The sequence below is a fragment of the Thermovirga sp. genome (assembly GCF_017656375.1).
In the GTDB taxonomy this organism is placed as follows: domain Bacteria; phylum Synergistota; class Synergistia; order Synergistales; family Thermovirgaceae; genus Thermovirga.
Window position 1 is genome coordinate 1 of record NZ_JACDOB010000005.1, and the last position, 57,671, is coordinate 57,671.

At 45.4% G+C, this 57,671-nt stretch carries 57 protein-coding genes and 1 riboswitch (1 of these 58 running past the window's edge); of the genes, 25 read left to right on the plus strand and 32 right to left on the minus strand.

Annotated features, from left to right (window positions below; genetic code table 11):
- Nucleotides 1–115 precede the first annotated feature (115 nt).
- Together H0Z23_RS03100 and H0Z23_RS03105 are read left to right on the plus strand one after the other, a co-directional pair.
- A complete protein-coding gene (locus tag H0Z23_RS03100; protein ID WP_296867501.1) occupies nucleotides 116–661 on the plus strand; it encodes an ECF transporter S component in 546 nt (181 codons plus the stop codon).
- On the plus strand, nucleotides 645–1,244 hold the full coding sequence (locus tag H0Z23_RS03105; protein WP_296867502.1) for a class I SAM-dependent methyltransferase: 600 nt from the start codon (nucleotides 645–647) through the stop codon (nucleotides 1,242–1,244). The genes H0Z23_RS03100 and H0Z23_RS03105 overlap by 17 nt, the downstream gene beginning before the upstream one ends.
- 69 nt (nucleotides 1,245–1,313) lie before the next feature.
- Here the strand turns inward: H0Z23_RS03105 and H0Z23_RS03110 are convergent, their stop codons facing one another.
- From H0Z23_RS03110 to H0Z23_RS03160, 11 genes are all read right to left on the minus strand, one after another.
- Nucleotides 1,314–2,438: a sodium ion-translocating decarboxylase subunit beta gene (locus tag H0Z23_RS03110; protein ID WP_296867503.1), complete on the minus strand. Its 1,125-nt coding sequence runs from the start codon at nucleotides 2,436–2,438 to the stop codon at nucleotides 1,314–1,316.
- A 24-nt stretch (nucleotides 2,439–2,462) separates the two neighbouring features.
- Nucleotides 2,463–2,867, minus strand: coding sequence for a biotin/lipoyl-containing protein (locus tag H0Z23_RS03115; protein WP_296867504.1), 405 nt, complete (start codon nucleotides 2,865–2,867; stop codon nucleotides 2,463–2,465).
- 66 nt (nucleotides 2,868–2,933) lie between these two features.
- Nucleotides 2,934–3,347 (minus strand): OadG family protein, encoded by a 414-nt coding sequence (locus H0Z23_RS03120; RefSeq protein WP_296867505.1) that lies wholly within the window; start codon nucleotides 3,345–3,347, stop codon nucleotides 2,934–2,936.
- A gap of 14 nt (nucleotides 3,348–3,361) precedes the next feature.
- Entirely contained in the window at nucleotides 3,362–4,921 is a 1,560-nt protein-coding gene (locus H0Z23_RS03125; protein WP_296867506.1) for an acyl-CoA carboxylase subunit beta, read from the minus strand.
- A gap of 40 nt (nucleotides 4,922–4,961) precedes the next feature.
- On the minus strand, nucleotides 4,962–5,366 hold the full coding sequence (mce, locus tag H0Z23_RS03130) for a methylmalonyl-CoA epimerase (protein WP_296867507.1): 405 nt from the start codon (nucleotides 5,364–5,366) through the stop codon (nucleotides 4,962–4,964).
- 142 nt (nucleotides 5,367–5,508) lie between these two features.
- Nucleotides 5,509–5,916 carry a cobalamin B12-binding domain-containing protein gene (locus H0Z23_RS03135; RefSeq protein ID WP_296867508.1) on the minus strand — a complete coding sequence of 136 codons (408 nt, stop codon included), beginning with the start codon at nucleotides 5,914–5,916 and terminating at the stop codon, nucleotides 5,509–5,511.
- A 35-nt stretch (nucleotides 5,917–5,951) separates the two neighbouring features.
- Nucleotides 5,952–7,634 (minus strand): methylmalonyl-CoA mutase family protein, encoded by a 1,683-nt coding sequence (locus tag H0Z23_RS03140; RefSeq protein ID WP_296867509.1) that lies wholly within the window; start codon nucleotides 7,632–7,634, stop codon nucleotides 5,952–5,954.
- A gap of 159 nt (nucleotides 7,635–7,793) precedes the next feature.
- Complete coding sequence (locus tag H0Z23_RS03145; protein ID WP_296867510.1) at nucleotides 7,794–8,942, minus strand: YidE/YbjL duplication; 1,149 nt, start codon at nucleotides 8,940–8,942, stop codon at nucleotides 7,794–7,796.
- A 22-nt stretch (nucleotides 8,943–8,964) separates the two neighbouring features.
- Nucleotides 8,965–9,522 carry a Fe-S-containing hydro-lyase gene (locus H0Z23_RS03150; protein WP_296867511.1) on the minus strand — a complete coding sequence of 186 codons (558 nt, stop codon included), beginning with the start codon at nucleotides 9,520–9,522 and terminating at the stop codon, nucleotides 8,965–8,967.
- Between the two features lie 12 nt (nucleotides 9,523–9,534).
- On the minus strand, nucleotides 9,535–10,389 hold the full coding sequence (locus H0Z23_RS03155) for a fumarate hydratase (RefSeq protein WP_296867512.1): 855 nt from the start codon (nucleotides 10,387–10,389) through the stop codon (nucleotides 9,535–9,537).
- A gap of 37 nt (nucleotides 10,390–10,426) precedes the next feature.
- Entirely contained in the window at nucleotides 10,427–11,524 is a 1,098-nt protein-coding gene (locus tag H0Z23_RS03160) for a threonine synthase (RefSeq protein WP_296867566.1), read from the minus strand.
- A 121-nt stretch (nucleotides 11,525–11,645) separates the two neighbouring features.
- Nucleotides 11,646–11,753: riboswitch (TPP riboswitch) on the plus strand.
- Between the two features lie 101 nt (nucleotides 11,754–11,854).
- Between H0Z23_RS03160 and thiT the strand changes: the two genes are divergently transcribed.
- Nucleotides 11,855–12,355 (plus strand): energy-coupled thiamine transporter ThiT, encoded by a 501-nt coding sequence (gene thiT / locus H0Z23_RS03165; RefSeq protein WP_296867513.1) that lies wholly within the window; start codon nucleotides 11,855–11,857, stop codon nucleotides 12,353–12,355.
- Between the two features lie 96 nt (nucleotides 12,356–12,451).
- Here the strand turns inward: thiT and pssA are convergent, their stop codons facing one another.
- The 4 genes from pssA to H0Z23_RS03185 form a co-directional block, all read right to left on the minus strand.
- Entirely contained in the window at nucleotides 12,452–13,189 is a 738-nt protein-coding gene (gene pssA / locus H0Z23_RS03170) for a CDP-diacylglycerol--serine O-phosphatidyltransferase (RefSeq protein ID WP_296867514.1), read from the minus strand.
- Complete coding sequence (locus H0Z23_RS03175; RefSeq protein WP_296867515.1) at nucleotides 13,158–13,805, minus strand: phosphatidylserine decarboxylase; 648 nt, start codon at nucleotides 13,803–13,805, stop codon at nucleotides 13,158–13,160. The genes pssA and H0Z23_RS03175 overlap by 32 nt, the downstream gene beginning before the upstream one ends.
- A 6-nt stretch (nucleotides 13,806–13,811) precedes the next feature.
- Nucleotides 13,812–16,259 carry a DNA gyrase subunit A gene (gene gyrA, locus H0Z23_RS03180; protein ID WP_296867516.1) on the minus strand — a complete coding sequence of 816 codons (2,448 nt, stop codon included), beginning with the start codon at nucleotides 16,257–16,259 and terminating at the stop codon, nucleotides 13,812–13,814.
- Between the two features lie 95 nt (nucleotides 16,260–16,354).
- On the minus strand, nucleotides 16,355–16,873 hold the full coding sequence (locus H0Z23_RS03185) for a nitroreductase family protein (RefSeq protein ID WP_296867517.1): 519 nt from the start codon (nucleotides 16,871–16,873) through the stop codon (nucleotides 16,355–16,357).
- A 162-nt stretch (nucleotides 16,874–17,035) separates the two neighbouring features.
- Between H0Z23_RS03185 and H0Z23_RS03190 the strand changes: the two genes are divergently transcribed.
- Nucleotides 17,036–17,548: a type 1 glutamine amidotransferase domain-containing protein gene (locus H0Z23_RS03190; protein ID WP_296867518.1), complete on the plus strand. Its 513-nt coding sequence runs from the start codon at nucleotides 17,036–17,038 to the stop codon at nucleotides 17,546–17,548.
- Here the strand turns inward: H0Z23_RS03190 and H0Z23_RS03195 are convergent.
- Nucleotides 17,509–18,324, minus strand: a complete 816-nt coding sequence (locus H0Z23_RS03195; protein ID WP_296867519.1) for a P-loop NTPase — start codon at nucleotides 18,322–18,324, stop codon at nucleotides 17,509–17,511. The genes H0Z23_RS03190 and H0Z23_RS03195 overlap by 40 nt on opposite strands.
- A gap of 185 nt (nucleotides 18,325–18,509) precedes the next feature.
- Here H0Z23_RS03195 and H0Z23_RS03200 point away from each other — a divergent pair, with 185 nt between their 5' ends.
- Nucleotides 18,510–20,303: a hypothetical protein gene (locus tag H0Z23_RS03200; RefSeq protein WP_296867520.1), complete on the plus strand. Its 1,794-nt coding sequence runs from the start codon at nucleotides 18,510–18,512 to the stop codon at nucleotides 20,301–20,303.
- Between the two features lie 31 nt (nucleotides 20,304–20,334).
- On the opposite strand, the gene H0Z23_RS03205 is transcribed toward H0Z23_RS03200, so the two are convergent.
- Both H0Z23_RS03205 and rpiA read right to left on the minus strand, forming a co-directional pair.
- On the minus strand, nucleotides 20,335–21,252 hold the full coding sequence (locus tag H0Z23_RS03205; protein ID WP_296867521.1) for a DMT family transporter: 918 nt from the start codon (nucleotides 21,250–21,252) through the stop codon (nucleotides 20,335–20,337).
- Nucleotides 21,242–21,922, minus strand: a complete 681-nt coding sequence (gene rpiA, locus H0Z23_RS03210; RefSeq protein WP_296867522.1) for a ribose 5-phosphate isomerase A — start codon at nucleotides 21,920–21,922, stop codon at nucleotides 21,242–21,244. The genes H0Z23_RS03205 and rpiA overlap by 11 nt, the downstream gene beginning before the upstream one ends.
- A 177-nt stretch (nucleotides 21,923–22,099) precedes the next feature.
- Here rpiA and H0Z23_RS03215 point away from each other — a divergent pair, with 177 nt between their 5' ends.
- Nucleotides 22,100–23,605 (plus strand): trehalose-6-phosphate synthase, encoded by a 1,506-nt coding sequence (locus tag H0Z23_RS03215; protein ID WP_296867523.1) that lies wholly within the window; start codon nucleotides 22,100–22,102, stop codon nucleotides 23,603–23,605.
- A 6-nt stretch (nucleotides 23,606–23,611) separates the two neighbouring features.
- On the opposite strand, the gene H0Z23_RS03220 is transcribed toward H0Z23_RS03215, so the two are convergent.
- The gene (locus tag H0Z23_RS03220) at nucleotides 23,612–24,013 is read right to left on the minus strand and encodes a secondary thiamine-phosphate synthase enzyme YjbQ (RefSeq protein ID WP_296867524.1); all 402 of its coding nucleotides are present in this window, start codon (nucleotides 24,011–24,013) and stop codon (nucleotides 23,612–23,614) included.
- A 79-nt stretch (nucleotides 24,014–24,092) separates the two neighbouring features.
- On the opposite strand from H0Z23_RS03220, the gene H0Z23_RS03225 reads away from it, so the two are divergent.
- A complete protein-coding gene (locus H0Z23_RS03225) occupies nucleotides 24,093–24,839 on the plus strand; it encodes a Mut7-C RNAse domain-containing protein (protein WP_296867525.1) in 747 nt (248 codons plus the stop codon).
- Nucleotides 24,840–24,846: 7 nt separating this feature from the next.
- On the opposite strand, the gene H0Z23_RS03230 is transcribed toward H0Z23_RS03225, so the two are convergent.
- Nucleotides 24,847–26,031 (minus strand): aminotransferase class I/II-fold pyridoxal phosphate-dependent enzyme, encoded by a 1,185-nt coding sequence (locus H0Z23_RS03230; protein ID WP_296867526.1) that lies wholly within the window; start codon nucleotides 26,029–26,031, stop codon nucleotides 24,847–24,849.
- A gap of 451 nt (nucleotides 26,032–26,482) precedes the next feature.
- On the opposite strand from H0Z23_RS03230, the gene H0Z23_RS03235 reads away from it, so the two are divergent.
- Complete coding sequence (locus tag H0Z23_RS03235; protein WP_296867527.1) at nucleotides 26,483–27,730, plus strand: phenylacetate--CoA ligase family protein; 1,248 nt, start codon at nucleotides 26,483–26,485, stop codon at nucleotides 27,728–27,730.
- A gap of 13 nt (nucleotides 27,731–27,743) precedes the next feature.
- On the opposite strand, the gene H0Z23_RS03240 is transcribed toward H0Z23_RS03235, so the two are convergent.
- The 3 genes from H0Z23_RS03240 to H0Z23_RS03250 all read right to left on the minus strand — a co-directional run bounded on the left by H0Z23_RS03240 (nucleotide 27,744) and on the right by H0Z23_RS03250 (nucleotide 30,937).
- Nucleotides 27,744–28,676: an EamA family transporter gene (locus H0Z23_RS03240; protein ID WP_296867528.1), complete on the minus strand. Its 933-nt coding sequence runs from the start codon at nucleotides 28,674–28,676 to the stop codon at nucleotides 27,744–27,746.
- 61 nt (nucleotides 28,677–28,737) lie between these two features.
- Nucleotides 28,738–30,519, minus strand: a complete 1,782-nt coding sequence (locus H0Z23_RS03245) for a choline/carnitine O-acyltransferase (RefSeq protein ID WP_296867529.1) — start codon at nucleotides 30,517–30,519, stop codon at nucleotides 28,738–28,740.
- A gap of 25 nt (nucleotides 30,520–30,544) precedes the next feature.
- Entirely contained in the window at nucleotides 30,545–30,937 is a 393-nt protein-coding gene (locus H0Z23_RS03250; RefSeq protein WP_296867530.1) for a hypothetical protein, read from the minus strand.
- A gap of 329 nt (nucleotides 30,938–31,266) precedes the next feature.
- On the opposite strand from H0Z23_RS03250, the gene H0Z23_RS03255 reads away from it, so the two are divergent.
- The gene (locus tag H0Z23_RS03255; RefSeq protein ID WP_296867531.1) at nucleotides 31,267–32,556 is read left to right on the plus strand and encodes a GGDEF domain-containing protein; all 1,290 of its coding nucleotides are present in this window, start codon (nucleotides 31,267–31,269) and stop codon (nucleotides 32,554–32,556) included.
- Nucleotides 32,557–32,584: 28 nt separating this feature from the next.
- Here H0Z23_RS03255 and H0Z23_RS03260 read toward each other — a convergent pair whose 3' ends face one another.
- Nucleotides 32,585–33,367, minus strand: coding sequence for an enoyl-CoA hydratase-related protein (locus tag H0Z23_RS03260; RefSeq protein ID WP_296867532.1), 783 nt, complete (start codon nucleotides 33,365–33,367; stop codon nucleotides 32,585–32,587).
- A 142-nt stretch (nucleotides 33,368–33,509) separates the two neighbouring features.
- Here H0Z23_RS03260 and H0Z23_RS03265 point away from each other — a divergent pair, with 142 nt between their 5' ends.
- From H0Z23_RS03265 to cysK, 8 genes are all read left to right on the plus strand, one after another.
- The gene (locus tag H0Z23_RS03265) at nucleotides 33,510–34,247 is read left to right on the plus strand and encodes an IclR family transcriptional regulator (protein ID WP_296867533.1); all 738 of its coding nucleotides are present in this window, start codon (nucleotides 33,510–33,512) and stop codon (nucleotides 34,245–34,247) included.
- 35 nt (nucleotides 34,248–34,282) lie between these two features.
- The gene (gene ftcD / locus H0Z23_RS03270) at nucleotides 34,283–35,200 is read left to right on the plus strand and encodes a glutamate formimidoyltransferase (RefSeq protein WP_296867534.1); all 918 of its coding nucleotides are present in this window, start codon (nucleotides 34,283–34,285) and stop codon (nucleotides 35,198–35,200) included.
- Nucleotides 35,201–35,202: 2 nt separating this feature from the next.
- Complete coding sequence (gene hutI / locus H0Z23_RS03275; protein ID WP_296867535.1) at nucleotides 35,203–36,447, plus strand: imidazolonepropionase; 1,245 nt, start codon at nucleotides 35,203–35,205, stop codon at nucleotides 36,445–36,447.
- Nucleotides 36,448–36,469: 22 nt separating this feature from the next.
- Nucleotides 36,470–37,099 (plus strand): cyclodeaminase/cyclohydrolase family protein, encoded by a 630-nt coding sequence (locus H0Z23_RS03280; protein WP_296867536.1) that lies wholly within the window; start codon nucleotides 36,470–36,472, stop codon nucleotides 37,097–37,099.
- Nucleotides 37,100–37,138: 39 nt separating this feature from the next.
- Nucleotides 37,139–39,175, plus strand: a complete 2,037-nt coding sequence (locus H0Z23_RS03285) for a urocanate hydratase (RefSeq protein ID WP_296867537.1) — start codon at nucleotides 37,139–37,141, stop codon at nucleotides 39,173–39,175.
- A 71-nt stretch (nucleotides 39,176–39,246) separates the two neighbouring features.
- On the plus strand, nucleotides 39,247–40,236 hold the full coding sequence (locus H0Z23_RS03290) for a formimidoylglutamase (RefSeq protein ID WP_296867538.1): 990 nt from the start codon (nucleotides 39,247–39,249) through the stop codon (nucleotides 40,234–40,236).
- Between the two features lie 343 nt (nucleotides 40,237–40,579).
- Entirely contained in the window at nucleotides 40,580–41,263 is a 684-nt protein-coding gene (cysE, locus tag H0Z23_RS03295; protein ID WP_296867539.1) for a serine O-acetyltransferase, read from the plus strand.
- Nucleotides 41,264–42,184, plus strand: coding sequence for a cysteine synthase A (cysK, locus tag H0Z23_RS03300; RefSeq protein ID WP_296867540.1), 921 nt, complete (start codon nucleotides 41,264–41,266; stop codon nucleotides 42,182–42,184).
- Nucleotides 42,185–42,232: 48 nt separating this feature from the next.
- On the opposite strand, the gene H0Z23_RS03305 is transcribed toward cysK, so the two are convergent.
- The 5 genes from H0Z23_RS03305 to H0Z23_RS03325 form a co-directional block, all read right to left on the minus strand.
- Nucleotides 42,233–43,513 carry an ArsB/NhaD family transporter gene (locus H0Z23_RS03305; RefSeq protein ID WP_296867541.1) on the minus strand — a complete coding sequence of 427 codons (1,281 nt, stop codon included), beginning with the start codon at nucleotides 43,511–43,513 and terminating at the stop codon, nucleotides 42,233–42,235.
- Between the two features lie 122 nt (nucleotides 43,514–43,635).
- Entirely contained in the window at nucleotides 43,636–44,769 is a 1,134-nt protein-coding gene (locus tag H0Z23_RS03310) for a tetratricopeptide repeat protein (protein WP_296867542.1), read from the minus strand.
- 12 nt (nucleotides 44,770–44,781) lie between these two features.
- On the minus strand, nucleotides 44,782–45,171 hold the full coding sequence (locus H0Z23_RS03315; RefSeq protein WP_296867543.1) for an ImmA/IrrE family metallo-endopeptidase: 390 nt from the start codon (nucleotides 45,169–45,171) through the stop codon (nucleotides 44,782–44,784).
- Between the two features lie 4 nt (nucleotides 45,172–45,175).
- On the minus strand, nucleotides 45,176–45,517 hold the full coding sequence (locus H0Z23_RS03320; RefSeq protein ID WP_296867544.1) for a cupin domain-containing protein: 342 nt from the start codon (nucleotides 45,515–45,517) through the stop codon (nucleotides 45,176–45,178).
- Complete coding sequence (locus tag H0Z23_RS03325) at nucleotides 45,517–47,310, minus strand: sensor domain-containing diguanylate cyclase (protein WP_296867545.1); 1,794 nt, start codon at nucleotides 47,308–47,310, stop codon at nucleotides 45,517–45,519. Before H0Z23_RS03325 ends, H0Z23_RS03320 begins: the two co-directional genes overlap by 1 nt.
- 143 nt (nucleotides 47,311–47,453) lie before the next feature.
- On the opposite strand from H0Z23_RS03325, the gene H0Z23_RS03330 reads away from it, so the two are divergent.
- Nucleotides 47,454–48,473, plus strand: coding sequence for an NAD(P)H-dependent glycerol-3-phosphate dehydrogenase (locus H0Z23_RS03330; RefSeq protein WP_296867546.1), 1,020 nt, complete (start codon nucleotides 47,454–47,456; stop codon nucleotides 48,471–48,473).
- Nucleotides 48,474–48,479: 6 nt separating this feature from the next.
- Here the strand turns inward: H0Z23_RS03330 and H0Z23_RS03335 are convergent, their stop codons facing one another.
- The gene (locus tag H0Z23_RS03335; protein ID WP_296867547.1) at nucleotides 48,480–48,941 is read right to left on the minus strand and encodes a hypothetical protein; all 462 of its coding nucleotides are present in this window, start codon (nucleotides 48,939–48,941) and stop codon (nucleotides 48,480–48,482) included.
- Nucleotides 48,942–49,063: 122 nt separating this feature from the next.
- On the opposite strand from H0Z23_RS03335, the gene H0Z23_RS03340 reads away from it, so the two are divergent.
- From H0Z23_RS03340 to H0Z23_RS03360, 5 genes are all read left to right on the plus strand, one after another.
- Nucleotides 49,064–49,237: a 4Fe-4S binding protein gene (locus H0Z23_RS03340; RefSeq protein ID WP_296867548.1), complete on the plus strand. Its 174-nt coding sequence runs from the start codon at nucleotides 49,064–49,066 to the stop codon at nucleotides 49,235–49,237.
- Between the two features lie 112 nt (nucleotides 49,238–49,349).
- Nucleotides 49,350–50,597: an HD domain-containing protein gene (locus H0Z23_RS03345; protein WP_296867549.1), complete on the plus strand. Its 1,248-nt coding sequence runs from the start codon at nucleotides 49,350–49,352 to the stop codon at nucleotides 50,595–50,597.
- Nucleotides 50,598–50,697: 100 nt separating this feature from the next.
- Nucleotides 50,698–51,822 (plus strand): GGDEF domain-containing protein, encoded by a 1,125-nt coding sequence (locus tag H0Z23_RS03350; protein WP_296867550.1) that lies wholly within the window; start codon nucleotides 50,698–50,700, stop codon nucleotides 51,820–51,822.
- Nucleotides 51,819–52,340, plus strand: a complete 522-nt coding sequence (locus tag H0Z23_RS03355; RefSeq protein ID WP_296867551.1) for a nitroreductase family protein — start codon at nucleotides 51,819–51,821, stop codon at nucleotides 52,338–52,340. Before H0Z23_RS03350 ends, H0Z23_RS03355 begins: the two co-directional genes overlap by 4 nt.
- A gap of 35 nt (nucleotides 52,341–52,375) precedes the next feature.
- Nucleotides 52,376–53,566, plus strand: coding sequence for an MFS transporter (locus tag H0Z23_RS03360; RefSeq protein WP_296867552.1), 1,191 nt, complete (start codon nucleotides 52,376–52,378; stop codon nucleotides 53,564–53,566).
- Nucleotides 53,567–53,573: 7 nt separating this feature from the next.
- Here the strand turns inward: H0Z23_RS03360 and H0Z23_RS03365 are convergent, their stop codons facing one another.
- Both H0Z23_RS03365 and polX read right to left on the minus strand, forming a co-directional pair.
- A complete protein-coding gene (locus H0Z23_RS03365) occupies nucleotides 53,574–53,924 on the minus strand; it encodes a cupin domain-containing protein (protein ID WP_296867553.1) in 351 nt (116 codons plus the stop codon).
- A gap of 28 nt (nucleotides 53,925–53,952) precedes the next feature.
- Entirely contained in the window at nucleotides 53,953–55,698 is a 1,746-nt protein-coding gene (gene polX / locus H0Z23_RS03370) for a DNA polymerase/3'-5' exonuclease PolX (protein WP_296867554.1), read from the minus strand.
- 147 nt (nucleotides 55,699–55,845) lie between these two features.
- On the opposite strand from polX, the gene H0Z23_RS03375 reads away from it, so the two are divergent.
- Nucleotides 55,846–57,534, plus strand: a complete 1,689-nt coding sequence (locus H0Z23_RS03375) for an ABC transporter substrate-binding protein (protein ID WP_296867555.1) — start codon at nucleotides 55,846–55,848, stop codon at nucleotides 57,532–57,534.
- A protein-coding gene (locus tag H0Z23_RS03380; protein ID WP_296867556.1) for an ABC transporter permease crosses the window boundary here: on the plus strand, nucleotides 57,534–57,671 show its start. It continues 846 nt past the right edge of the window; 138 of the gene's 984 nt are visible here — the first part of the coding sequence; it begins with the start codon at nucleotides 57,534–57,536; its stop codon lies off the right edge, out of view. The genes H0Z23_RS03375 and H0Z23_RS03380 overlap by 1 nt, the downstream gene beginning before the upstream one ends.

Below are 57,671 nucleotides of genomic sequence, written 5' to 3' on the forward strand. Positions count from 1 at the left end.
ATATATATATTAACCTTTAGAGCTTATTTACGATAGCAAATTTAGTCTCCCTCCTTGACTACTTCGCCACTAAGTGTTACTAATAAACAAAAAAGTGTGAAAGAGGTAAATAATAATGAAAGCCTATAAAATGGTAGGTTGCTCTCTTTTTGTGGCTTTAGGGATTTTGTTGCCCATTTTCTTCCACATGTTTGGAGTAGGAAAAGTTTTCCTGCCCATGCACATTCCGGTTTTCCTGGCTGGACTGCTTTTGGGCTCCAGGGAGGGCCTGCTGGTGGGTATATTGGCTCCTTTGTTATCTTCCCTGCTTACGGGAATGCCTCCCATTGTACCCCCTATGGCTCAGCTCATGGTTTTTGAGCTTGGAACGTACGGATATGTCTCCGGCAAGATGCGAACAAAGGGCATTAACATATATGTTTCTCTGGCAATAGCCATGATCGCAGGTCGCACTGTTGCTGGGATCGTAGGATGGGGGCTGCTCCCTCTATTTGGACTGCCTAGGTTCCCTTTGCTTTTCCCTTTCACCACTTCCCTTGTGGCTGGCCTGCCTGGGCTAATGCTGCAGTTCTTGCTTCTGCCGCCTTTGGCCATCGCCATGGAACGGGCAAATATGCACATTGAAAGAAGGGAGCATAAGAAACTTGAACAGCGTAGTTAGCTATTTTGACGGCATAGCTCCAACCTGGGATACGAAGATAAAAGTAAACTACAATTTAATAGGGAAGATCTTAAGAGAAGTCCTCAAGCCTAAACATAAATTCACATCGATCCTGGACATTGGCTGCGGTACGGGAAGCTTGTTCCCCCTGCTTTTGGAGCTTTTAAAAGAAGATGGCACGCTCTGGGGCCTCGACCCTTCGACCAAAATGCTGGAAAGGGCTTCCGAGAAGTTTAACGACCCCAGGATAAGGCTAATCAATGCCTTCAGCGAAAACATACCTCTACAGGATGAAACAATTGAGCTAATTACTGTCTTTTCCTGCTTCCCCCACCTAGAAGACAAAAAGGCATGCTTAAAAGAGTGGCTAAGGGTTCTCGTTCCCGGAGGGATAGTACTCGTGCTGCACTCTCAAGGAAGAGAAAAAATAAATAGCATCCACAGCAGTCTCCCTGCCCCTATAAAATACCACCTATTAGAGAGTGCAAAGAATGTTGCAAAAGAGGCTTATGAAGAGGGGTTTTTGGCACTTGAAACACAAGATGACGAAAATATGTATCTGGTACTCCTCCAAAAGCCGTGACAAAAAACAAAGCAGGTGGCAGAGGTTCCGCCACCTGCTTTAATTTAGATGTGCACAAACAAACCCTTACTAATTGCTCAAAAGTGTTAGCATCGCTCCTGCCGCAACTGCCGTTCCTATAACCCCTGCAACGTTAGGTCCCATAGCATGCATCAAAAGGAAGTTGGAAGGATTTTCCTGGGAGCTTACACGCTGCACAACTCGCGCCGCCATAGGAACAGCAGAAACCCCGGCAGCCCCTATCATTGGGTTGATCTTGCCGCCAGAAAGAACCTTCATAAGCTGGCCAAACATAACACCACCAGCAGTCGAGAACATGAAAGCTATAAGCCCAAGGAAGATAATCTTTATCGTACCTATCGTAAGGAAGCTATCAGCCTGCATCGTAGCGCCTACTGTGAGTCCCAAGAAGATCGTGGTAGCGTTAAGTATCTCATTCTGGGCTGCGTGGCTGAGCCTTTCCGTAACCCCGCATTCCCTGAGCAGGTTACCGAACATCAAAACCCCTATCAGCGGTACCGAGGCAGGGAGAATGAGTCCTGCCGCTATGGTACAGATAATCGGGAACAACACTCTCTCCCTCTTGCTCACAGGACGCAAGCTGTCCATCCGTATAGCCCTATCTTTCTTGGTAGTAAGAAGTTTAATTACAGGAGGTTGAATAAGAGGCACCAGCGACATATAACTATAGGCCGCAACTGCCACAGCCCCAAGAATTTGAGGAGCCAACTTCATCGTGAGATATATCGACGTTGGACCATCAGCACCACCTATTATGGCTATAGATGCTGCCTCCTGCACGGTAAAACCGAGCATCATGGCCCCGAAAAGGGCAATAAACACGCCCAGCTGAGCCGCAGCTCCAAGTAAAAACGTTATGGGGTTTGCCAAAAGAGGTGAAAAATCGGTCAACGCACCAATACCCATAAATATGATGACCGGATATATCTCATGCTCAGTCCCAAAGAAAACATACCTTAAAAATCCACCTTCATCCATTATCCCCGATAGTGGCAAATTAACAAGTATACAACCTGTAGCTATAGGAACCAGAAGAAGCGGTTCAAACCCCTTTGCTATAGCAAGGTAAAGTAACACAAAAGCCACTATAAGCATTACTATATTACCTAAACTCAACCCTGCAAATCCTGACTCAGTCAGGATAGTCGACAAGGCCTTAAAATACAGTCCCATGGCCTCTCACCCTTTCAAGCCAGACTAGCCCAGCACGACGAGCACGTCACCGGTATTGACAGAATCGCCGTCTTTTACTCGCACCTCTTTAACCGTGCCAGATACTGGAGCCTGAATTTCGTTTTCCATTTTCATGGCTTCCAAAATAAGGAGAACATCGCCAGCATTCACTTGTGCTCCTACGCTCACCGAAACCTTCAGAACCTTACCAGGCATAGGAGCTTCTACTACTTCACCACCCGCCGGAGCTGGTGCAGCTGCGGGAGTAGGCGCTGGAGCTGGCGCAGCAGCAGGAGCTGGTGCAGCTGCAGGCGCCGGTGCAGGAGCTGCTGCTGGTTTACTGGCAGCAGAAGCTGTTGATGCTCCGAGCTCCTCCACTTCCACTTCGTAACTTGTGCCATTAACCGTGATCCTGTATTTACGTGCCATTGTTTCTCCTCCTTATCGACTTTTAGAAATTTCTTACATTACAATATATTCTTTCCCTAATTTAAATTATTCAAGCCCCTCAGAAAGATCCATACGTCCAGCTAGCTTCCACGCCTTCGCCGTCGGCCTTAATCTGGCAGTTCCAACTGGGGCTGTCCTTCGTATGGAGGTAACAACACCACCACACGAAGCCGCTAATGCAGCAGCTATAACAGCTACGACTTCTTCATCGCCTCCAGCCATCTTGACTGCCTTTTGTGCCACAGGAGCTGAAGGAGCTTTAGGGACCGCCTTGCTGCTTGCGCCTCCTCTGTTATCGGTATGTTCCTTGGTTCCTAAAGCAGCAATAAATCTCACCGCATATATGATCAAGGTCAATCCGATAAGCACCAGAAAGACTACCGAAAAAGCTATCATGGACAAAGCTAGAGCGCCACTTGTCCCTTGAGCAAACCTTTCAGCAAAAGTTGTCATCTCCATCACCAGGTCCCTCCTTAATGAGGCATTACGCCATGTTTTCTACGGGGCCTCAGGACACGTTTGCCTTCTGTCTGAACTAGGGCGTTGTAAATTTCCAACCTGGTCTCTTCGGGCAAGATTACGCGATCTACGAAACCTCTCTTAGCGGCCTGGTATGGCGTAGCGAAAGCTTCCCTATATTCCTCTATTTTCTTGGCCCTTTCGGCCTGGGGATCTTCAGCTGCCTCAATCTCCTTGCGGAAGATGATATTAGCAGCACCCTCGGCACCCATTACGGCTATTTCTGCCTGCGGCCAAGCCAAGACCACATCTGCTCCCAGGTCTTTGCTGCACATGCCTAGATAAGATCCACCGTATGCCTTCCTGAGCACAACGGTGATCAAGGGCACTGTGGCTTCGCTATAAGCATAAAGCAATTTCGCGCCGTGTCGTATAATTCCTCCAAGCTCCTGGGCTTTGCCTGGAAGGTATCCAGGAACATCAACAAAAGTCACGATAGGAATATTAAAGGCATCACAGTAGCGAATAAACCTGCTAGCTTTGTCGGAAGCATCTATATCCAAACATCCAGCCATAACTGACGCTTGGTTTGCAATAATACCTATCACAAGGCCTCCTACGCGAGCAAAACCTGTAACTATATTTCTTGCCCACATGGGCTGAACCTCGAAAAATTCTCCATTGTCAACTACTTTCTGAATAACATCCTGCACCTTATACCCTTTGTTCGGGTTAGTGGGAACCATCTCGCGCAAGGCCATCTCTGTTCTATCTACAGGATCGTCGGTCTCCACAAAGGGTGGCTCTTCCATGTTATTGCTGGGGAGATACGAGAGGAGTTTGCGTATCTGGGCAAAACATTCTTCCTCGTTCGCAGCGAAGAAATGAGCATTACCCGAAATCTGGTTATGAGTTCTAGCTCCGCCGATCTGCTCACTTGTCACATCTTCCCCAGTAACAGCCTTTATGACGGCTGGACCAGTTATATGCATTATACCTATCTTGTCGACCATGAAGATGAAATCAGTTAAAGCGGGGCTATACACTGCACCACCTGCTGTGGGACCAACTATGGCTGAAAGCTGTGGAACAACACCACTGGCAAGGGTATTACGATAGAAAATGTTGCCATATCCAGAAAGGCTGTCTACTGCTTCTTGTATACGAGCTCCACCAGAATCGTTCAGGCCTATAACAGGGGCACCGTTTGTTACGGCAAGATCCATAACTTTACATATCTTTTTGGCGTGCATCTCACCTAGAGAACCACCCATGACAGTAAAATCCTGGCTGAACACGTAAACTAGACGGCCATCAATAGTGCCATATCCGGTGACTACTCCGTCACCAGGATAAACCTTCTTGTCCATCCCGAAATTAACACACCTGTGCTCCACGAACTCGTCAATCTCAACAAAGCTTCCTGGATCAAGAAGCTTGTCGATCCTCTCACGAGCCGTGAGTTTGCCCTTCGCGTGCTGCTTTTCGATGGCCTTGCTACCGCCACCGCTTTGGGCTTTTTCTCTGCGCTTAAGAAGTTCTTCACACAACTCTCCGATGTTACGCTCACTCATTTTGCTTCCCCCTTAACTTTATGCCAATACTTCCCTGCCCTCAGTTCCTTTCGCTGAGTTCAAGGAGAACGCCGCCTGTTGACTTAGGGTGAACAAAGGCTATTCGAGCCCCACCAGCCCCATACCTGGGCTTTTCGTCTATGAGGCGCACACCTTTTTGTTTTAATTCCTCCAGCGCTTCTTCCAAATTTTCCACTCTTATGGCTATATGATGGATGCCCTCACCTTTTTTCTCTATAAATTTAGCTACCGGGCTATCCTCGCCAGTGGCCTCCAGAAGCTCAACCTCCGTGTCCTTTATAGGCAAGAAAGCTGTTTTTACTTTCTGCTCCTTTACTTCTTCTATCCCCTCACACTTAATACCCAAGGTAGCTTCCCAAAATTTCAAGGCATCCTCAATACTTTTTACTGCTATACCGATGTGATCTACTACAATAGGTTTCATAAAGTTTACCCCCCGCTCGCAAATTATGCCCATAAGCCAAATTAAAAATCTGCAACTAGAATTCTGACCGAAATAAAAAAATGTTCTATGGCATCACTTGACAAACTCAACCCATGCTAGCAGTTAAGTGTTTTTGCGCATTTTATTTCCTTTTTTCAGCAACTGCTTTCTCAAGCCATTCTATGCAAGTTTGGGTTGGTGTTCCGGGACCAAAAACTGCCCCTACACCCATTTCGAGCAGCCCAGGAACATCGTCTTCTGGGATAACTCCACCGCCAAAAACAATAATATCCTCAGCATTTTTTTCCTTGAGAAGCTTTATTATTTCCCTGAAGTAGTGCTCGTGGGCACCACTTAAAATACTTACTCCTATAGCATCGGCATCTTCCTGTATGGCCGTTTCCACTATGCTCTCCGGAGTCTGCCTGAGTCCTGTGTATATTACTTCCATGCCCGCATCTCGAAGCGCCCTGGCCACAACCTTGGCCCCTCTATCGTGACCATCAAGACCAGGCTTTGCGACTACCACCCTGATTTTACGTTCCGACATCACCGTCGCACCTCCCGAATCACTTCTTATAATTCTTACAGAACTATATTCTCTTGATACTCGCCAAACTCCTCACGGAGCACGCCACAGATTTCACCTTCGGTAGCGTAAACCTTTACTGCCTCTATTATTGCAGGCATGAGGTTCCGGCTCTCATCACGGGCAGCCTCTCTTACTACCTCAAGAGCACGCCGTACTGCTTCGCCGTCTCTTCTGCTCTTCATTTCCTGCAGGGCCTTCACCTGGTTTTCTCCTACCTTAGGATCGACCTTCAAGAGTTCTCTCTTTTCTCCCTGCTCGTCCACAGTGAAGCGGTTGACTCCGACTACTACGGCCTCTCCGCTCTCTACGGCTTTCTGATAGTTATAAGCTGCATCCTGGATCTGTTGCTGCACATAACCATTCTCTATCGCTCTCAGCATGCCGCCCATCTCGTCAATCTTGTTTATGTATTCCAAAGCCTGCTTTTCTATCTCGTTTGTCAAGCTTTCAATAGCGTAACTGCCTGCCAATGGATCTACAGTGTTGGCCACACCGGACTCATAAGCTATGATCTGCTGAGTCCTCAAGGCTATACCGACACTCTTTTCCGTTGGCAACGCCAAAGCTTCGTCAAAGCTATTGGTGTGCAAGGATTGGGTTCCTCCCAGTACTGCAGCCAAAGCCTGAATAGCCACACGGACAATGTTGTTTTCCGGCTGTTGGGCTGTCAATGTGCTTCCAGCAGTCTGAGTATGGAAGCGGAGCATCAGCGCCTTCGGATCGGTTACCCCAAACCTCTCCTTCATGAGTTTAGCCCAAAGCCTCCTGGCCGCCCTGAATTTGGCTATCTCTTCAATGAAATCGTTGTGAGCATTGAAGAAGAACGAAAGCCTCCTGCCAAAGACATTGGGATCAAGACCTTTGGACACCGCAGCCTCAACATATGCCAACCCATCAGCCAATGTAAAGGCAACCTCCTGCACAGCAGTTGCGCCTGCCTCTCTTATGTGGTAACCCGATATGGAGATAGTGTTCCATTTGGGAACGTGAGTACTGCAGAATTCAAATATGTCAGTGATCAATCTCATGGATGGTTTTGGAGGAAAAATGTAGGTACCTCTTGCAATGTATTCTTTTAATATGTCGTTCTGAATGGTTCCAGAGAGCTTATCCATCGACACTCCCTGCTTCTCTCCGACAGCTATGTACATGGACAAAAGCACCGACGCTGGAGCATTGATGGTCATGGACGTGGAAACCTTGTCCAAAGGAATGCCGTCAAAAAGCACTTCCATGTCGGCCAAACTGTCAATGGCAACTCCTACCTTACCTACTTCACCCTGTGCCATCGGGTGATCTGAGTCATAACCTATCTGCGTAGGCAAGTCAAAGGCTACTGAAAGACCCGTTTGCCCTTGCTCAAGGAGATATCTGTAACGAGCGTTAGATTCTGCGGCCGTGGCGAAACCAGCATACTGACGCATCGTCCAAAATCTGCCCCGATACATGGTAGGCTGAACGCCCCTGGTGAAAGGATACTGTCCAGGGAATCCAAGATCTTCCACATAACTGTGACCCTCAAGGTGCTCTGGAGTGTACAACCTCTCCAGAGGAAGGCCTCCTCCTGTCTTAAACTCTGGTTTCCTCTCCGCAAACTTCTGAAGAGCCTTTTGAACCTTCTCTTCGTACTTCTTGGTTCCTTCTTTGATCTTCTCAAGTTCTTCCTTATTAAACACTTCAGGACGCCCCTTTCCTTCTTAAGCGTTCTGTCTCCTTCATACATAAAGTGAAGGGATATTCAATCTTGCAACATTATTTATCAGAAGACAAAATAATGCAAGCATTTTCTTAGAATTGCAAGACAAAAGACTACAAATTGCACATATCTTCATGCTTCACCTTAAAAATTTCACAATAAGAGTGGTAAACATAACCATAAAAAACAGTGCCAATGGATAAGTAGCTCCATATCCTGCAGCGGGATCTTCACTCCCCGTAGCATCAATAGCCGCTCCCAAGCCTGGAGTGCTAGTCATGGCGCCACATATGGCCCCCGACAAAATAATCCAATTCATCTTCCATAGTTTTCGACCCAAAAGATAGCCTACCAAAATTGAAAAACAAGCAGTAATTGTGCCAATCGCTGCCAGGACCAAACCACTTTCAAAGAATACTTCCAACATTGCTGGGCCAGCCATCAAACCGGCCGAAGCAAGGAAAAACGAAAGGGAAAAATCCCTAAAAGCTCCCAAGATCTTCCTGTCCATACGCATATCCAACGGGCCTATTTTATTAAACGATCCAAGCAACAGTGCTGATAGCAGAGCGCCTCCAGTAGTACCCAAACTTATATTCCCTACCCCTGGTATTGGAAATGACAATTTCCCCATAAGCATCCCAAGCAAAATGCATGTTGAAAAAGAAATAATACTAAAAGCCCTAGATGGATTAGAGGCACCTTCGCCTTCTTTTCGCCATAAGATTTTAGTCATTTCTTTTAAAGCAACTTTCTCTTCTTCCACATCTATCTTCAAAAGTACTGGAGCCAACTGAACAAATAGCACAACGGCCAATACACCGAAGGGGTACGCTATGGTGTAACCTGCCACTACTCCTGGGTTCCCTGCTGAAGACTCTAAAGCAGCGCCAAGGCCTGGAGAACTAGTCAAAGCACCTACGTAAGTGCCAGCCACAACGTAAGGGTCAATTGCTTTACCTCCTAAATGGACAAAAAGCCAGGTACTTGTAGCACCAACAGCCGTAACAGCCGTAGAGAGCGCAGCGAACTTCCAGCCAAATTTTTTTATAAATAGGACCACATCCCTTGCGGCCAAAAGTCCCACACTTGTAACAAAAACTATCAAATTCCAATAAAAGAAAACTTTGCCAACCTGTAATCCCAAAGCACCTAATATCAAACCCGTAAAAAGGCACCCCGAAGTACCCAAAGAAACTCTACCAATGGAAATTTTCCCCAAAATCAGTCCGCTTGCTACAGCCAAAACTAAAATAAATATCTCATTGGACAAAAGTTTTACAAACATTGTTTATGCTCTCCTAAAATTTTTATGCTTTACGATATTTGGGCGGTTCTGTCTCATAAAGGTCATTGCCATAGGCATCAATCACCACAATGGCAGGGAAATTCCTTACAGTAAACTTCATGATTGCCTCTGGCCCCAAATCTTCATAAGCCACCTTTTCAACTCGAACAATGCTTTTCGCCAACAGCGCAGCTGCTCCTCCAACTGCCCCGAAATAAACAGCCTTATACTTTTTCATGGCTTTTTTTACCTCTTGAGACCTTTTCCCTTTACCTATCATTCCCTTGAGCCCCAATTTCAACAAAGTAGGAGTATATGGATCCATCCTGCCGCTAGTTGTAGGGCCTGCTGCGCCCACAACCCAGCCGGGAGGAGCGGGAGCAGGGCCTACATAGTAAATGACCTGCCCCTTTAGATCGAAAGGAAGGGGCTCTTTGCTCTCCGCAGCCTGAATTATCCTTTTATGGGCAGCATCTCTTGCTGTATAGACATCCCCATTTATGAATACTCGATCACCAGCCTTTAGGCGCATTACCAGGTCATCGTCCATAGGCACTTTTATCTCCATAGCTTCTATCATCTGCATTTCCTCCTAAATGGTTACTTCTGCATGCCTGCAGGCATGACAGCAAACATTGACGGCCACAGGAATTCCAGCTAAATGCCCTGGAACATATTCTATATGTAGCGCCAAACAAGAGGTCGTCCCCCCTAATCCCCCAGGCCCAATGCCAAGGCTGTTTATTCTTTCCAGGATTTCCCTTTCTAGTTGGGCGTAGCGGGGATCTTCATTGGAGGAACCAACAGGCCTTGCTGTAGCCCTCTTGGCGATCAAAGCTGCCTGTTCCATAGTTCCACCAATTCCCACCCCAATGACCGTGGGAGGGCAAGGGTTTGGTCCTGCATCCATCACGGTTTTTACGACGAAATCCTTGACTCCTTCAACTCCTGCGGCAGGAGTTAACATCTTAAGGGCACTCATGTTCTCGCTACCAAACCCCTTTGGCATGGCAAGAATCCTTACCCTGTCTCCTTTAACTATTTTTGTGTGTATCACCGCTGGAGTGTTTGTTTGAGTGTTCTTCCTCTCAAAGAGGGGATCATCAACAACTGATTTTCTAAAATACCCTTCATCATACGCAGCCTTTACCCCCCTGTTTACGGCATCCTCAACGAGGCCTCCCACTAGATGAACATCTTGGCCAATATCCAAGAAAACCACGGCCATTCCCGTATCCTGGCACATGGCTATGCCCTTATCTCTGGCTATATCGTGATTTTTTAGGATTTGATCCAATACATCCTTGCCGAGAGGAGACTTTTCGTATTTATCCCTCATGTCCAAGAGAGCATTATATATATCTTGCCCAATCGAAGTATTAGCCTTCAAAAAAAGGGCCTTAACTGCATCTTCTATCATTCCCACATGTATTTCTCTCACTCTCATTGGCACACCTCCCTTTCAAAACCCGTTTGAACTCCGTTTACTCTGGTGGTTTTTTCATGCCTGAGCCTGTAAGAGGAACCACTACCAGGTCTTTGGAGTCAAGAAGTCCCATTTCTCTCAAAAGCGCCTCAGCGGCGGGGGCCACAGCTGCTGTAGGCTCTACTAACAGCCCCTCCTCCTTAGCAAGCCTGCTTTGTTCAGACGCTATTTCCTCTTCGGAGACCGTTAATACCCCTCCTCCAGTGGAACGTACAGCGCTCAACATCTCATTCAATCTAGGAGGCTCCGCCACGGCTATCCCTTCCGCCAGAGTCTTGCCAATCCTCTTTCCCTGTTTGTAAAAAGCACTATAAAGTGGATTGCAGCGCTCCGACTGGACTGCAAATATTTTAGGCATCCTCCTCGCCAGGCCCCTCTGCATAAGCTCCTTAAAGCCTTTGTAAAGCCCCAAAAGCATTGTACCGTTACCAGCTGGAGACAGCACAGCATCTGGTGCCATCTCTCCAAGCTGTTCCCAAATTTCAAAAGCTACCGTCTTGGTCCCTTCTATAAAAAGGGGGTTCCACACATGACTAGCATAAAAAAATTTTTCGGCCATTCCCATTGCCTTCTTTGCCGCTTCAGACCTTCCTCCAGGCACTTCTATAACTTCTGCTCCAAAAGCCGCAATCTGCTTCTTTTTCCCTTCAGAAGTACCTTTTGGTACCACTACGTATGCTTTGATCCTTGCCCTTGCAGAATACGCCGCAACAGACGCTCCGGCATTTCCTGACGAATCTATGACCACACTGTCACAGCAGGCATTGACAGCGTCTGCAACGACCATCACTGCCCCCCTGTCTTTGAAAGAGCCAGTAGGACATAAAAACTCCAATTTAAAAAAAAGGTTGTCCCTACCCAACGCCGGTATCAAAGGTGTCCAACCTTCCCCCATGGACAAGTCTTCATCTACAAGAGGCAGCGCTTGAAAATAGCGGAACATACCTCTTTTGGAAGGGTCAATATCCAAGGCTTGCCAATCAGTCGTCGAAGAAAGAGGTTTTCCACAAACACACCGTGGAGGTCTTAACTGTGGTTCATAATTTTTTCCGCACTCAGGACAGTAAACTCTGAATTTCATCTTTAAAATCACCATCTTCACAGGATAATTCTCTTCTAAATGAGCATTTCGGAATTAAATATACCACAGCAAATTCCTAAGTGCCTTACTTAAAAATTTCACCATTTGACACTATTTATTTTTAGGATTATAAAAAGCTATGCAATGGGGGAGTCTGCTTAGTGCGGGCTGAGAGGAGATATATTCTCGACCCCTTGAACCTGATCCGGGTCATGCCGGCGTAGGAAATTGCAAGGCGCCTTTTCACAAAGCTAACCTTTCCAAGACTTCCCAGCATGATTTGGATGGTTCCCCCTTTGTAAGCATCAAAGCATACATTGCATTGGCGAAAGGAGGGAAACTCTTATGAAAGATGAAAGAATCAAAATACTAATAGAAGGGGCTCTTGCAGCTTCTTTTGCTTTGGCTCTTTCATATGTGAGATTATGGCATATGCCTCAAGGTGGTTCTGTAACATTGGAAAACATCCCCATACTTCTTTTTGCACTGCGTAGGGGGATTAAGGCCGGATGCGGGGCTGGAGCAATAGCGGGCATTCTACAGCTTGTCCTAAGTGGCTATGTGGTGCACCCCGCCCAGGCTATTCTAGATTATCCTTTGGCCTTCGGAGTTCTAGGAGCTGCTGCTTTAATTAAAAAGCCCCTATGGGGCGGCCTAGCTTTAGGGTCAGCTTTACGTTTTCTGTGCCATCTGCTCTCAGGAGTGATTTTCTTCGGAAGCTACGCTCCCGAAGGTACTAATGTTTGGGCCTACTCAGCTATATACAACGGAAGCTACATGATCCCTAATCTCATTCTGGCTGTTATCCTTACCTATCTAATTTGGCCAAGGCTAAAAAATCTGTAATGTGAAAACCCAAAGGGGAAGGGGCAGCTGTCAACCGCAAGCTGCCCCTTCTGACCTATCATCTTAATCTTATTTCATTATCTGTTTGTTTTTATTTCAATCCAAGTTGTTCTCTCTAGGTACAGTCTTGCCCTCATTGCAACTCAACCATTTGCTCCAATCTATACCCACGAAACCGCTTAACATGTAGATGCCGATACCAGCAAGAGGAGCTTTTTCTTTCAAGACGACAATTAACGACAACGCCAATATCCAGAGGAAAGCAACTTTTTGCTTATTCACTAAACCTTTCTTGAGCCCTTTCAAGTTACCAAAAGGTATGGAAGATATCATTAGAAGCCCAGTCCCAACAGTCATGAACAACATAACAGCTGGATGAACATCAAGGCCTGCGAATACAAAGGAAGCCAGAAAATGCCCTCCTGCAGGTATGGGCAGGCCCTTGAAGAACGATCCGGGAGTATGCTCCACATTGAACCTTGCGAGCCTTAGCGCTCCACAAAGGGCAAAAAAGGCAACTGCCAATGCCCCCATCGCTCCACCAAAGCCCTGCAAATAACGAGCATATATCAACATAGCAGGGGCAACTCCGAAGCTCACCACATCAGCCAAGCTATCAAGCTCAACGCCAAATGCAGTGCTGCCACCTATGCGCCTAGCAACTTTTCCGTCCATGAAGTCAAATATCACTGCCATGTATATAAGAATCACTGAGGGAACATAATGACCGTGCAGGGTCAAAACTAGGGATAGCATCCCACAAAGAATGTTTCCGCTAGTTATCATGTTCGGAATCAACTTTTTAAACGGTATCTTTTCGCGCCTCTTTCTCAAAGCTATCCTCTCCTATTATAGATATCCCTGCTTTAACCTTATCTCCAATGCTCACCACTGGTTTAACGCCCTCAGGCAAATACAGGTCCACTTTAGATCCTAATTTTATCATACCTATCCTTTCGCCACGTCTCAGCTTTTCGCCCATCTTCACTGTTGAGCTTATGCGCCTGGCTAAAAAACCGGCTATCTGCACAACCAAGGCCTTACCACGCCCAGTTTTTAGGCCAACGTAAAACCTCTCGTTTAACTCCGAGGCTTTTGGCTCAAAGGCCATCCATTTTTTCCCAGGCACGTACTCTAGAAAAGCAACTTCCCCTTCATAGGGGCACCGATTGACGTGAACATCAATCGGCGACATGAAAATACCTACCTTACAGGCCTCACCGGTGAAGGGGTGATATGCCCTTTCAATCTCCACGACTTTACCATCTGCCGGGCTAACCCACGCTCCTGGGATATCAGGCGATTCCCGTTTTGGATCCCTGTAAAACCAAAGCAAGAAAAGCCCTCCCACGCCAAGTAATATTGATAATAAAACGCTAAAAAACAATGAGCCACAACTTAACACCAGAACAATAAGAATACCAACTCTGCCTTCCGGAGCAATCCTCATTTTGGATTATTCCCCTTCATCCTCATTGCTGTGTATTACGCTTACATCGGCCACTTCGTCTCCCTCTTCCAGTTTAACAACCCTGTAACCTGTGGCCGTCCGACCGAGAAGAGAAATATCTTTTGCATCTAACCTTATAACCCTGCCCATGTTAGTCATTAATATAACTTCATCTTCAGGGGAAAGGCTCCAAGAGCCTACCAAAGTTCCAGTCTTATCAGATATAGACATGGCCTTAACACCGCCACTGCCTCTGTGATGACAGGTAAACTCGCTATAGTCCGTCTTCTTGCCTACTCCCTTCGTGCTGACCAAGAAGGTGTGTTTGTCTTCCTTTATCACGTCACAACCGACGACGAAATCCCCCTGAGCAAGACGAATACCCCTTACACCCCTAGCTTGCCTGCCCATGGGCCTGAACTCTTCTTCCTTGACCCTCAAGGCCTTACCTTTGGCTGTCACAAAAAGCAGCTCATCGTTACCAGAGGTAAACCTTACTCTAGCTATCTTGTCGCCTTCACTGAGGGAAAGGACTATTCTTCCAGCTCTTGTAAGGTTAACAAGTTCCTCTGCAGGCAAACGTTTAGCCGTCCCTTTTTCCGTTATGAAAAAGACGAATTTGGCACCCTTCAGCTTGCTATCCGCAACGGCAACAATCTTTTCGTTTGCGTCTAGGCTTAGATAATTGCTTATCAACCTTCCTTTACCCACTTTAGGCTCAGGAAGAACGTATCCTTTTATAGCGTACACTCTGCCCCTAGACGTGAACAAAAATATATCTCTATGGGTTGAGGAAACAGTGATGATAGCAGCTTCATCACCGCTCTTAGGAGTAGCACCTTTTACTCCTTTGCCTCCTCTCCCCTGGCAACGATAAGACTGGAGAGGCATCCTCTTTATGTATCCATCCCTTGAGAGCGCCACCACTATTTCCTCTTCCGGAATAAGATCTTCAAATTCCACGTCTTCTTCGGTGTTCATTATTTCCGTTCTTCTTTTATCAGCAAATTTGGCCTTGACGTCCAAGAGTTCTTCTTTTACCACTCCATCCAACACTGCAACATTGGAAAGAATGCTCTCATATCTTGATATATCGGCTAAAAGTCCCGCCAATTCTTCTTCCAGACGATGCTTCTCCAATCCTGTCAACCTCTGAAGTCGCATATCAAGGATCGCCTGAGCCTGAGCCTCACTGAAGCCAAACTGGCCTATAAGGCCTTCTCTCGCTTCCGAAGTATCCTTTGATCCCCTGATGAGGGCTATCACCTCATCTATCATATCGATCGCTTTGAGAAGCCCTTCCACTATGTGAGCTCTTTCCTTGGCCTTACGCAACCTGTAACTGGTTCTTCTTCGAACCACGTTGCGCCTGTAATCTAGGAAGTGGCTAAGCATCTGGATTATAGACAGAACTTTGGGTTCACCGTCCACCAACGCTAAATTGATAATCCCGAAAGTTGTCTGAAGCTGCGTTCTCCTGTAAAGCTGCCTTAGCGTCAGGTTAGGATCTGCATCTCTGGAGAGCTCCAGGACAATCCGTATGCCTCTCTTATCCGATTCATCCCTGAGGTCAGTTATGCCATTAATGGTTTTATTCTGTACTCCTTTGGCAATATTCTCCAACAGGCTGGTCTTGTTGACCATATATGGAATCTCGGTTATCACTATAGAGTTTTTCCCTCTTTTCCCTTCTTCCACATGGGTCTTGCCTCTGACCGTTACCTTGCCTCGCCCCGTCTGATAAGCCTCTACTATCCCATCTCTGCCTAAAATAATGCCACCTGTGGGGAAATCAGGCCCGGGCATTCTCCTCAATATTTCGTCCAGTTCCGGTTGAGGCTCCTCCAAGAGGTAGCACAAAGCATCGATAACCTCTCCGAGGTTATGGGGAGGAATGTTGGTAGCCATTCCTACAGCTATACCAGTACTTCCGTTTATCAATAAATTGGGCAGTCTAGTAGGGAGCGTCAATGGCTCCTGTAGAGAGTCATCGAAATTAGGTCCCCAATCCACCGTCTCCTCATCTATGTCAGAGAGCATCATCTCGCCCACGAAGGATAGGCGAGCTTCCGTATATCGCATGGCCGCGGGAGGATCTCCATCTATGGAACCAAAATTACCCTGCCCATCAACCAATGCGTACCTCATAGTAAAGTCTTGGGCCATGCGGGTCATGGTATCGTAGATCGCCGAGTCTCCATGGGGATGATATTTACCCATGGTCTCACCGACCACTCTAGCTGACTTTTTGAAAGACTGGTTATGCCTAAGCCCTAATTCCAACATTGAATAAAGGACTCGCCTCTGAACCGGCTTAAGGCCATCCCGCACATCAGGAAGGGCTCTGCCTACAATAACGCTCATGGCATAGTCAAGATAGCTGTGCTTTATCTCCTCCTCTAAAGGCAAAGGGATTACCTTCCCGAAAGGAAGAGTACCAGAATTTCTTTCCATTAGTTATCTCTCCTTCTTCAACCACAAATCATAAATAGTAACTCTCAATGCACAATGTTTTATTGTACCCTAGAATAGGGATTTTGTTTCATAATTTACCATTGATTTAAGTGAACTTTACCGTCCAGTATGCCCTCATGGGGGTCTTTATTTTCCGCAGGATAACCTAGAGCCGCTATCCCTAAAACCTTTATGTGAGGTGGTATCTTAAGAAATTCCCTTACTGCCAGCTCTACTGCCGGAGCGTGCTGCACCCCCAACCAAACACTACCTAAATCTAGCGCCTGAGCCGCCAAAAGGATATTTTCCATGGCGGCAGAACAATCCTCCTCCCAATAATATGAAGCCTGTTCGCTTTGGGTTGGATCACCACAGACTACTATCGCCAAAGGGCAGCGTTCCAACATTTTGCCGAAAGGATGGGCTTTTGCAAGGGAAGAAAGCAATTTCTTGTCATCCACTACAATAAAATGAGCGGGCCTACTGTTACCTGCACTTGGCGCAGCAAAGGCACACTCTATTATGAGTTTAACTTTATCCTCTTCCACGGGCTTATCATGGAAACGCCTTATGCTTCTTCTGGCAAGTATGTTTCTGATAGTTTCATTTACCATTTTTTCCCCTCCAAGAAAATTGACTCCGTTTATTATAAGCCATATTGATATTTTTCTAATCCATGGCCAGAAATGCTGTAAAAATTGAATTTGCCATCGACTCTACCACGTTATAATATTAGGATAAATAATTAAATCATTTCAACGTGAGGAGGAAACAAAATGCAAAACAAAATAGCAATTTTGGTAGAGAACGATTTTCACGACATAGAGTTCTGGTACCCATACTATCGACTGCAGGAAGCCGGATTCGAACCTCTAATCGTAGCTCCTGTGGCTCCCATGCTCTACAAGGGGAAATACGGCACCACCATAGAAGCCACATACGACCCAGAAAGATTAAAAGGGAAAATGCTTCGTGGCATTATAATTCCAGGCGGATGGGCTCCCGATCGGCTCAGGCTGTCCAAAGAAGTTTTGGAACTTGTAAACCAAGTTTACGACAGCGGAGGCATCATAGCTGGAATATGTCATGCTGGAAGCGTGTTGGTATCAGCAAAAATAGTCAAAGGGAAAAATGTAACCAGTTATCCCAGCATCAAAGATGACCTGCAAAATGCAGGAGCCCAATGGGTAGACGAGCCAGTGATAAGCTGTCAAAGAATAATAACAAGCCGGAAGCCTTCAGATTTGCCCTATTTTATGGTCGAAGTCATAAAGGCGCTTTCAAGCTGAAATCTATCAAACAGAACATCTACCAAGTTCATTAAAGGATGGATCACCGTTTTCTGGAGGGGCAATGGTTCCCCCTTCATGCTTGCTTCCTCCAGGGCTGGAAAGTAGGGAATAACAGCGGCAGGTTCAAGATCGTTTGCTTTTAAGCGGTCTGTCATGTGGGTTTTTGTCCTTTCGCTCACCTTGTTCAAGATCAAGTAAATTCTTTTGTTTAATTTTACAGACAACTCCCGCATCTTAACAGCCAGTTCCAAAGATTCCATTGTTGGATCTAAAACCACCAAAAATTCATCACATGCTTCATAAAGGGACCTTGCAACGTGCTCCATAGGTGAACTTGTATCTATCAGATAAGTCCAATTACCCATATACAGCATGGATATAAATTGTCTAGCCAAATCGGTCATAACACATGAACAACCTTCTTTTGGCTCCCTGATTTTTCCTATAGATACAAGATATAGGTTATCCCTACAACTGACACAAGTGCAAGGCAAATCTCTAACGTGTAAGCCCCGTGAAAACCTTGGGTCTTTTATTTTCTCTAAAGACATCCCCGAAGAAAAGCCTTTAGCTATAGCCTCTCGCCCGCCAAGTTCCTCAACCAGTGTCCTCTCTGGAGAAGGTAAATTTATCATCCTATGTAAACTAAAGCTGCCTTCATCTGCATCAATGGCACAGACGGACCTCCCATTTACGGCTAAATAACGAGCTAAAAGAGCTGTAACGGTACTTTTACCGCTGCCCCCTTTGCCGCACACTATAATCTTCGCCAACAAAAGCACCTCACACGAAATAAAAAGAAATTTAATGTGGCCAACCTGCCCTGAGGGATAATAACACATGGAGGGTAAAAATAGAAGTCCTTTAACATCGCTATGCACTTAGATAAAGTGTTATAATGTTAATTACTAAAGCTTTGCAGCCTCAGCATCATAAAAGCAAGAAAGGAGGGTAAATCGTGAAAACAAGGGTCATAAACTCAAAAATTGCCACCGCTATCGTTTTTTTGCTGATAATATGCCTGGCTCCTGAGCATGCTGCTTTTGGCGCAATGGGGGAAATAGAAACCTTTCGGTTTTCGGATATGAGCCAGGACCTGATCTCCCTTGATGGCGATGCATCTTCCGATGGGATTCCAGAAGCCCACTTCACAGCAACCATAAAAGGAATAGGAGCTCTCTCAAACGTCGAGATAAAAGCTCTAACCACTGGTCAAGTATGGAACAGCTCTAGCAGGAATATGCTTATCCAAGATTCAAAGGGAGAAGCCATAATGAAACCAGGAGGAGGGATTTCTTTACTGCCTTTTTTGGGATTTATAACGTTGCACATATACATAGCAGATGATGGGGAAAATTTCTCTAAAACTCAACAATACGAGATAACCGCTACATTTCTGGATGGCAGTTCTGCTAAAGCAAAAGCAACGGTTGATGGACGCTCCGAACTGTTTGTCCCCCCTCAAATTCCTTCTCCATCTGGAGAAACCATTACGCTGAAAGCTATAAACCTCGGTATAGGTGACCGGGACCTGGCGCGCCGCAGTGAAGTAATTCAACCTGACGGATATCGCGATGCTCATCTTCAGGTAAGGCTCAATACCATATCAGTTATAAAAGAAATTGTCATCCGAAATTTGAATGGGGCATCTTCAGCGTGGGATACTGTCCCTGGAAACGGTATTTGGGGCATATGTGTAATCAAAGATGGAGTCATGAAAAATAGGTCCGATGGTAGTGTGCTCTTCACAGTTGAAGGGGATACCACCCTGGATCTGTGGTTTGCAGATAACGGTTCGGTCGCAGAAGGTAATACTATTTATGAAGTAATGGTAAAACTAAACGACGGTACAATCCTTCGAGGCATAACCCAGGCTTCTTCGCAACCCTCTCTAGGCCAAACCCAAGAAGGAATAGTCTCTGCCCGGCTATATGCTCCATCCGAAGTAGATATAACTAATAAGGGAGAAACTCTGGGTGGGGATGGTCAGCCTGATTGGCTCATTAAAGCAGAACTGAAGGGTAAAAACCGACTTATAAGCATGATAATACGTGGTGATGACGGAAGCTCTGAATGGGATACGTTACCACGTAACGGCAAATGGCTGATAGGTGTAACAAACACTCAAGGAGAAGTGCTCAACGACGAAAGGGGTGCTGTATCCATTCCCTTCGATGGGACCTTGAAAATTAATTTATGGATCTCTGACAACGGATCGTTAAGCGAAGGTAACACCAACTACAAGTTAATCGCAGTAGCAGAGAACGGGAAAATCTACGAACAAAAAATTACCAGACCAGCTATATTAGAGCTATCTTTACCCCAAAAAACTCAAGTTTCAAAAGGAACAAAAGCCCGTTACCTCGGGAAAGGACCTAAAAACTACCTGAGAAAGGGAGAGATGCCATCATTACTTGAACCTCCTGATGCTAACGTGGACGCCCATGTAAAACTAAGACTGTCTAACGTCAATGGAACCATCAATAGCATCACCATCCAAAAAATAGGAGGGGGAGGGCTTAAATGGGACACTATACCTGGAAATGGCAACTGGAACATAGTTGTAACTAAAACACCTTCAGGGGGGATTTTATCAAACGCTGACGGTTCCATAAACATGACTGTCTCAGGCAACACCACTTTGCACCTTTGGCTTGCAGATGACGGCATCTTTGGCTCAAAACCCGACCGCTTTGAAATTGTAATCAGTATGTCTAACGGCAAGAAAATAAAAGTTCCTATCCATAAATAGGCAAATGAGTGGCAAGAGAATCTCTTGCCACTCATTTTTTACGTAAAAAAGATTTTATGTTGTTCTCTAATATTATGGCTATTACTGCAATAACTATGAGACTGCCCCCTATAACAACTCCTATGGAGGGCTTTTCTCCCAGCAAAAAAAAGGCAAAACATCCCGCAAAAACTATCTCGGTCATAGAGGTTAAAGAGGCTACGACACTCGGAATGTGCCTAAGAGCCATACTAATCAGAGCATAAGATAAAACTGTAGGAAACAGAGCCAGGTGCAAGACAGCAGCCCACCCTTTCAGGGACAAATTTCCCAGATCCGGGATTTCGCCTCGCACAAACATGATCAAACCCATTATCAAGGTACCCCAAATGAACATTTGCACAAAGGTCTTCAATGGTTCCTTGTTTCCTGTTCCATAACGGGTATTTATCATATAAAGGGAGTAGCCTACTCCAGAAGCCACTGCAAAAAACGCCCCAGACAGTTTAAATTGGCCGCTCAAGGGGCTGCCTACAGCAAACCACACCCCCAGAAAGCCCACTAGGACCACCATAATCCTAAAAATGGTTATTCGCTCTTTTCCTAGAAGGGCAGCTATTATTATCGTCCAAAAGGGGTTCGTATAAAACAAAAGAACCGTTAGGCTGACAGGAATAGTTACGAAAGCTATATTAGAAAAGTAAAGCACAAAAACGACGCCAAACAAACCGACTAACGCAAATTTTAGAAACTCTCTACCTCTGATTAAAAGAGCTTGGGGGTTCTTTACACTTGCATAAATAACTGCCACAAAGGCAGTGACAGCAGCCCTTATGAAAGAGACACCTGCTGGCGTAACGCCGTTTTCGAGCGCAACGCGCTCCATAGGCCCTAGAGTCCCAAAAAAGACTGTAGCAGCCAACATCATCAAAATGCCTTTCAAAAAATTTCCGCTCTCTTTATGACTCACTAGATAGCACCCTCACTTTATCTTCGCAAACAAGATAGGCTTTTTGAGGCAGGCTTTGCCAAAAACCAGTCTCCACAACTCCAGGAATTCTTATCAGCTTTTCTTGGATCTCCAACAAGTCCGAGGGAGGATCCTCAAAATAGATATCCACCACAAAAGTACCTCTTTCGGTCACCAATGGACCATTCAAAGTATGGTCTCTGCGCAGGATAGGCTCTCCTGCTGTTTCGTATATCTTTTTCAAGGTTGCCATGAAACCAAAGGGCTCAATTTCTGCTGCGATGGGGCCCTTAAACCTCTTAAAACTCTCGACAAAGCCGTTCACATTTACTACCAATACACTTCTTGCAGAATTTGCAACTATTTTTCCTCCAAGGAGGTCGCCATTTACTTTTACAGCTTGTAAACTTGAATCAAGAACATCAACTTCTTCCACACAGAGATCGACCCCTCGATCGTCAAGATCCATAACAGGCACCCCACAGCTTTTGGCCAAACTCTTCGTCCTCTTAGAACATGGAACGCTCCATACATCAACAAGGTCTCCCCCAGAAATGCGCTGTCCAAGCTTTTGGATGAGAAAATCCACCACAGGTCCTGTACCCAAACCTATAAACATACCGCTTTGGATTTCTTCGATTATTTTTTCTACGGCAAGCAATTGGAACATTACAACATATTCCCCCACTCAAGCTTCATTATACAAATCTTTACAGATTTATTAAAACAAGAGTATAATATAATGAAGATTGGTTTCCTTAATTTTTATAATAAAACAAATCTCATAAGCCCTTCTAGAAGTTTACAACATACTTGAGAAATTCTACTACCCGGGAGGAGGATTTGTTTGTCAAACCTAAAAGATAAAAATCGCTTCATAATAGTTTCAAATCGCCTTCCCATAAAGATGGAGAAAGAGGCTAACTCCTGGAGGGTAAGCCCTTCTGCTGGAGGGTTAGTTTCAGCATTGAGCCCTATCCTCAAAAACAGAGGGGGCATCTGGATAGGCTGGACTGGAACAACAGAGCGTATAGGGTTAAGGCCTTGTCGGGAAATACTTGATAATATGTCGAAGGAAATAGGATATCGTATATTTCCGGTGATGTTAACAGAAAACGAAGTTTCTTTGTACTATTACGGCCTCTCTAATGAAATCATATGGCCTCTCTTTCACGATTTGCCAGGTCTTGCCAACTTTGACCCTACTTACTGGAGAGCATACCGCAAGGTCAATGAAAAGTTTGCGAGGGCCGTAGCAAGGCACAGCAGAAATGAAGATCTAGTATGGGTCCACGACTATCAGTTGATCCCGCTGGCTCAAAAACTAAAAGAACTAGGTATCGAAAGAAGATGCTTTTTTTTCCTGCACATTCCTTTCCCCTCTCCCGACATTTTCATGAAAATGCCTTGGCGATACGAACTTCTATCTGACCTATTGGAATATGAATTCATCGCATTTCAAACCGCTCAGGACCGAAGAAATTTCATAAGCTGCCTAAACAACATGCCTCAAAAACTCAAGACTTCCGGCAGAGGACCGGTAATTGAAGTTACAGAAGGGGAAAAGAAAATAAAAGTTGCTTACTTACCCATAAGTATTGATTTTAAGAGCTTTACGAGAATGGCCACCTCTGAAAAGGTCTGTGCCATGCTTAAAGATTACAAAAAGAAATTGCACAGAAAAACAGTGATCCTCGGAGTAGATAGGCTAGATTACACAAAGGGGATCCCTTTGCGGTTGAAAGCCTTTCAAATGGCATTAGAGAAATACCCGCAACTGCATGAAAACGTCACACTTGTGCAAATAGTTGTGCCAAGCAGGGAAGAAGTGCTTGCTTATAGTGAACTGAAAAACAACATAGAAACGCTTGTAAGCAGCATAAACGGAACGTTTACTACTCCAGGATGGGTACCTGTACACTACATGTACCACCCGGTACCTAGAGAGGAACTTGTCGCCTTGTACAGGCTCGCTGACGTGGCGTTGGTGACTCCCTTGAGAGATGGCATGAATCTGGTAGCAAAAGAATACTGTGCGTGCAAAATAGACAACGATGGCGTCTTAATCTTAAGCGAATTTGCAGGAGCTGCCGCACAAATGTACCACCATGCCCTGATAGTGAACCCATATGATACAGAAAGAATGGCAGACCTTATCCTAAAGGCAGTAGAAATGCCAACAAAAGAGAAAAAGAGTCGCATGAGAAATTTAAGGAAAAAACTCAAGGAACAAGATGTTTTCTGGTGGGTGGACAATTTCCTGCGCGCTGCAACAGGCAAAGCCCTAGTTGACTTTCCCGAAAAAGAACTGCCTCCCATACTTTATGCCATTTCGCCTAGAGGAAGATCATAAAGCATATTACTGGTCTTTTTCAATCTTTAATATCACCTCCCGTGTTCGGGGCCCATCAAACTCACAGAAAAATATTCCCTGCCATCTACCTAGCAAAAGCTTGCCACCTTCTATTATCACTCTTTCACTTACACCTACAATGGAAGACTTGATATGAGCTGCAGAATTGCCCTCTATATGTCTATATCCATCTTCAAAGGGAATTACCTTATTTATTTCATTTATGAAGTCCACACACACATCTGGATCAGCAGCCTCGTTTATGGTTACAGCCGCCGTCGTGTGAGGAACAAATATTGTACAATACCCACTTTTTACACCACTTTTTTCGACGGCCATCCTTACTCTTTCTGTAATATCTATCATTTGTGTTCTTTGAGTGGACCTGACATTCAATTTCATCAACATTGCGTCTACCTCCTAATCTAACTCGAGAGTACAATAAATGTATCTCAAATCTACACATAATAACAACCGGGGGGAAATCATGAGCGTAACTTTGGTTTTTCACAGGGATTTATCGTATTTGCTAAAAAACCACAATGAAAGCAACAAACAAAGCACGGTAAGGACTCTTGACAGAATCGCATCGGTGAAGGATTTAATAGAATCTCAAGGCGTGCCTCATACAGAGGTTGGAAGTATAATTTCAAATGGAACAGATAAGTCCTTTGATTACATACCTGTGGATGGGGAAGTTATACACGTTTACCCTTTGACTCCTCCAGTAGATGTGGAAAAATCTACTCTTCTGAGAGAAAATCCAGTTAAGGAAATATCCTTTATAGTCGACGTAAATGTAGGAAGGCTTGCCAAGCTCCTCAGGCTTTTGGGGTTTGATACTCTATACAACCCTGATTGGTCAGACAAGGAGCTGGCAGGCATAGCCGTCAGGCATAATAAAATACTTCTGACCAAAGATCGGGAACTTTTAATGAGAAAGACCGTAACATGGGGGAAATTGATACGCTCAATTTCCCCCTGGGAACAGCTATTCGAAGTAATACTGTTCTACGGCCTGAAAGACCAAATTAAGCTTTTTTCGCGGTGCACATCTTGTAACAGCCTTCTTGTTCCTGTGACAAAAGAAAAAATTGTAGATCAGCTCGAGCCCCTTACCAGAATTATGTATAACGAGTTCACCCAGTGCCCCAAATGCGGTAAGGTGTTTTGGAGGGGCTCTCATCATCAGCATATTCTCAAAAAGCTGCAAAATATAATGACCACAAAATGATACAGCCTTATACCCTCGCGCAAGCCCACTTCCCTAGAGCTTCTGCTATCCTGCTAGCAGCTTCAGCTAAGACTTCCGGTTCTCGCACTAAAGCTATTCGAACATACCCTCGTCCCTTTTCTCCAAAAGCTCTACCTGGCGTCACAACTACCCCGGTTTCCCTTATGCAAAATTCGACAAAAGAAACATCATCATCACAATTAGGGACTTTTGTCCATATGAACATGCTGCCCATGGGAGGGATAACTTCCCAGCCCTTCTCCGCTGCCGATTGTATGAAGGCGTCCCGCCTATCCTGATACATTTGCCTTGTTCTTGCAATTATTGCATCCCTGTCAGGGTGAGTTAAAGCTTTTATGGCTGCTTTCTGAACAGGCATAAACAGGCCGTAATCTATGTTGCCCTTCAATCGACCAAGGGCTTTTACAAATCTTTCATTTCCAACGACGAAACCTATGCGCATGCCTGCCATATTAAAGGTCTTTGAAAAGGAATTAACTTCCACTGCTACGTCTAAAGCACCTTCAACCTCTAGCACGCTGGGTGGCCTGAAACCATCGAAGGCAAGCTCGCAATAAGCATTGTCATATATAAGCCAGATGTCATGCTTTTTGCAAAACTTAACTGCATCCTCCAAAACATCCAACGTAGCTCCAACACCAAGGGGATTGTTGGGGTAATTCAATACCAAAAACCGCGCCTTTTGCGCCACATCCTCTGGAACCCCAGAAAAATCCGGCATGAAGCCATTTTTTTCTTCCAGCGGCAAATTCCACGAGTGTCCGTCAACCATGTTAGGCATGTAGTGATAGATGGGGTAACCTGGATCAGGGAGGATACAAAGGTCTTCTTGCTCCATGGTCACTAACGGGAAGTGGGCAAATCCCTCCTGAGAACCCCAAAGGGGCAAAACCTGGTTTTCAGGCTCGAGAGAAACTCCAAACCTGTCCTTGTACCAATCAGCAATGGCCTCCGGCAGTTTGGGGTCAATAAAGGGATATTCGTAAGATTTATCCTCCTTGGCAGACTCCAAAAGTTCCTGGAGTATTGGGTTTTCTGGCCGCCTATTGGGACTTCCTACCCCCAAGTTTATAATCTCTTTGCCATCCTTTCTCGCCTGGGCTATCCAATTCTGTAAAAGGCAAAAAACCCCCTCCTCACCTGCACCAACGCGATTCGCAATATACGGCATATATATTCCTCCCCTACTTCGGATTCACATATTGTACTGCAACTCTTTATCAAAACATACCACTATTTTGAAAGGCCTTCAATGGCCACAAGTTTATCCTCTTCAACACGACAATAGGCCAAGGCTCTTTTCTAATGACAATGTGGAGGTGACAATATCACTGTCCGGTAACAAAACACAATTAGAAAGATTGACACGGAGTATAAAACGTGATATAAACCCCCCAACAACATAAAGCATACAATTTGTTTTCGGAGGCAGAAATACAGTGAATAATCAAACTATCAGTATAAATAATAACAGCGCTTACAGCTTCTTCTTTTTTACCGGCACGGGTCCCGTTCGCAGGACTGGTGCCAGTTAGGCGCTGGAACCAAGCGAACTGAGGGCCCCCACAGGGAAGTGGGGGCCTTTTTTTATACCTAATAATAAAATTTAGAGGAGGAGATATATGATGAAAGGAAAGGCCAAATCAAACAGGGAGAGAAAGCTTCGCGAGCTTGTGAAGAGAGTTTGGGAAAATGTCCCACACTACAGGGCAAAGATGGAGGATGTTGGAGTAACGCCTCATGATATATCCACCGCCAGAGATTTATGGAAACTCCCCTTCACGACGAAAGAAGACCTTAGAAATACTTACCCCTCGGGGCTTTTAGCATGTAGCAAGGAGAAAATTGTCAGATTTCATGCATCCTCCGGGACTACTGGTAAACCAACGGTCGTAGCTTATACTAGAAATGACCTTCAAACATGGACTGATGCCATGGCTTCTTGTCTGAAAAGGGCAGGTGTAACTAGTAGTGATGTAGTACAAATAGCTTACGGATACGGCCTTTTCACTGGAGGGCTAGGGCTCCATTACGGTGCAGAGAAGTTGGGATGCGCTGTTATTCCCGCATCTGGTGGCTTTTCTGAAAGGCAATTGATGCTTATGGAAGACTTGGGCACTTCGGTTTTGGCGTGCACTCCTTCATACGCCCTTAAACTATCCGAAATGCTCCAGCAAAAAAACAAGGCACTGAAGCTACGGCTAGGGATCTTTGGCGCTGAGCCCTGGTCCGAGACATTACGAAAGACCCTGGAAGAAAACTTGAAAATTACAGCCCTGGACGTGTATGGGTTGTCGGAAATAATGGGACCTGGTGTAGCCATGGAGTGCCCTGCTAAAATGGGCCTTCACCTTGCCCAGGACTTCTTTCTTGTGGAGATCATAAACCCTGAGACTGGGCAACCTGTAAAAGAAGGAGAAGAAGGGGAGCTCGTAATAACGACTTTAACAAAGGAAGCCCTACCCCTAATTCGATACAGGACAAGAGACATAACCAAAATTCTGCCTGGCAAATGTGATTGCGGCGACAGCAGTACGCGTATTGCCCGTATAAGGGGAAGATCTGACGAGATGCTCATCATAAGAGGAGTAAACGTCTTTCCTACTCAAGTTGAAACAGCTTTAGGCAAAACTTTTGGTCTTTCCTGCCATTACTATCTTGAGGTCACAGGCTCTGAGGGGCACAAGGATCTCCACGTATACTCAGAAATGCTGGAAAACCTTTCTCCTGAAGCAGAGGAACGCCTAAAGGCGAAAGCTATATCTAATCTGCACAATATTTTGGGCATAAGAGTTGAACTTCACCTTTTACCTCCTGGAAGCATAGAAAGAAGCGACGGCAAATCAAAACGGATAAGAAGTACACTATGAAAAGGCAAGAGGCTTATTTCGCGGGGGAAGAGGCGCCCTTCTCCCGCTTTGCCCTACGTAAGGGCGTTTTCAACTTCCCCGGATCTGAGCGGTCAAGGGACATTAGAGCTATACCGGAAAGCACCATAGCACCTCCTAAGATCGCAGAGGTTTCAGGCTTTTCTGACAAAATAACGAAAGCCCACATCATGGAAAAAGGAACCTCGCTCATAGTAGCAATCGATGCGGCATTGCCTGATATGAACCTCAACGACAAGATAAAAATGCCGTAAGGGATGAGGGTGCAAAATATAGCAAGGTAAAGAAGCACAAACCAAGCTTTCAGAGGAAGATACAGCAAAACTCCCAATCGTCCAGAACAAACGGCCAAGACGGTCATCATGGCCGTCGCCACGAAAAAGGTCCTAGCATACATGCCCAATCTATCATCTCTTCCTGGACCGAAGTGCCCATTTAGAACATACATGGCGTAACCCACCGCAGCCGCAAGGGCAGCAATAAGGCCCACAAGGTCTAAGGTTCCTTCAGCTTTTGCTCCACCTACAGCTTTCCATATCCCCAATAAAGCCATCAAAAACGCCATAAGCTGCAGGAGGGTCACCTTGTGGCGCCCTAAAAGCCAGCTTCCAACCATTACCCAACAGGGAGCACTATAATATATGACCATGGAGAGCCCTATGGAGATTCTAAGAAAGGCCACATTGAGTCCCAAACTGCTCAAAAGCATGCCCGCAGAACCGAGGATGAAAAGTGGGCGCTTCCAGTTCCATGTCCCTACGCTCCGCTTTTTGATCACGAAAAACAAGACCAAAGAACATACGGCATATCTCACAAAATTGACAGTCACAACATCCAGGTTCCACTGGCTGGCTATTCTGAACGCTGGACCCGTTGTACCCCACAATGAAGACGCCACAACGGCAAGCAAAAGCCCCAGCAAATACAATTTCTCACCCCCCGACACCCTTTATTGTACACTATTTAAGATTCCGTGTCAGGGCAATACGTTAAACAGAAATAAAGCTTTCCGCCATGTTATATATTGTTTCCATTGTTTCCACCAAATTTAATGCCAGGTCCTCCAGCACATGGGCCTGAGGCTCTCTGCAGCTTAAACAGAAAAACACTTTATCGTCAAATACGAGATATCTGCCCCCAAACCCATCCTCCACAACAGGGCCATAACAAACCAATTCAAGCCCATCAGTACTGCTGGTGCTGGTAGCAATTACAGAGTGGTTAAGAATCTTCCAAGACCTGGACTCAAACAAGGAAGGGGCTTTTTGTATGTCCAGATTGAACATGTCCCTGTGCTCATAAATGCTCTTTAAGCCAAAAAGATGCCTTTCTACTCCCTTCGCGGATTTACACTGAACTATGCGCTTTTTATGTGTTTCCTTAGCCTTTAGGAAAGCACCCATTTTTTTGTCAACAGAGGCAGTAGGGTTCAGCATGGTCATGACAAACTCCTTGGACTCAGAAGTGACGGTCCGTAGGGCCTCAGTTCTACCGTGATAGAAATGGCGCATCATGACAGTCTCATAAGAGTTCACGAATTCCCCAGAAATTTTGTAATGAGCCAACTGAAGGGCCAACTGGCAAAAAGCATCAGGAGATAGCCCTCTAGAGCGAAGAGATGACCTTCCGATTCCCTCCAGCTCTATCACGCGGAAAAAACTTTTTGCCTTAGCTGAGGCAAGCCATTTTTTGGCATCTACAAGCTTTTTTCCTAATATATCATTTAAATATAAAATACCTCTTTCCCAAAGCAGGCAATCTTCCTTGCTGAAGGAAACATATTTTTGCTCTCTAGCCTTAGACACCAAATAGGAACAAAGCCTAACCATAATGGATCCATCAATGCAAGTGTGTTCCATGGTAACACCTACCTGGCCGTCCTTAAATACAATAATACTAAAGGATTTGTCGAGCCATCTGTTCTCCCCTGAGCCAACAAGCCCCTCTATGGGAAATTGCTTCAGGCTTCGGGGTGAGGCATCATCGAAGGACATAACAAAAAGAGACGATTTTATTTTTTCCAATGTCGGCTGATTCAGCTCTACCCTTTCCAAATCCTCCCATATAGCAGCCCATTCTTCTCTTGGGAGAGCTGTAAAAACTCCTGCTCCCTTTAGGCCTTCTTGAAGCTTTAAATTGTCCAATATATACAAAAGGCCGCTGGCGATCCGTTCTACAGGCAGGACATTGCCATCTTCATCCAAGATATGGACAAAAGCGATGTTCCCCTCAGACATAATTGTTATATGGGTAGGGAATGGGGCATTTCCAGCAGCGCAAAAACTTATTATCTCATCAACTTTTTTTCTTGGAATCCGTGTGGTACCGAAAAGTAGTTCATATTGGGACATGCACAGCATTTGGCCGTGATCCCAATCAGGGGTAAGCTCTTTCCGTCTTATGAGGTCGTAGAACTTCCCTGCCCAATGGCAAAGGCTAGCGGCTCTCCATATTCTCTCCAACTCACTACCTGTCGGAGCCAAAGCAAGCTTATAAAAGACATTATCACTATACAATGGAAGGGAACGCCTTTCGGAAAGATAAGCTTCGATCCAAAAGGGTTCCAACCAATTTGCCACATCCTCCCTCTGAGCAAATTTAACAAGCTCTCTTTGGAGCAACAAACCCGAGCTGTTTTCGGCCAGCAGCTCAGCCATACATTTTTTAGCCTCTTCCAGCACATCTGCGGATACAAAAGGAGCAATCCATGGAATGTACCGTTCCTTAGTCTCCTCAAGAGGTGGTACTGGCAGCTTGGGCATATTTCGCATACACTTGCCTCCTTCTCAGATAAAGTTATACAAGGTCAATATATTCATCTGGGGTAACTGAGGCTTCTACAGTTCCTTCCGGGTAAACGTACACGCAAGCAGTGGCAGAGAAAATTACACAGCACTTTATTCCTGATTTTTTTGCATAATCCATTACTTCTACAATGACCGAGGCATACCCTTCATAGGTAATGCGCTCTCCTTCATAAGGGCGAGAGCACGCCACCACGAAGCCGTTATCTATGGGATCTAAAGAGGAGGACATGAAATCCACAAATTTCACAAGCCGCAGCAAGGGCTTTGCGCCCTCTATAACAATATAAGGATATTTCACCCTGCTTACAAGCTCGTACTCTCCCTTTGCGGGATTGCGAACTACTACGTAGGACTTCCCCCCTGTCGTCATCCTGCTTGCCATCGAAATCCCCCCTCGGAAGGTTGAGCAAAGCACAACCACATCTCTGGCAACCAATAAAAGCTCTCTTCTTGCTATTTATTACTTTACCCAAATAGCGTACTTTTACTAAGGATTTCTGTCAATATTTTTCGTGGCTCTCCATAAATTGATTGTAATGTTTTGACCTTTTTGATAATATCCCCCGTGTAGTTAAAAATGCTGTAGGCTTAGTTAAGGATACAATAGTGTTCTCTGTTTCAGCTGGCTATGATTACTTTACAAACCATATGCTCTGCGCGAGAGCTGTTAATTGGCAAGACGATGGTGAAAGGGGAGCCTTGGTAAGCATCATGGATCAACATAAAGATAAGAGACTCTTTGTAGAAGAAAACCTTTTTATATATGAGGAAATATTTGAAACCTCCCTAGACGCAATAGCCATTCTAGACAAAAGTTCGAGGGTATCTAAAATTTCCAAAAGCTTTTCAGAAATTTTTGGCTACAGCAAGAAAGAAGTCTTAAATAGAGAAATAATCGACTTCATATACGAACAAGATAAGCTGATCGTAGAAAAGGAAACAAAACGCAGACATTCTGGATACAAGGGAGATTACGAGATACGCTTTACCCACAAAGATGGATTTCCCATCTGGTGCCGAGTGGCAGCTTCGGGATTTTTCGATAAACAAGGCAATTACTACGGATGTTTAGCAATGATTTCCGATATTACTGAAAGGAAACAGTTGCAAAAAGAGATTATAATGCAGAAGACTTTTCTTGAAACCATCATACAAAAACTACCAGAAGCCATTGCCGTCCTAGATAATGAACACAATATAATAACCATAAATGAGGCCTTTACGAAACTATTTGGCTACCAGCTTGAAGAAATCAAGGGGCAAAACCTGGATGATGTGTTAGACAGAGGAAAAGAAAAAAGCGCTAACCGCGAAAAAACATTGGACGTTCTTTCTGGCAAGGAAGTTACAGATAAAGGATTTAGATACTCAAAGGACAGAAAACCTCTCTACGTGAACGTAAAAGCCTCGCCTATCATTATTGATGGGGAAATTGTTGGGGCAGTCTCTATCTACATAGATACGACATCACAAAAGGAATATGAAGCATACCTAGAAAAAGCATCCCTACATGATTCACTGACTGGACTTTACAATAGGACTTTTTTAAATAGACAATTAATTATTTTACAGACAGATGACAATAATTTCCCTGTAACTGTAATCATGGCTGATATGGATGGGTTAAAGGATATAAACGACACTTATGGCCATACAATAGGCGACAAGTACCTTAAAAAGTGCGGAGAAATTTTTTCAAGTTGCACACGACGCGGAGACATAGTTGCAAGGATCGGAGGAGATGAATTTTGCATTTTAATTCCATCTGCAGATGAAAAATTAGCACAAAAGGTTATAAGGCGCATTACAGAAGCAGTAGAAGCTTGCAATAAAGGCAAAAAACTGCCTGTGCCTCTTTCCATCTCCCTGGGGTACTCCATTGCTCAAAGCAAAGCCGACCTGCCTGATAAGGCGCTTAACGAAGCGGACTCTTTCATGTACCGCAACAAGGCAATCAAAAAGGCTGTAAATAAATCCAAAAACGAAAAGCCCCATGCCTAAAGTATAGGCATGGGGCTTGTAATTAAAGCTATCTTTCTTGCCAAACAGGCTTTCTTTTTTGAAGAAAAGCATTTAGGCCTTCTTTGGCATCTTCTGCAAGCCCTAATGCCGTAAACTTTTCTCCGGCAAGTTCAATAGCTCTTTCCAAAGGAAGGCTTTCCATTTGCTGCAAGCCTCGTTTGCCGGTCCTAACCGCCAAGGGGCTTTTTTCAGCAAGTTTACGCCCAAGGCGTAAAGCTTCTTCCAACAAATTATCTTGAGGGACCACCTTCCATACGAACCCCATCTCATAAGCCTTCTGGGCAGGGATAAACTCCCCTGTCAAAACATACTGAATAGCCCTTTTGGGGCCAATCCACCTGGACAGTTGGTAACCTGGCTCAAGGCATATCAACCCCACGTTTACGGCAGTTGTGCCAAAGACCGCATTATCTGCTGCCACTATGAAATCACACGCCAAGGCTAAACCTGTCCCATTAGCCAAAGCATACCCTTGAACCGCTGCAATTACGGGCTTGGCCATTTTAAAAAGGGTAAAGTTGTGTTCGTCCATTAACCTTAAAAATTCCCTCAAAGTGTGCCTTTCCTGAGCAAGAAACTCCTTGAGGTCAATCCCCGTGGAAAAATGTTTACCTGCAGCGTCCATTACTACTACCCTTACCTTTTTATCCTTTTCCATGGCCTCTAGCGCCTCGTTGAGTTCTCTTGCCAATTCTACCGTGAAAGTATTCATACTATCAGGCCTGTTCAGGGTAACCCTACCTATTCCACCATCAAGCACCGAAACTAGCACACTTTTTGTGTTATCCAAGATGACCACCTCCATTCTTAAATAAGAATAACGCCTTCCTGGAGAAATTTACAAATAGGAGTTCTATTGACACCTTTTTGCAGTTGGTGTAATTTTATAGCTGCATATATGGGACAGATTGTCCCGTTTTTGGAGGCCTACAATGCAATATCATACTAAGAGAATGGATCATGTAGAAAAAATAACTCGTGTAATGGAAGTGCTCTGCAGGGACAAAGCCACGTACAGCCTTAGGGACTTGGAAAGGTTGACGGGTATTCCAAAGAGCACTCTCCATCGCCTTTTGACCTCTCTGGAAAAGCAGGAATGGGTCTATAAAGACGCTTCAACTGGAAGCTTTAGGCCTGGCATAAGGTTCTTCCTCTTGAACAACCGGACCTGTTTTTATCAGGAGCTCATAGGGAAAGCCCAAGAACAGATGGAAAACCTCGTAAAACAAACAGGTAAAACATGCCTCATGTGTGTTCTTGAGGGAAGCGTTGGGCTTTGCATCCACAGTGTAGAACCTCCTTACCCCGTTAAATACGTTGCCCATAAGGGTATGGCTATTCCTCTTTATGCAGGAGCTTCTGGAAAGGTTCTTTTGGCTTTCTGCAATGAATCACTGAGGAGAAAAATTCTCACAGAAGGTCTTCCTCCCGAGGTAGACCGCAAAGAATTATTGGCTCAGCTGGAAGCCATCCGTGAAAAAGGCTACGCTTTCAGCAGGGAAGAGTGGATCCCTCATGCAGGAGATATTAGTGCTCCCATTTTCGACCGCAAGGGTAATTTTGTGGCCCAAATAGGCGTGGCAGGCCTTGCAACCAGTTTCGAGGGACGTGAGGATGAAATAGCAAAAATGGTAAAAGAGGCAGCCAAAAATATAGGCTGCTCCATCTAATTAATAACAAAAATAAAGACACGGAGGTAAGTACAATGGCAAAACAGCTAATTGAGTGCGTACCAAATTTTAGTGAAGGTAGAAGGAAAGATGTCATTGAAGCAATAGTTGAACCTTTCAAAAAACAGAAAGGATGCTACCTCTTCGATTATCGTGCAGACGAAGATCACAACAGGTTGGTCGTCAGCTTGGCCGGCGAGCCCCAGCCCATCTGCGACGCGGTACTTGAAGCCTCAAAAATCGCCATGCAGCACATCGACATGAACACCCATCAGGGCGCTCACCCAAGAATCGGTGCAATCGACGTAATACCCTTCACTCCTATAAGCAACATAACAATGGAAGAGTGCGTAGAATTGGCCAGAACCTTTGGAGAACGCTACTACAACGAACTCAAGATTCCCGTATACTATTACGAAGAAGCGGCCATAAGGCCTGATAGGACCCGCCTTGAAGTCATCCGTAAAGGACAATATGAGGTGCTAAAAGAAGAAGTAGTAAAGCCAGAACGCCATCCAGACGTAGGAGAGCCAAAACTTCACCCAACTGCAGGAGCGACAGTAATAGGAGCAAGAAAGTTCCTCATAGCCTTCAACGTAAATCTCAACACAACCGATGTCAGCATCGCCAAGGCCATAGCCAAGAGAGTGAGAGCCTCCGGCGGTGGATTTACGGCAGTTAAGGGGATCGGCTTAGCCTTGGAGGATAAAGGGCTCGTTCAGGTAAGCATGAACATAGTAGACTACGACAAGACAGCCATTTACAGGGTCTTGGAGTTCATCCGCATGGAAGCCGCAAGGTGGGGAGTCACCATAAATGGCACAGAAGTCTACGGCATGATCCCCGCTGCAGCATTAATCCAGAGCGCTGAATATTACCTACAAATCGACGACTTTGATCCTTCTCAGGTCTTAGAGTTGAAGCTCCTTGAACTTATGAGAGAGGAAGATTAATTATGCTTACAACCCTGTTTCGCAACGCTGCCATATACACTCCTGTTGATGAGGGTAAACCCTTGGCAGGCAAGCTCCAGGGACAGGTGAGGTCGTGGGAAAAAGGGGCTCTCCTCTGTGACAAGGGGGTAATAATGGCGGTAGGCCCTGAGGAAGAAGTCCTCTCAAAAGCCAAGGAACTAGACATCGACATGGAAATAGACTGTCAGGGTGCGTGCATGATACCAGGGTTCGTAGATCCTCATACTCATATTTGTTTTGCCGAACGTAGGGAAAAGGAATTTTCCATGCGCCTTGCAGGCGCCTCGTACCTGGACATCCTAAAGGCTGGAGGCGGCATACTCTCTTCAGTCCGGGCCGTGAGAAATGCTTCAGAGGAAGAGCTGCTCGCTACAACGTTGGACAACGTCTTGACAGCGTTGAGCTTTGGTACCACCTCCATGGAGATTAAAAGCGGCTACGGCCTAGACACGGAAACAGAGCTTAAAATGCTCCGGGTAATAGACAGAATAGGGAAAGAAACTCCTCTGGATGTGGTGCCCACTTTCATGGGCGCTCACGCCATACCTGAAGAATACAAGTCAGACCCTGAAGCTTTCGTTAAGCTACTTATCGAGGAGATGATTCCAGCGGCAGCTGACCAGAACATTGCTCAATTTTGCGATGTTTTCTGCGAAGAAGGCGTTTTCTCCGTGGAACAGAGCCGAAAAATTCTTTTGGCTGCCAAAGAACATGGCTTTAAGCTGAGGATACATGCCGACGAAGTCCATGACCTAGGTGGAGCTGGACTCGCTGCAGAGTTGAGGACCACATCTGCAGAGCATCTTCTGGCAGCTAGCGAAGAAAATCTCAAGGCCATGGCCGAAAGCGGAGTAATAGCTAACCTGCTGCCTGCGACGGCCTACAGCCTGAAAAAACCTTACGCAAAGGCAAGGAAGATGATAGAACTGGGTGTCCCCGTGGCTCTCGCCACAGACTGCAATCCTGGTTCAAGTTACACCGAATCGATGCCCTTTGTCTTCGGCCTCGCTGTAATGAACATGAATCTCACCGTCGAGGAGGCGCTGGTTGCCTCCACGTTGAATGCAGCCTGGTCAATAGGCCTAAATCATAAAGTAGGAAGCTTGGAAGTAGGAAAACAGGCAGACTTCCTGCTCCTGGACGGTGAAACGCCTGCCATACTGGCATACCACGCTGGAGTCTCTCCGGTAATGGAAGTTTACAAAAAAGGCATCCACGTAGCCTAGATAAAAGACAGGAGGTTATAAAATGAAGCTATCAGAACTTACCATAAAGGCGTTTACAGATGAACTTGCTTCCTCCTCTCCTGCTCCTGGTGGAGGTAGTGTCGCAGCTTTAGCAGCATCCTTGGGCTCTGCCCTCTCATCCATGGTAGGAAGACTGACTGTCGGTAAGGAAAAGTACCGCGATAACTGGGAAGCCATGGAAAAGGTAATCGAGACTGGAGATACGTTGAAGGATAGATTCCTCCAGCTGATGGAAGATGACACCGAGGCGTTCAACGACTTCATGGCCGCTTTGAAGATGCCCAAGGACACTGAAGAACAGAAGGCTGCTCGCACGAAAGCCATGCAGGAAGGGCTCAAAAAAGCCGTCAAAGTGCCTCTTGAGACGTTGAAAGCCTGCAAGGCAATGGCAGAAATTGCCCTGACTGCCACGCAAAAAGGGAATCCCAATGCCATTACTGATGCAGGCACAGCAGTGCTTCTTGCCAAAACTGCAGGGATTGCCGCTGCATATAACGTAAGGATAAACCTTGGAAGCATAAAGGACGAGGCCTTTGTCTCAGAGGTAAGCCAGGAAGTAAAAGAGACGCTGAAAAGCATCTTTGAGATAGCAGATAAGGCTGGGGAAATAGTGGAACAAGCCCTCGTATAGGCGAGGATTTTAGCAAAAAGCAAAAGGAGGGGATTAGTAATGGATCTTAACTTTCTCAACGGAGAAGCCATGACCATAAAACTGGATGCTGAGCTCCCTGAGTATCCAGAATTTGTACCTGGAATAAGAAGGGCACCAGACAGAGGGTGGACCTTGAATCAGAAAGAAACAGAGCTCGCATTGAAGAACGCCCTCAGGTACGTACCGGAGGAACTTCACGAGAAACTTGCCCCTGAGTTCATGGAAGAGCTCATGACAAGGGGGCGTATCTACGCTTACAGGTACCGTCCTGCGGGGCGCATCTGGGGCAAACCCATTCACGAGTACAAGGGCAAGTGCCTTGCCGGTAAGGCGTTTCAGGTAATGATAGACAACAACCTTGACTTTGATGTCGCCCTCTATCCTTACGAACTCGTGACATATGGAGAAACCGGGCAAGTTTGCCAGAACTGGCTGCAGTACAGGCTCATCAAAAAGTACCTTGAAGAGCTAACGGAAGACACCACATTGGTTATAGAGAGCGGACATCCCGTGGGACTCTTTAAGTCAAGGCCAGATGCCCCTAGGGTCATCATCACCAATGGCCTTTTGGTTGGCATGTTCGACAACCCCAAGGATTGGCACAGGGGAATGCAGCTTGGTGTTACAAACTACGGCCAGATGACAGCAGGCGGTTGGATGTACATAGGCCCCCAGGGAATAGTACACGGCACCTACAACACCATACTCAACGCAGCTAGGCAGCAGTTGGGTGTAGGCCCTAAAGATAACCTGGCAGGCATTCTCTTTGTCTCCTCAGGCCTTGGTGGCATGAGCGGAGCCCAGCCCAAAGCTGTTGAAATCGCAGGCGGCGTTGGCATCATCGCAGAAGTGGATCCTTCAAGGATAGAGACCAGAAGGAAACAAGGATGGGTAAATGAGGTTACCGACAGCTGCGAAAAAGCCTTTGCCATGGCCAAGGAAGCTGCCGATCAGAAGCGCCCCTTGTCAATTGCGTACCATGGTAACATAGTAGACTTACTCCAATACGCCGTGGACAACAATATCCACATTCCTCTTCTTTCGGATCAGACTTCCTGCCATGCACCATACGAGGGTGGCTACTGCCCCGTAGGGCTCACATTCGAAGAAAGGACCAAGATGCTTCACGAAAATCCTGAAGAATATCGCAGGAGAGTGGACGAGACCCTCAGAAAGCACTTTGAGCTCATCAAGACTTTAACTGAGCGTGGAACCTACTTCTTCGACTACGGTAACTCCTTCATGAAGGCTGTTTTCGATGCTGGGGTTAAAGAGATCTGCAAAAACGGCAAAGACACCTACGACGGGTTCATCTGGCCTTCCTACGTTGAGGATATCATGGGACCAGTGCTCTTTGACTACGGCTACGGCCCCTTCCGCTGGGTATGCTTGAGTGGAGATCCAGAGGACCTCAGAAAGACCGACAAGGCTGCAATGGAGTGTATAGATCCTAACCGCCGGGCTCAGGACTACGACAACTGGATCTGGATCAGGGACGCAGAGAAAAACAAGCTAGTCGTAGGAACTCAGGCCAGAATCTTGTATCAGGATGCAGAAGGCCGACTCAAGATAGCCTTAAAGTTCAACGAAATGGTAAGAAAGGGAGAAATTGGCCCTGTCATGCTTGGAAGGGACCATCATGACGTTTCGGGTACTGACTCACCATTTAGAGAGACTTCCAACATTAAGGATGGCAGTAACATAACCGCTGACATGGCAATCCAATGCTTCGCAGGTAACGCTGCAAGAGGCATGACCCTGTGCGCCCTTCACAACGGTGGCGGAGTAGGCATAGGCAAGGCTATCAACGGCGGCTTTGGCATGCTGCTTGACGGGTCTGAGCGGGTTGATGAGATATTGAAGTCCGCCATGATGTGGGACGTCCTCGGCGGTGTAGCCAGAAGGGCCTGGGGACGCTGTGAGCACGCCATGGAAGTAAGCCGAGAAATCAACAGCAAGTACAAAGACAGCTATCACATCACCCTGCCATACGTGCCTGACGATGAACTAGTCTCCAAGACTGTCGCTGAAGCAATAGAGAAACACAAAAAATAAGATAGCAAAAGAAAAGCGAACGAAGGTCCCGGCAGGCTTTGCCGGGACCTTTCAATAGGGAGGCAGGCCAAATGGAGCTTTTTATAAGTCCACCTCTGTCGGAGTGGTTTTACAGTCGAAATGACCCATCTGATCCGAGGCTGGGAGACCTGATAAAACCTGTAGAAAAAGACCTTCAAGAAGAGATCAAGAAAGCTCATATAGCTATCCTGGGGTTCCCAGAGGACCGGGGAATAATAGCGAACGGCGGTAAGGCTGGCGCATCCTTGGGCCCTGAATACATACGAAAGGCCTTTTACAAACTAACTCCCGGCTTCGGCAATGCCTTCATGAGCTTGAGCATAATTGACCTAGGGAATATAATACCTGGCCAAACCCTGGAGGAGAGTCACACAAGGCTCAAGGAGGCTGTAAAAGTAGTCGTAGAAAATGGGGTTTTCCCCATAGTTTTGGGGGGAGGGCATGACCTTTCCTTTGCAGGTTTTTGTGGCCTAGTAGAAGGCCTTCAGCTAGGTGAAAAGGCCCTTGGGGGAATCAACGTAGACTGCCACCTGGACGTACGAGAATATCACGATAAAATAACAAGCGGAACTCCCTTTAGGCGGGCACTGGAAGAACTCCCCAACCGTGCCCTGAATCCAAGAGCCTTCGTTGAATTTGGGATACAGGAGCCATATAATTCCCCCTACCACTACGAGTGGATAAAAAAACAGCACGTAACGGTAATGACCTTGAACAACATAGGCAACAGGCCTATAGAATTCTTCTTGGAGGCCTGCCGCATTGCCAGCGAAGGCACAAGGGCCGTAGCACTCTCCATAGATATAGATTCAGCACGAAATCACGAAGCGCCTGGGGCCTCGGCCAGCAATCCAAGGGGATTCAAGGCACCGGAACTGGAAAGAATAGCATATATAGCTGGAAGAACCGGAAAAATAAGGTACCTGGACATAGCAGAGATGAGTCCTCCCCTAGATCAAGGGGGCCGCACTGCTTCTTTATGTGCGGGGATCCTCTTTTGGTTCTGCAAAGGCTTTTCCGAAAGGGCATATTTGACATAAAACAAACGCCATGTTAGGATTGCTCAAAATGATATCACGAGGAGCATTTACGCGATGAAGATAAATAGTTTCAAGTTTTGCTGTTGTAGGCAGATGGTTAGTTAACCTCTGCCGCAGCCGGAAAGGCTGCGGGAGAAAAAGCCCGCATGTGCCTTCCGGCCAACAAAATAAACTGAACCGATAAGTGATAAGAAGCGGGCTTTCTTTAAGGAAAGCCCGCTTTATTTTTCAAAAGGCAAAGAATAAGGAGGTGAGGTCCGTGGAAAGCGGTTGTGGCTGTTGTAGGCCAGTCATCAAAGAAAAACACAATTTTAGCTATTTAAAGATAAGGAGGAATAAAAACATGGGAATTATAAAAGACATAATAGCAGATTACAAGGCCATAAGAGATCAAGACCCCGCTTTCCGCGGGGGGATGCTAGGTTTTCTGGAGATAATATTCTGCTATCCTGGCTTTCACGCTCTTTTGGTTCATAAACTAAACCACTTTATGTATCAAAAACTGAAGTTAAGGATTTTACCTAGGCTCATAAGCTTAATAGTGCGATGGATCACCGGCATAGAGATCCATCCAGGAGCAAAAATAGCTGGTGGCGTCTTCATAGACCACGGTATGGGAATAGTAATAGGCGAAACCGCCACAGTAGGGCAAGGAGTGACCATATATCAAGGAGTCACCCTCGGTGCTACCGGCAATGAAAAAAGTTTCCAGAGGCACCCAACCATCGGTGATGGCACCATCATAGGAAGCGGTGCCAGGGTTCTGGGCAATATAACTGTAGGGGCAAACTCCAAAATAGGAGCTAACAGCGTGGTACTTAAAAACATTCCTCCCAACAGTACAGTGGTCGGAATCCCAGCTAAGATCGTCAAAATAAATGGCATGAAGACCGTGTCATTACAAGAGCCAAATCAGGACCTTTTGAACAAAATAAATAAACTTCAGAAAGAAATAGAAATTCTTAAGGACCAACTCAAAATGATTGAGAAAACTGAAGAAATTTTTGACGGAAAGGTGGTAATTTAAATGATATCCATCAACTCTTTACCTTTAGCCAAATTGATAGGCAGAACCCCCATGTATCAGATAAATCCCATAAAAAATGCTGCTAAAATCCTCATAAAGCTTGAAGGCAACAACATTGGAGGGTCAATAAAGGACCGAGCAGCCTGGGGTATGATGCAATTTGCAGAAAAAGAAGGAAAACTGCAAGATCAAACCGTAATAGTGGAACCTACCAGCGGCAACACTGGCATAGCCTTAGCCATGTTGGGCTCTGCCATGGGGTTGAAGGTCATGTTGACCATGCCAGAATCCATGTCAAAAGAGAGACAGGGCATACTCAAAGCCTACGGAGCGGAGCTAGTCCTGACGAAGGCAGGAGAAGGAATGAAAGGCGCCATCAAAGCCGCTCATGAAATAGCCAATAACACACCCTTTGCCTTTATGCCAGACCAGTTCTCCAACCCAGGGAACCCGTGGGCTCATTCGGTAACCACTGCCCCAGAAATACTGAGGGATCTAAACGGCAAGGCTCCATTCGCTTTCGTCGCTGGCATAGGAACAGGAGGAACCATCTCAGGAATTGGCAAGGTATTAAAATCCGTTTTCCCCTCTACAAAGGTCATAGGTGTCGAGCCAGCCAAAAGTGCTGTGCTATCCGGCAGAGCCCCAGGCCCTCATGGCATACAAGGCATAGGAGCCGGGTTTGTACCCCCCAATCTAGACCTTGAAGTGGTGGATGAAATAATAGCTGTAGAGGACGAACAGGCATTCGATATGGCCCGATGGCTAGGGAAAAAGGAAGGGTTGTTCTGCGGTATATCCTCAGGAGCAAATATTTGGGCTGCTATGAAAATCGCAGAAACTGCTCCACCTGACGCTGTAGTAGTAACTATCGCCCCCGACAGAGGAGATAAATATCTTAGTGCTTCGGTGTTCAACTGACGTAACATGGGGCGGTAAACCTCAACCGCCCCAACAACCATTACATTATTATAAATAACGCCAAAAGACATATGCGGCAGAAACCGCCAAAGTTGCTAACATTAAAACCATCCCTCTCGCAAGGAAGGTCTTAAAATCCAGTTTGATGCCAGCCTTATTAGCAACACCTGCCATAACTAGGTTAGCTGATGCACCCACCAAAGTTCCATTGCCACCTAAGCACGCCCCAAGAGCCAGGGCCCACCATAAGGGCCTCGGATCGTATCCTCCAAGTTGGGAAATATGTTTGACCAATGGAATAACTGCTGCAGTATATGGAACATTATCAACTACCGCAGATGCTACACCTGATGCCCATATCAAAATCATCGTCAATGCCCTGAAGTGATCGCCAAAAAGGGAAAACATCTTCGTAGCAAACAACTCTATCACGCCGACATGCTCAAGGGTACCTACAAGCATGAAAAGCATGGAAAAGAACAAGATAGTCACCCAATCCACGTCCAGTAATATTTCCTCCACGTCAACGGGACACACTATCAATGCAAGGGTCGCCCCTGCAAGGGCTATTGTGGCAGCTTCAAAATGAAGCATCCCATGCAATATAAAACCAACTAAGACAAGAGCCATTACAAATAGCACTTTAACAGTAAGAGCTGGATCGTGAAGCTTTTTCGGAACAGAAAACTCTCCTTTCGACATTTCTCCATCTCTTTTCGGCCTCAAGTCATTGCCATACCAAAAATAGAGCAAGCCAAAAAGGACAATCATGGACAAAGCCACTGGCGGGCCCAGGTTTATTATGAACTCATTAAAAGTAAGGCCCGCAGCTGAACCTATCAGTAGGTTAGGAGGGTCTCCGATGAGGGTTGCAGTACCACCTATGTTTGAAGAGAAAATCTCAGCAAATATGAAAGGCATGGGATTTATCTCCATGACATCCGCCACCGCCAAGGCTATCGGCCCCACCAACAGTACGGTTGTCACATTATCTATGAGGGCAGACACTACTGCCGTAAGGGAAGCCAAAAAAACCAAAAGTATCCAAGCGTTCCCTTTGCTGTAGCTTACTGCCTCAGCAGCTATATGCTGGATGAGGCCAGTTTTTTTAAGTATGCCTACCAAAATCATCATGCCCAGCAAAAGCCCAATGGTGTTGAAATCTATAAAAGAGAAAATCTCACTTTGTTCAACCAATTGCATTAGGAGCACCAGTGAGAAACCCAACATTGCTGCTTTGAGTCTGTGAAGTCGCTCCGTAATTATGAAAGCATATGTAAGGCAAAAGATAATAAGAGCAAGTAACTGGACACGATTCAAGAATATCATCTCCAAAAATCTATAAATTTGCTAAATTGGCCCTCGACGGGGAAAAATAGTACTCCTTTTTTCCATTTTTTCAAGCCAAACCCAATAATTCTTGATTGCTCTACAATATATAATAGGATTTTCTAGTTCCCTATCAGCCCTTCCAACTTCACAGCCATACCCCTGTTCAATATTTTTAAGATCTCTACCTCCTTGGCGGCACCTTCTCTGTTCCCCAAGAGCAGGAAAGTTACTCCCTTGCCAAAATGGCTGTCAGGAAAGTTGGGCTCCAGGGCAAGGGCCTTTTCGAAGGCCTCCATAGCTTCTTCGTAGTGATCTACTCCTATAAGGGCAAACCCCAAGCTGTTGTACGCCCTGTAGGACTGGCTATCCGCTTCAACTGCCTTCTGGGCTGCATCAAGAGCCCTTTGGTAACTTTGAAGGCGAAGGTAGGTCTGACTGAGGTTGTTCCAGGTTTCCACCGAGGTTGGATCCAACTCTCCTGCCCTGGCAAAGGCTTCAGCCGCAGCATTGTACTGCCTGTTCGAAAAAAGCATGACTCCGAAGTTGTAGAGCAGCTTTGGATTATCCGGATCTTTGGCTATGGCTTCCTTGAAGACTTCTGTACCTTTATCGGCCATTCCCATTCTCCTATAGGCAAATGCCAAGGCCACTTTTGCATTGGTATAATCAGGCCTTAGTTCTAGGGCTTTGTTGTATTGGGCTATAGCACTCTCATAATCACCAAGGGCTTTTTGAGCTTCGCCAAGGTAATAATGGTTTTGAGGGCTTTCAGGAGCAAGAAGAGCTGCCTTTTGAAGATATGAAAGGGCTTCCTGCGGCCTGCGCTCTGCTAGAAGGAGCCTGCCTAGATTGGACCACCCCAAAGAGAAGCTTTCATCTACTTCCACTGATTTTTTAAATGCCTTCTCGGCCTCAGAAAGTTTTCCCATTTTCCAGTAAAGGTTTCCTAAACTGTTATGTATTTCAGGCATATTGTCTTTAAACTTTAAGGCCTCCTGATATTCCCTAAGGGCCTGGTCAAATTCTTCTTTGCTTTCCAAAACCACTCCCAGGTTATAATGCGCTTCCGCTAATGTAGGCTTTAATTGCAGTGCCTCTTGTAAAAGCTCTTCAGCATCATCAAGCCTTCCCTCCGAAGCTGCATCTATGGCTTTATTAACGAGGTTCTCTGCTTCGCCTGCAAAAGCAGCTCCTGTAGCAAAAGCGAAAATCATAAGACCTGTAACTAAAAGCATAAAAACTTTCTTCATCATTCACATCCCCTTTCATGGGCGACCTAACCTTCTTTTGGCCCATAAGTCTGCCTCTGTTTCCTTCTGCTCTTTAAATCGAAACCACCACTTGGCATCTTTGGTAGGAACAGGAATATTCTGAGTGTGATGCTCAAGCTTCAGATGGGCTATTTCATGAAGGAGTAGGAATTCAAACAGTTTCTCTTCTGGCACATCCCTATTCCCCCACTTGGAATAATATGATTCGGGTGAAAAGGCTTCCAGCATCTCTACTCGAGCAACTCCTTCAGAAGGGATCGTTATACGGGCGAACATATCTGCTCCAAGGTATGACCTGAAATCCACCTCTACTCCCCACTCGGAAGCCATCTGCTTGAGCCTTTTCTTTTCTGAGGTGGTAATTCTTATAACGCCTTTTCTCAAGGTCTTATTCCTCGTCCTTTTTTACGTGAATTGCAAGCCACAAGCAAGGAGGGTCAAAAGATGTATAAGCTACTCTATGTTTCTTCCCCGCAGGCAAAAAAACCCAATCCCCCTCCTTCAATTCCTGAATAGAGCCATCCTCATACTCCAATTGCGACTCTCCCCTGAGGAGCACGACCCACTCATCAGTACTTTGATCATACCATACTCCTTTAGGGGTTTCGCTGCCAAAGGAGATTATACGCTCTACCCACAATGCTTTATTCTTTAAAAGAACCTCTATTATCTCTTGGCCCCTTTCGCCTTCAGGCATCTGATAAAAATTTCCTTTTTCTTTCACATTCATCAACCCTTTGATAAATTCATCTTTGCCCTGTTTTTTGACTCATACATCCTTTTGTCCGCTTTTTTGAGTAAGCTATCTATATTTACTCCATCCTCCGGACATGAAGCCACCCCAAAATCAATGGCCATTTTCAACCCTCTGCTTCCCCACAGGTTGCTCTCAATCTCTTTACTTATCTTCTCCCACAAGCGCACCGCCTTTTCCAAAGACGTTTGAGGGTGAAAAGCAACGAATTCATCGCCCCCATAGCGGGCTATAATATCGCTTTTTCTTATCCTCATCTCCAACAGCAACGCCAACTCAATCAATAACCTATCTCCTTCCAGGTGCCCAAAAGTGTCATTTATAGCTTTGAAATCCCTTAAATCAACCATCACTAAAGCAAAAGTCCCCCCGTATCTTTTACATCTCTCAAGTTCCTCTTCCATTTTCATTGAAAAGTATTTTCTATTCCATAACCCTGTCAAAGAATCCCTTAGGGCCTCGTGTTTTGTTTTCAATATTATTTCCTTATACCCCCAAAGAATTCCCAAATGCCTAGCGAGGATGCTCAGCATATCCTTGCCTTCTTTATTGCTGAAATACCCTTGTCTATCCATAATCCTTAAAATTCCGAAGACCTTCCCCTCAAAAGCTATTGGAACATCTATTGAATTTCCCACCGCAACATTTATATTATCCTTCATATCTTCAAAAATTTTGGCGCTTTCTCCTCTTGCTATCACCTTAATTTCTCGTTTGTCTTTTATGGTGGATATTTTATATACGAGGGCTTGACAAAGAGCAGTCTCATTAAGTTTTTTAACTACGTACCCACATATCTCCTCAATGCTATCTTTTCCTGCGGCCTCTATGATAATCTCTAAAAAAGCCCGCTCCATTCGCCTCATTCTAGCGAGCTTCTTAAACTGGCTTCGAGTTGTCAGAATGGCAGCAAAATAGCTGCACAAGGAGCTAAGAAGCTCTCCGTCTCTTTTGTTGATAGCTTTCCCAGAAGGACTTTTAACAAATAAGGTACCCCAAAAGGTGTCTTCATATTTTATTGCTACTGCCATTTCCGAAGGGTCAGTTGCTTTTATTGTGAAAGGAAGAATAATTTTTGTTTTCTGGCTTTCCCTGATAGAATCCACAGAGCCTTTAGATAAATCCTCCCTTTTTGAATCTGCCCAAAGAAGACTGACATCCACAAACCCAAAGACATCCCTTATTTTGTCTATCAAAAATTCACCTATGTCATCTCTACTTTGATATTCAAAAAGCTTTAACGACACATCGACAAGTAGTTTTTTCTTTTTATTTAAGCTAGCCAATGCATCAAGGCTTGTAGCCAGGCTTTCTTTAAGTTTGATAAAGCTCATAGATTTCGCTGCAATGGTTGCCATAAATTCTAAAAGCTCAATACTTTCCTCTGGCAAATTTTTCAAAGATTCTACCACTAACGCTCCCATTAATCGCTGTTCCCACACAATAGGTACTATTATTTTTTGAGTTGCGTTACAAACAGAGAGGATCTCTTTAGGAATAAGGCTGCAATCAAGAACTACCGTCTCTTTCCTGATGAGTGCCTTCCAGTAAAGGGTGTTTTTCCTTTCTATGGAATAAAGTTCAGGAGAATAGCTTCCATACGCTAACAATACTAATTGTTTTTGGTTCTCGCTTAAGACATAAAAACATGCATAGCACCCCTGCAACACCTTTTCTATGGTCTCTACAACATACTGGGCCACAGACGGGATGCTTTCATGTTTTTCTATCTCTTCGCAAAAACAAATCAGATCTTTAAGATTTATCATTCTAACCCCTTCTACAGTTACTTTTTGCTTTTTGATTCTAATCAAAAAAATGATCTGTCACAAGAAATATATTGTTTTTGTTGTATTATTATTTTAGCAACTGGTTTTTTGAGAAATATTCAAAACAAAGGATGTGGATCGACTTGGGTAACATTATTACCGTTTTTGGAGCAGGAAGTTGGGGAACTGCCCTAGCCAATCATTTAAGTTATCAAGGAAAAAGGGTGACCCTGTGGTGCAGGCGGCCAGAACAGGCCAAAACTATAAACGCAACAGGCAGAAACCCCGACTATTTGAAGGACATAGATCTTTCAGAAAACCTAACAGCCACATCTGATTTAGAAGAAGCCTGCGATACCGACAAATTTATACTAGCAATTCCAACTCAATCTGTGAGAGGCTTTCTAGAACAAACAAAGTCTTTCCTCGACGATAAAGTGCATCTATGTAATGCGGCCAAAGGAATGGAAATCTCCACAGCAAAACGCATAAGCGAAATAGTAAAAGAAATAATGCCAACAGCGCAATACAGCGTCATCTCGGGACCAAGCCACGCAGAGGAGGTAGCCTTGTTTAAGCCAACAGCTGTAGTGGTAGCTTCCTTTTCTGAAGAGGAGGCAATTATGTGGCAAAACCTTCTGAACAAAGGTTTTTTCAGAGTCTACACAAGCTGTGATGTAGTAGGTGTAGAGATAGGAGGCGCTGTAAAGAACGTAATAGCTATAGCGGCAGGAATCGCCTCTGAAATGAACCTGGGAGACAACGCCATGGCAGCCCTGGTGAGCAGGGGATTAGCTGAAGTAATGCGGCTGGGGGCAAAAGCAGGAGCAAACCCCCTGACCTTGGCAGGCCTCGCCGGAATAGGAGACCTAATGGTGACTTGCTACAGCAGCTTATCCCGAAACTACAGGCTTGGTCAGGCCATAGCCAGAGGAGAGACGCTAGAAAAGGCCAAGGAATCTCTGGGGCAGGTAGCAGAAGGGGCATACACGGTGAGAGCACTGGTAGAACATGCCAAGGAGCTGGGCTTGGAGCTACCTATTGCAGAAGCAATCTACCAAGTGCTTTATGAACAGAAAACTCCTGCCTCCTTGCTGGAGGAGCTGTTCTCCCGATGCCCAAAGCCTGAGATGCCCCCGGAAATGAATTGGGGTTCAAAATAAAACCTATTAAGTTCTAAGAGCCTCCAGACTGTCCTTCGTGGCAACAGGCGATTTATGGCAGTGCACCAGCTTCCAATCGGGCTCTTTCTCGGTACCGAAGTTATGAAAGACCCTTGTTTCGTTGTGGCTTTTGTGAAGCGCCCCATCGGGCAGGACCGCCCTGATCATGAGAGTAAAAGTAACTATTGCAGTCTTACCGTAAAACTGGACCCTCGGCTGAAGAATTTCATGCTCGAAGAAGTGCTCTTTCTCCTCAAGAGGGTCCATTGAACCTTCAAGAACATTTCTGTGTATCCTAAGTTCCCTCAGGTGGAAATCAAGGCCATCTATCCTCACTGGACTTATGTACCACTCAAAAAAAGAACAATCTTCGGCCACCGTGCCAGCATAAACATTGGCGTCCCCGTGCCAGATGCTGTCCAGTTGCTTTTCTACTAATTTCAGTATGTCTTCCGCTTCCTTGTTCACTGATATCCCTCCTTGAAAATCTTAACCTGCCAAAATGTTGTTCCTTTTCGCTTTATAGGATAAAATGATTTTGATTCAACTTCAACAACCTTTAATAACCAATCAAGTAAGGAGGGAATAGAATGGCAAAGGCAGTCGTAGACAAGGACACATGTGTAGGTTGCGAGGCTTGCGTAGGCACATGCCCCGTAGCAGCTATCAGCATGGTTGATGGCAAGGCAGAAGTGGATCCGGATACTTGCGTGGAGTGTGGCGCTTGTGTTGCAGTTTGCCCAGTAAGCGCTATTTCCCAATAACAAACTGAAATAGGTTTCTAAATACGCCTAAAACGTGCTGGAGCCGCCCTGTGCAAAGCTAGCGTAGGGGTGGCTTCAGTGTATTTTAGGTTTAGAGAGAAAGGGTTTAAAGATGAAGGAACCCTGGAAGAAAGCTCTATACGTCATTGACATTTTAGAGAAAAAAGGATTCGAGGCTTTTATAGTTGGAGGAGCAGTAAGAGACCTTCTGCTCTGCAAAACTCCCGTGGATATAGACATCACCACTTCAGCTAATCTTAGCGATATAAAGGAAATATTACCTAAAGCCAAAGTAATAGGCAAAGAAAATCGCAAATCCGCATGCATTTCCATAGAAGGTGTAACTATAGATATAGTTTCCTTTGCACACACCACGTTAGAAGAAGACCTCAAAAGACGAGACTTCACCATAAATGCCATGGCCATGAGCAGATGTGGCAATATAATCGACCCTTGGGGTGGCCTTTTAGACCTATCCGCAAGGCTTATAAGATTTACAGAGTCTCCTGAAAATAGGGTTCTAGAAGACCCCGCACGGATAGTAAGGGCTGCTCGATTAACTGCATCAATGCCTGGCTTTACACTCGCAGAAGAGACAAACAACATGTGCAAAAAACATGGGAATCTTTTAAAAAAGATTCCCCCTGAACGTATAGGTAAAGAGATCCTAAAGGCTTTCGACGGAAAGCCTTCTGCATTCGTGGATATCCTAGAAAATTTGGATATTCTAAACATAGTCATTCCTTGCCTAAGTGCCCTGAAAGCAGTGAACCAAGATCCCGTTAAACACCCCGAGGGAGATGCTTTTACCCACTCTCTGCTGTGCCTGAAAACAATGGAGAGCCTAACCTTTGACAAAATAATGAAGATCGCCTCTTTATTTCACGACCTTGGCAAAGCTGTAAGCATTTCAGATCACGAAGCAAAAGGGGCAAAAATAGCCAGAGAGACTTTCATGCGCTGGTCATGGCCACAAAACCTAACAAATGAAGTTTGTTCTTTGATAGAGTGGCACTGGGCACCCTTTCGCTTGCCTGAAACTAAAACTGCAGCAAAGCTACTTCTGACCAAAGGCTCAGAGTGGATAGGCAAACTTTTCCTACTGGGATATGCAGATACGCTAGCAGGAGCTGGGGACATGGAAAGATATATAAGAAATAGAGAAACAATCCTCAAAATTCTTTTCAATTTGAGCTCTGGGTTGCCTATTAGTGGAAAAGACATCATAAACCTATACCCCGCTTTGAAGGGAGAAAAAATAGGACAAATACTTGATGAGTTGGCAGAAAAAATAGCCACATCAGGACCTCTAAGCAAGCTGGAAGCCGTAACATGGTTAAATAATAAATACAACCATTAAAAAAGTTGTTACCCTACCTTTATTCAGCTATTATTATATTGTTACTGGTTAATTGGCTAATTAAACTTGATGGCTTTTACCCGAGAAGGGGGGCTTATTTATGAGTGAACAAATTGAAATACAACAGAGCACCCAATTCAAGGATCGAAAAACCTTCCGAGCCTTAAGCAACTGCCTGGTCCTTGCTGCCTGGTTTGGGGCCATGTATGCAGCTGATGTGGCTTTTGGGTTTCACCGTGCCAAGATGCTGGACGCATCGCTTGCCTTGATATACCTTGCAGCTTCGCCTCTTGTAACTGTAAAGTTTTCAGAAACATGGAAAAAAGCGCTGGGGGTTGTCGTCATCGCAAATCTGCTTATTATTTCTTCCATACCTCTGTTCTACGTCCAACTCGGCCTTACGGTACAAGTGGCTCTTTCGAGGCACATAATATCCCTTTTGTTCTGCATACTTCTTGGGCCCTACTTTTTGCAGCCCAAGGGATTACCTTTCTTCTTCGTCTTGTTCTACAACGCCCTTTGTTTTTATATACCCATGATGAAACATGGAGAAGTTGACATGAATCTGGCCTACATAGTGATAGTCTATTCTTTTACCTTGCTCTTCTCGTACTTTTTCATTGACATACTGAGGCTGCATGTCACCCAGATATCACTGCTCATAAAAGCCCACAAGGAAGCACAGAAAAAGGCTATAGAAGATTCCCTTACGGGCGTATACAATAGAAACTACCTGGATAATTTCATAAAGGCACTGGTAGAAAGCGATGTCGAAAAGGTTTTGCTATTTATCTCCCTGGATGACCACGATAAAATCGTGGAAAACCATGGTCACATTGTAGCGGACGCTTACATCAAGAAGGCTGCTAAGATGATAGCAGAAAAGATACGATCAAAAGATGTCCTGGCCCGCTACGGTGGTGTAGAATTCATGGTAATATTGGACAATCCAAGCATAAACCTGGGACAAACCGTAGCTAGAAGAATCCTCAGTGGCCTTAAAGAAATAATGCCCGAATACTCCAAGGCCTCAATTGGCATAACAAAGATTGTCCCAGGGATAACCTATCAGGCAGTTATGGTCAACGCAGATACTGCCTTATTCAGAGCCAAAAACTCTGTCTTTGAAGATGTGTCTGTCGTAGACCCTGAAAATCCTACTTTTGATTCTATCCATTTTGAAGATATAATCGAAAACCCACAAAAGGAGGTAGATAGGCCATGAGCGAGAAGTCAAAAGCTCTTGAGGTTATTCTCTCAAGAAGAAGTATCAGGTCCTTTGAGAACAAACCCTTGAACGATGCTATTTTCGAGCATCTCCTTAAAGCCGCTATGGCCGCGCCATCGGCCCACAATCAACAACCTTGGGAATTCATCATAATAGACGACAGAAAGTTATTAGATGAAATACCCACATTTCACCCCTACTCCAAAATGCTCCTAGGAGCGCCAGCAGCAATTTTAGTGTGCGCTAAAAAGGACTACATCAAAGACGAAGACCTTTGGCCTCAAGATTGTGCTGCCGCAACGGAAAACATCCTGTTAGCTGCTACAGCACTGAACCTAGGTTCCGTTTGGCTTGGAGTTTATCCCAAAAAAGCACTCATGGATGGCTTAAGCAAAACCCTAGGCCTACAGGAAAACGTAATACCCTTTTCTTTAATAGCCTTGGGCTATCCAGCAAAAACCAAGGAGCCATCGAACAGATATGACTCCTCTAGGGTGCACAGAAACGGCTGGTAAAAGTTAAAAGGCTGACTTAAAGGTAGGGGGCCCTTGTGACATCAGACATCGAAAAAGAAGAACTCAGCAATGCACTAAAGGATGAAAACCTTTACATAGTTTTCGCCGTAACCTTGCTTTCGGTGTTAGGTGTAGCAAGCGTAACCCCTGCTTTTCCACAGATTGCCATTTTTTTCAATATTTCCCCCGCAAAAACAGGGTTAATTGTCTCTGCTTTCACCATACCAGGCATAATAGCAACGCCTCTTCTAGGGCTTTTAGCGGACACATATGGAAGGAAAAAAATTCTTGTGCCCTGTCTGCTCTTGTTTGGCCTTTCTGGTGTGATGTGCGCTTTCTCCCGAACCTTCAATGAGCTTTTGTTTATGAGGGTACTGCAGGGTATGGGAGCTTCAGCGTTAAACTCCCTGAATATAACTATTATAGGTGACCTCTACCAAAAGAGACTAAGGACAGAAGCCATGGGATACAACTCCAGCATCCTGGGTGTTGGAACAGCAACATACCCTGCTTTGGGAGGATTGCTATCCATGTTGGGATGGCGGTACCCTTTCCTACTACCCATTGCAGCCATTCCGGTTGCCCTTTGGGTAATGTTGAGGTTGAAGCAAACAGACCTTCCGAAACACAAAGCAGACCAACCCTTTAGAAAAATGTTTCAAGCCTTTTCGAACCCCATGGCAATTCTACTTTTTTCCACTAGTACAATTACTTTCATAATATTTTACGGCGCATTCCTGACATTTCTCCCCTTTTACCTTAACAGCAATTTTCAGGCAACAGCCTTGCAAATAGGCCTCATATCGGCTTTCATGTCCTTATCCAGTGCTATTGTTGCTTTCAACACAAAAAATATATCGAAAATGCTATCCGAAAGGATTCGCCTTTCTTTGGCTTTCGTGCTTTACTGCCTGGCCCTCATCATAGCCCTGTACCTTCCCAACTGCCTGAGTGCCCTGATTCCTGCCGGTCTCATGGGTGCCGCACAGGGCCTTAACATGCCAACACTGATGACCATGATCACAAACATTGCCCCAGAGGAAAACAGAGCTGCCTTTATATCTCTAAACAGCATGTCTTTAAGGTTAGGCCAAACCATCGGACCATTCCTAATGGGAGGCATCTATTCCCTGTTGGGCATAAACTGCGTCTTTTCCTCCGGAGCAATACTAGCCGGTACAATGTCCGCCGTTCTTTATTTTGTCCTCAAAAGCAAGTCCAAATAACACCAGGCTACTCAGCAATAATAGCCATAAAAACTAAAGGCTCTTCCCCGGTGTTTTCCAAGGAATGCTTATGCCCATCTAACGTTATCATCACGTCCCCTGGACCCACTTCATATCTTTTATCGTCATCGGTAAATATCCCATGTCCGGAGACGATGAAGTATATTTCCTCATCTCCTTTATGCTCATGCTCCCCCACTGCCGCCTTGGGATCAAGCTCTATCCTGGCAACCATCTTGAAATGGCTTCCCTGGGGTTTCTCCCCAATAGATATAAAGGGGAAATAAAGAGCCCCACCTGGTCCATTTTGCAGGTGCTCCCTCCTAAAACCCTTGGTCTCAGAAAATTTGAAAAACATACCTAACATTCCCCCTTCAAAATAAAAATTACAGGCGATTTGGCTTATCTTTTAGCCACTCAAGCAAATGATCTAACTTCCAACAGTTTACCACCCTTTCCTTTCCCAGCCATGCCCTGCGGGCAACTGAGACGCCAAAATCAAGAAACTCCATATGAGAAGGCCTGTGAGCGTCCGAACCTATGGAAAAAAGGCATCCTTTTTCTTTCGCTAAAGCTGCCAGGTAGTCAGGGAGGTCCAATCTGTAAGGGTTGGCATTTATCTCCAATATGGTCCCTGTTCGAGCAGCTTCCTCAAAAACAACTTCCCAATTCGCGTTCATGCCTTGCCGCTGGCCCATAAGCCTGCCCGTTGGGTGAGCTATTATATGAACCCTGGGGTGCCTTATGGCCTTTAAATATCTTTTCGTTATCTCTTCCTCTGTCTGACGCATGGAAAGGTGAATAGCACCTATTATCACATCCAATTCTCCCATTAAATCCTCAGGCACATCTATAGTCCCATCGGCTAAAATCTCCGCTTCCACACCCTTTAGCACGCGCACCTTGCTTTGATTCTGATTTATGTCATCAATCTCCTTCATTTGGGCTTTAAGCCTATCTGCATCCAAGCCACCTGCAACTGCAAGAGTGGCGCTGTGGTCAGTAATGGCGATCCAACTTAGGCCTTTTCTATGAGCACTGAGCACCATATCCTCAATGGAGCTCATGCCATCGCTCCAAAAGGTATGAACGTGAGAATCCCCTTTCAGATCTTCCACATCCACAACATCGGGCAAGGTGCCCTTTAAGGCCTCCTCTATGGCCTTGCGGCCTTCCCTCAGCTCGGGCAATATCCAGGGAAGACCCAAAAAACGATAGACATCCTCCTCTTCGGCACACAAGATCTCCTCACTTCCCTCGACGGCCTTGAAGGAATACTCGCTCAAGCTGAACCCTTTTTTCAGAGCCAACTCCCTCAATTGTACGTTATGCTCCTTGCTCCCAGTAAAATACTGCAGAGCTGTCCCCCATCTAGAAGGTTCAATTACTCTGAGGTCACCCTGCAACGATCCCCTCAAGAGAACGCTTGCCTTTTTGCTTCCTTTTAGCAAAACTTTCTCCACTATAGGTAGAGAACAAAATTTTTCGACAGCAGCTTCTGGATCATCAGCGGAGACGAGAAAATCCAGGTCTCCTACCGTATCTTTCCGCCTGCGGAAAGATCCTCCTACTTCTATTCTTATACCTGGAAGGTCCGAAAGGCCTTCCTTCACCATCTCCGCCAAGGGCCAAACCTCAATCAAGGGGATTCTATCTACACTTGACGCTCTCTTTCTCTCTTCGATCCCGGCAAGGATTTTCGCAGAAATTTTAGGGCCAAAGCCTGGAAGGCCAGCCAGCTTTCCACTTCTTGCCGCTTCCTCAAGCTCCTCTATTGTCTGCACCCCCAAGGCCTTCCAAACAGCCTTCACCCTCTTAGGCCCCATGTCGGGGATTTTCAGCATTTCTAGCAATGAATGGGGAACTTCCTGGGATATTTTTTCGTAATATTCTAGCCTTCCTGTAGTCACCAATTCTGTTATCTTCTCCCCTATGGCCTTCCCAATACCGTCAATGGTGAATATGGTTCCATCCTGGACCATGGATTCCAAATCCCTGCCCAAACCACGGATGTTCTCGGCAGCTCTTCTGTAAGCATTTACCTTGAAGACGCTCTCCCCTAATATCTCGAGCATATCCCCTATTTCTTCAAGTATTTCCGCTACCCTCTCGTTATTGAGTTTTTCAGACAAACTTCTACACCTCTGCTTTTGTGTTAACTTTAATATATTCATTATACAACTGTACGGGAAGTTAAAATCACCAGTAAAAACGTACACCTTACTACCCAAACTGTGCTATATTTTGTTAACAAGCCGGAAAAGGAGATGAAACGGAGGATGAGAGAGCCCTTTCGTAAAATATGTTTGTTTGCCATAGCAATTTTTGCCTGTTTATTTTGTTTTCCGAACATCCAATCTTTCGGAGCCAACAACGTAGTGAACTTGGAGAACATCAAGGGGCCTAAAATAAAGGACCTGTACATGGTGATATACAGGGATCCAGACTCCCAAATACTGGCATTAGAGACAGGAAAGCTAGACGTCCTGGGTGACATCATAAGGCCTGTGGACATAAAGAGGCTTTCTTCCAGAGACGATATACTCATGACATTGTCTGAAGGCTTCCACATATTCTTTTTGGGCTTCAATCTCAGAGAATACCCCTGGAATGACTTGGCACTGCGAAAGGCCCTCTCCCACGCCGTCCCAAGAAAAAAATTTGTAAGAGACCTTTTTGCGGGGTACTGCTTGCCCATATATACATACCTCCCACCCGTCTCCCCATATTACGAACCTGACGTCACCCATTATGAGTACGATCCAGAGAAAGCAAAAAAAATCCTTGCCAAAGCCGGATGGAAGTGGAGCCAAGGAGGACTATTAATACCTCCCGGTAGCGACAAGCCTCTGGAAAAGGTGTCTTTGCTATGCCCCACCGCACAGGCAGCTCCTACAACAGCAGAGCTGGCTTCTAGAATAGCGGAATCCTTCTCCAGCCTGGGGCTTCCGGTGGAACTGGAAATGCTTGACTTTTCCATGATGATAAAAAGGCTGGATAAGCACGACTTTGATCTATTCGTAATGGCCTGGAGTTTAAGCCGCGACCCTGATAACCTATTTGCCTTCTTCCATTCCTCCATGGACACCGAAGGGGGGTACAATATTCAGGGCCTCCACGACTCCGAAATAGATAAAGTTCTTGAAGACCTTCGCTGGGCTCCCGACAAGGACTCTGCCGTCAAGGCAGCCAAAGAGGCTCAAGAGATGCTGTCAGATAAGGCACCGTGGATTCCCATATATTCCCGTTACATGATATCTGCCATAAGGAAAGACTGGAAGGGGTTAACATTCTCAAAGAAGACTACAGCAGACAACATATGGAGCCTTCTAAACATGGAGCCAGTAAACGGAAAAATGAGGCCCTTATACTGGTGCCTGCCTGAAGACCCGAGGACTCTCAACCCCCTTGCGGCTGGTTCCGCTTACGACTGGGCTGTTTTGGGGTTGATATATGAATCCCTTATAGGTACAGACCCTTATACTCTGGACGATATTCCACAGCTAGCTTTAAAATGGAATATAGAAACCGAAACTCACGGCACAAAAAAATTAACAAAACTCGTATTTCACCTTCGTGAAGATGTTACTTGGCAAGACGGAGCACTTTTTACCTCTGAGGACGTTAAAGAGACTATACTTTTCTTAAAAAAACACCAACTTCCCCGTTATTTCGACCAAGTTAACAACGTAGTCTCAGTGGAAACGCCCAACGAGCATGAGGTCGTCGTCACTTTAGAGAACACCAGCTACTGGTACCTGCACAACATAGGAGGGCTACCCATTTTCCCGGCACACATCCTCAAGAATGTTGAGAACTGGAAAAGCTGGAGGCCAGAAAGGCAAGAGAACCCCAAGGACCCAAAACTTACCCAACTTGTGGGAACTGGGCCTTTTATATTCATGGAATACAAGCCAGGAGAATACGTACATCTGAAAAGGTATGATGGGTATTGGAAAAACAGATAATGATTAAACTCATCAAAAACTACTGGTTCAGGCGCATAGTAGGATCGCTGGTAGTCCTATTGGTGGTGCTGATTTTGAATTTCTTTTTGTTTCGTATAATGCCGGGGGACCCGGTTAGCACCATCATTGATCCTCAT

Coding starts and splice junctions, on each gene's coding strand:
- H0Z23_RS03100 (WP_296867501.1), top strand. CDS start 116: ATGAAAGCCTATAAAATGGTAGGTTGCTCTCTTTTTGTGGCTTTAGGG.
- H0Z23_RS03110 (WP_296867503.1), bottom strand. CDS start 2,438: ATGGGACTGTATTTTAAGGCCTTGTCGACTATCCTGACTGAGTCAGGA.
- H0Z23_RS03115 (WP_296867504.1), bottom strand. CDS start 2,867: ATGGCACGTAAATACAGGATCACGGTTAATGGCACAAGTTACGAAGTG.
- H0Z23_RS03120 (WP_296867505.1), bottom strand. CDS start 3,347: ATGGAGATGACAACTTTTGCTGAAAGGTTTGCTCAAGGGACAAGTGGC.
- H0Z23_RS03125 (WP_296867506.1), bottom strand. CDS start 4,921: ATGAGTGAGCGTAACATCGGAGAGTTGTGTGAAGAACTTCTTAAGCGC.
- mce (WP_296867507.1), bottom strand. CDS start 5,366: ATGAAACCTATTGTAGTAGATCACATCGGTATAGCAGTAAAAAGTATT.
- H0Z23_RS03135 (WP_296867508.1), bottom strand. CDS start 5,916: ATGTCGGAACGTAAAATCAGGGTGGTAGTCGCAAAGCCTGGTCTTGAT.
- H0Z23_RS03145 (WP_296867510.1), bottom strand. CDS start 8,942: ATGTTTGTAAAACTTTTGTCCAATGAGATATTTATTTTAGTTTTGGCT.
- H0Z23_RS03150 (WP_296867511.1), bottom strand. CDS start 9,522: ATGATAGAAGCTATGGAGATAAAAGTGCCTATGGACGATGACCTGGTA.
- H0Z23_RS03155 (WP_296867512.1), bottom strand. CDS start 10,389: ATGAGAGTGAGAGAAATACATGTGGGAATGATAGAAGATGCAGTTAAG.
- H0Z23_RS03160 (WP_296867566.1), bottom strand. CDS start 11,524: ATGGTGATTTTAAAGATGAAATTCAGAGTTTACTGTCCTGAGTGCGGA.
- thiT (WP_296867513.1), top strand. CDS start 11,855: ATGAAAGATGAAAGAATCAAAATACTAATAGAAGGGGCTCTTGCAGCT.
- H0Z23_RS03175 (WP_296867515.1), bottom strand. CDS start 13,805: ATGAGGATTGCTCCGGAAGGCAGAGTTGGTATTCTTATTGTTCTGGTG.
- gyrA (WP_296867516.1), bottom strand. CDS start 16,259: ATGGAAAGAAATTCTGGTACTCTTCCTTTCGGGAAGGTAATCCCTTTG.
- H0Z23_RS03185 (WP_296867517.1), bottom strand. CDS start 16,873: ATGGTAAATGAAACTATCAGAAACATACTTGCCAGAAGAAGCATAAGG.
- H0Z23_RS03190 (WP_296867518.1), top strand. CDS start 17,036: ATGCAAAACAAAATAGCAATTTTGGTAGAGAACGATTTTCACGACATA.
- rpiA (WP_296867522.1), bottom strand. CDS start 21,922: ATGTTCCAATTGCTTGCCGTAGAAAAAATAATCGAAGAAATCCAAAGC.
- H0Z23_RS03220 (WP_296867524.1), bottom strand. CDS start 24,013: ATGTTGATGAAATTGAATGTCAGGTCCACTCAAAGAACACAAATGATA.
- H0Z23_RS03225 (WP_296867525.1), top strand. CDS start 24,093: ATGAGCGTAACTTTGGTTTTTCACAGGGATTTATCGTATTTGCTAAAA.
- H0Z23_RS03230 (WP_296867526.1), bottom strand. CDS start 26,031: ATGCCGTATATTGCGAATCGCGTTGGTGCAGGTGAGGAGGGGGTTTTT.
- H0Z23_RS03235 (WP_296867527.1), top strand. CDS start 26,483: ATGATGAAAGGAAAGGCCAAATCAAACAGGGAGAGAAAGCTTCGCGAG.
- H0Z23_RS03245 (WP_296867529.1), bottom strand. CDS start 30,519: ATGCGAAATATGCCCAAGCTGCCAGTACCACCTCTTGAGGAGACTAAG.
- H0Z23_RS03250 (WP_296867530.1), bottom strand. CDS start 30,937: ATGGCAAGCAGGATGACGACAGGGGGGAAGTCCTACGTAGTAGTTCGC.
- H0Z23_RS03255 (WP_296867531.1), top strand. CDS start 31,267: ATGGATCAACATAAAGATAAGAGACTCTTTGTAGAAGAAAACCTTTTT.
- H0Z23_RS03265 (WP_296867533.1), top strand. CDS start 33,510: ATGCAATATCATACTAAGAGAATGGATCATGTAGAAAAAATAACTCGT.
- ftcD (WP_296867534.1), top strand. CDS start 34,283: ATGGCAAAACAGCTAATTGAGTGCGTACCAAATTTTAGTGAAGGTAGA.
- hutI (WP_296867535.1), top strand. CDS start 35,203: ATGCTTACAACCCTGTTTCGCAACGCTGCCATATACACTCCTGTTGAT.
- H0Z23_RS03280 (WP_296867536.1), top strand. CDS start 36,470: ATGAAGCTATCAGAACTTACCATAAAGGCGTTTACAGATGAACTTGCT.
- H0Z23_RS03285 (WP_296867537.1), top strand. CDS start 37,139: ATGGATCTTAACTTTCTCAACGGAGAAGCCATGACCATAAAACTGGAT.
- H0Z23_RS03290 (WP_296867538.1), top strand. CDS start 39,247: ATGGAGCTTTTTATAAGTCCACCTCTGTCGGAGTGGTTTTACAGTCGA.
- cysE (WP_296867539.1), top strand. CDS start 40,580: ATGGGAATTATAAAAGACATAATAGCAGATTACAAGGCCATAAGAGAT.
- cysK (WP_296867540.1), top strand. CDS start 41,264: ATGATATCCATCAACTCTTTACCTTTAGCCAAATTGATAGGCAGAACC.
- H0Z23_RS03305 (WP_296867541.1), bottom strand. CDS start 43,513: ATGATATTCTTGAATCGTGTCCAGTTACTTGCTCTTATTATCTTTTGC.
- H0Z23_RS03310 (WP_296867542.1), bottom strand. CDS start 44,769: ATGATGAAGAAAGTTTTTATGCTTTTAGTTACAGGTCTTATGATTTTC.
- H0Z23_RS03320 (WP_296867544.1), bottom strand. CDS start 45,517: ATGAATGTGAAAGAAAAAGGAAATTTTTATCAGATGCCTGAAGGCGAA.
- H0Z23_RS03325 (WP_296867545.1), bottom strand. CDS start 47,310: ATGATAAATCTTAAAGATCTGATTTGTTTTTGCGAAGAGATAGAAAAA.
- H0Z23_RS03340 (WP_296867548.1), top strand. CDS start 49,064: ATGGCAAAGGCAGTCGTAGACAAGGACACATGTGTAGGTTGCGAGGCT.
- H0Z23_RS03345 (WP_296867549.1), top strand. CDS start 49,350: ATGAAGGAACCCTGGAAGAAAGCTCTATACGTCATTGACATTTTAGAG.
- H0Z23_RS03350 (WP_296867550.1), top strand. CDS start 50,698: ATGAGTGAACAAATTGAAATACAACAGAGCACCCAATTCAAGGATCGA.
- H0Z23_RS03355 (WP_296867551.1), top strand. CDS start 51,819: ATGAGCGAGAAGTCAAAAGCTCTTGAGGTTATTCTCTCAAGAAGAAGT.
- H0Z23_RS03365 (WP_296867553.1), bottom strand. CDS start 53,924: ATGTTTTTCAAATTTTCTGAGACCAAGGGTTTTAGGAGGGAGCACCTG.
- H0Z23_RS03375 (WP_296867555.1), top strand. CDS start 55,846: ATGAGAGAGCCCTTTCGTAAAATATGTTTGTTTGCCATAGCAATTTTT.